The sequence below is a fragment of the Bradyrhizobium sp. TM239 genome, assembly GCF_036247985.1.
GTDB lineage: Bacteria > Pseudomonadota > Alphaproteobacteria > Rhizobiales > Xanthobacteraceae > Bradyrhizobium > Bradyrhizobium ottawaense.
In genome coordinates this window covers 169369-226797 of record NZ_BTIR01000017.1, presented here as the reverse complement: position 1 = coordinate 226797, position 57429 = coordinate 169369, and the positions used below count along the sequence as shown (strand labels likewise).

General features: G+C 64.5%; 50 protein-coding genes and 1 tRNA gene (2 of these 51 cut by a window edge). 30 read left to right on the top strand and 21 right to left on the bottom strand.

Going from position 1 to position 57429, the window contains the following annotated elements:
- Nucleotides 1–3129: the 3' portion of a VCBS domain-containing protein gene (locus tag AABA84_RS26580; RefSeq protein WP_338313652.1), read on the top strand. It extends 2133 nt beyond the left edge of the window; the window shows 3129 of its 5262 coding nt (coding positions 2134–5262); its start codon lies beyond the left edge, outside the window; it ends in the stop codon at nt 3127–3129.
- A 74-nt stretch (nt 3130–3203) separates the two neighbouring features.
- Entirely contained in the window at nt 3204–5435 is a 2232-nt protein-coding gene (locus AABA84_RS26575; protein WP_338305739.1) for a CHASE2 domain-containing protein, read from the top strand.
- 338 nt (nt 5436–5773) lie between these two features.
- Here AABA84_RS26575 and AABA84_RS26570 read toward each other — a convergent pair whose 3' ends face one another.
- Complete coding sequence (locus AABA84_RS26570; RefSeq protein WP_338313651.1) at nt 5774–7369, bottom strand: ABC transporter substrate-binding protein; 1596 nt, start codon at nt 7367–7369, stop codon at nt 5774–5776.
- A 199-nt stretch (nt 7370–7568) separates the two neighbouring features.
- Between AABA84_RS26570 and AABA84_RS26565 the strand changes: the two genes are divergently transcribed.
- From AABA84_RS26565 to AABA84_RS26505, 13 genes are all read left to right on the top strand, one after another.
- Nucleotides 7569–9224, top strand: coding sequence for an ABC transporter substrate-binding protein (locus AABA84_RS26565; protein ID WP_212245824.1), 1656 nt, complete (start codon nt 7569–7571; stop codon nt 9222–9224).
- A gap of 191 nt (nt 9225–9415) precedes the next feature.
- Nucleotides 9416–10369, top strand: coding sequence for an ABC transporter permease (locus tag AABA84_RS26560; protein WP_212245821.1), 954 nt, complete (start codon nt 9416–9418; stop codon nt 10367–10369).
- A gap of 162 nt (nt 10370–10531) precedes the next feature.
- Nucleotides 10532–11437, top strand: a complete 906-nt coding sequence (locus AABA84_RS26555) for an ABC transporter permease (RefSeq protein WP_095426896.1) — start codon at nt 10532–10534, stop codon at nt 11435–11437.
- A gap of 2 nt (nt 11438–11439) precedes the next feature.
- Nucleotides 11440–12501: an ABC transporter ATP-binding protein gene (locus AABA84_RS26550; RefSeq protein WP_338313650.1), complete on the top strand. Its 1062-nt coding sequence runs from the start codon at nt 11440–11442 to the stop codon at nt 12499–12501.
- A complete protein-coding gene (locus tag AABA84_RS26545) occupies nt 12498–12695 on the top strand; it encodes a hypothetical protein (protein WP_038948830.1) in 198 nt (65 codons plus the stop codon). The genes AABA84_RS26550 and AABA84_RS26545 overlap by 4 nt, the downstream gene beginning before the upstream one ends.
- Nucleotides 12692–14107, top strand: a complete 1416-nt coding sequence (locus AABA84_RS26540) for an amidase (protein ID WP_338305734.1) — start codon at nt 12692–12694, stop codon at nt 14105–14107. Before AABA84_RS26545 ends, AABA84_RS26540 begins: the two co-directional genes overlap by 4 nt.
- Nucleotides 14104–15081 carry an ABC transporter ATP-binding protein gene (locus AABA84_RS26535; RefSeq protein ID WP_338313649.1) on the top strand — a complete coding sequence of 326 codons (978 nt, stop codon included), beginning with the start codon at nt 14104–14106 and terminating at the stop codon, nt 15079–15081. Before AABA84_RS26540 ends, AABA84_RS26535 begins: the two co-directional genes overlap by 4 nt.
- 216 nt (nt 15082–15297) lie before the next feature.
- Nucleotides 15298–15567 (top strand): GlsB/YeaQ/YmgE family stress response membrane protein, encoded by a 270-nt coding sequence (locus AABA84_RS26530; protein ID WP_212245815.1) that lies wholly within the window; start codon nt 15298–15300, stop codon nt 15565–15567.
- 262 nt (nt 15568–15829) lie between these two features.
- Nucleotides 15830–17578: a type I secretion system permease/ATPase gene (locus tag AABA84_RS26525; protein WP_212245813.1), complete on the top strand. Its 1749-nt coding sequence runs from the start codon at nt 15830–15832 to the stop codon at nt 17576–17578.
- The gene (locus AABA84_RS26520; protein WP_338313648.1) at nt 17575–18909 is read left to right on the top strand and encodes an HlyD family type I secretion periplasmic adaptor subunit; all 1335 of its coding nucleotides are present in this window, start codon (nt 17575–17577) and stop codon (nt 18907–18909) included. The genes AABA84_RS26525 and AABA84_RS26520 overlap by 4 nt, the downstream gene beginning before the upstream one ends.
- A 170-nt stretch (nt 18910–19079) precedes the next feature.
- Complete coding sequence (locus AABA84_RS26515; RefSeq protein ID WP_338305731.1) at nt 19080–20549, top strand: AMP nucleosidase; 1470 nt, start codon at nt 19080–19082, stop codon at nt 20547–20549.
- 122 nt (nt 20550–20671) lie between these two features.
- A complete protein-coding gene (locus AABA84_RS26510) occupies nt 20672–21286 on the top strand; it encodes a tetratricopeptide repeat protein (RefSeq protein WP_338313647.1) in 615 nt (204 codons plus the stop codon).
- Between the two features lie 135 nt (nt 21287–21421).
- Nucleotides 21422–21697 carry a DUF1488 family protein gene (locus tag AABA84_RS26505; RefSeq protein ID WP_338313646.1) on the top strand — a complete coding sequence of 92 codons (276 nt, stop codon included), beginning with the start codon at nt 21422–21424 and terminating at the stop codon, nt 21695–21697.
- A 204-nt stretch (nt 21698–21901) separates the two neighbouring features.
- Here the strand turns inward: AABA84_RS26505 and AABA84_RS26500 are convergent, their stop codons facing one another.
- The gene (locus tag AABA84_RS26500) at nt 21902–22384 is read right to left on the bottom strand and encodes a CinA family protein (protein ID WP_338313645.1); all 483 of its coding nucleotides are present in this window, start codon (nt 22382–22384) and stop codon (nt 21902–21904) included.
- A gap of 144 nt (nt 22385–22528) precedes the next feature.
- Between AABA84_RS26500 and AABA84_RS26495 the strand changes: the two genes are divergently transcribed.
- Genes AABA84_RS26495 through AABA84_RS26485 form a run of 3 tightly spaced genes read left to right on the top strand, consistent with a single transcriptional unit; the run spans nt 22529 to nt 25135 of the window.
- Nucleotides 22529–23587 carry an amidohydrolase family protein gene (locus AABA84_RS26495; RefSeq protein WP_338313644.1) on the top strand — a complete coding sequence of 353 codons (1059 nt, stop codon included), beginning with the start codon at nt 22529–22531 and terminating at the stop codon, nt 23585–23587.
- Between the two features lie 25 nt (nt 23588–23612).
- On the top strand, nt 23613–24722 hold the full coding sequence (locus AABA84_RS26490) for an amidohydrolase family protein (RefSeq protein ID WP_212245797.1): 1110 nt from the start codon (nt 23613–23615) through the stop codon (nt 24720–24722).
- Nucleotides 24722–25135 carry a Rieske (2Fe-2S) protein gene (locus tag AABA84_RS26485; RefSeq protein WP_212245795.1) on the top strand — a complete coding sequence of 138 codons (414 nt, stop codon included), beginning with the start codon at nt 24722–24724 and terminating at the stop codon, nt 25133–25135. The genes AABA84_RS26490 and AABA84_RS26485 overlap by 1 nt, the downstream gene beginning before the upstream one ends.
- Nucleotides 25136–25196: 61 nt before the next feature.
- Here the strand turns inward: AABA84_RS26485 and AABA84_RS26480 are convergent, their stop codons facing one another.
- Together AABA84_RS26480 and AABA84_RS26475 are read right to left on the bottom strand one after the other, a co-directional pair.
- Complete coding sequence (locus AABA84_RS26480; RefSeq protein ID WP_338313643.1) at nt 25197–26522, bottom strand: MFS transporter; 1326 nt, start codon at nt 26520–26522, stop codon at nt 25197–25199.
- Nucleotides 26523–26664: 142 nt separating this feature from the next.
- Nucleotides 26665–27564, bottom strand: coding sequence for a transcriptional regulator GcvA (locus AABA84_RS26475; protein WP_338313642.1), 900 nt, complete (start codon nt 27562–27564; stop codon nt 26665–26667).
- A 110-nt stretch (nt 27565–27674) separates the two neighbouring features.
- On the opposite strand from AABA84_RS26475, the gene AABA84_RS26470 reads away from it, so the two are divergent.
- Both AABA84_RS26470 and AABA84_RS26465 read left to right on the top strand, forming a co-directional pair.
- Entirely contained in the window at nt 27675–27878 is a 204-nt protein-coding gene (locus AABA84_RS26470) for a DUF1127 domain-containing protein (protein ID WP_338313641.1), read from the top strand.
- 68 nt (nt 27879–27946) lie between these two features.
- Nucleotides 27947–28570: a GNAT family N-acetyltransferase gene (locus tag AABA84_RS26465; protein ID WP_338313640.1), complete on the top strand. Its 624-nt coding sequence runs from the start codon at nt 27947–27949 to the stop codon at nt 28568–28570.
- Between the two features lie 62 nt (nt 28571–28632).
- Here AABA84_RS26465 and AABA84_RS26460 read toward each other — a convergent pair whose 3' ends face one another.
- Nucleotides 28633–29463: an enoyl-CoA hydratase gene (locus AABA84_RS26460; RefSeq protein ID WP_338313639.1), complete on the bottom strand. Its 831-nt coding sequence runs from the start codon at nt 29461–29463 to the stop codon at nt 28633–28635.
- 155 nt (nt 29464–29618) lie between these two features.
- Entirely contained in the window at nt 29619–30320 is a 702-nt protein-coding gene (locus AABA84_RS26455; RefSeq protein ID WP_338305719.1) for an SDR family oxidoreductase, read from the bottom strand.
- A 35-nt stretch (nt 30321–30355) separates the two neighbouring features.
- Here AABA84_RS26455 and AABA84_RS26450 point away from each other — a divergent pair, with 35 nt between their 5' ends.
- Genes AABA84_RS26450 through AABA84_RS26440 form a run of 3 tightly spaced genes read left to right on the top strand, consistent with a single transcriptional unit; the run spans nt 30356 to nt 33470 of the window.
- Complete coding sequence (locus tag AABA84_RS26450) at nt 30356–30508, top strand: hypothetical protein (RefSeq protein ID WP_212245784.1); 153 nt, start codon at nt 30356–30358, stop codon at nt 30506–30508.
- Between the two features lie 43 nt (nt 30509–30551).
- A complete protein-coding gene (locus AABA84_RS26445) occupies nt 30552–32336 on the top strand; it encodes an acyl-CoA dehydrogenase family protein (protein ID WP_338313638.1) in 1785 nt (594 codons plus the stop codon).
- A gap of 45 nt (nt 32337–32381) precedes the next feature.
- The gene (locus AABA84_RS26440) at nt 32382–33470 is read left to right on the top strand and encodes a Zn-dependent alcohol dehydrogenase (RefSeq protein ID WP_338313637.1); all 1089 of its coding nucleotides are present in this window, start codon (nt 32382–32384) and stop codon (nt 33468–33470) included.
- Nucleotides 33471–33503: 33 nt separating this feature from the next.
- On the opposite strand, the gene AABA84_RS26435 is transcribed toward AABA84_RS26440, so the two are convergent.
- The 8 genes from AABA84_RS26435 to AABA84_RS26400 form a co-directional block, all read right to left on the bottom strand.
- Nucleotides 33504–34874: a hypothetical protein gene (locus tag AABA84_RS26435; protein WP_338313636.1), complete on the bottom strand. Its 1371-nt coding sequence runs from the start codon at nt 34872–34874 to the stop codon at nt 33504–33506.
- Nucleotides 34875–35163: 289 nt separating this feature from the next.
- The gene (locus AABA84_RS26430) at nt 35164–36636 is read right to left on the bottom strand and encodes an amidase (protein ID WP_338313635.1); all 1473 of its coding nucleotides are present in this window, start codon (nt 36634–36636) and stop codon (nt 35164–35166) included.
- A 241-nt stretch (nt 36637–36877) separates the two neighbouring features.
- Nucleotides 36878–37849: an iron exporter MbfA gene (gene mbfA, locus AABA84_RS26425; RefSeq protein ID WP_212245778.1), complete on the bottom strand. Its 972-nt coding sequence runs from the start codon at nt 37847–37849 to the stop codon at nt 36878–36880.
- Between the two features lie 65 nt (nt 37850–37914).
- Entirely contained in the window at nt 37915–39063 is a 1149-nt protein-coding gene (locus AABA84_RS26420; RefSeq protein WP_338313634.1) for an alpha/beta hydrolase, read from the bottom strand.
- Nucleotides 39064–39191: 128 nt separating this feature from the next.
- The gene (locus tag AABA84_RS26415; RefSeq protein WP_338313633.1) at nt 39192–40058 is read right to left on the bottom strand and encodes an MBL fold metallo-hydrolase; all 867 of its coding nucleotides are present in this window, start codon (nt 40056–40058) and stop codon (nt 39192–39194) included.
- A gap of 103 nt (nt 40059–40161) precedes the next feature.
- Complete coding sequence (locus AABA84_RS26410) at nt 40162–40773, bottom strand: glutathione S-transferase family protein (RefSeq protein ID WP_212245775.1); 612 nt, start codon at nt 40771–40773, stop codon at nt 40162–40164.
- 178 nt (nt 40774–40951) lie between these two features.
- Nucleotides 40952–41794 carry a fumarylacetoacetate hydrolase family protein gene (locus tag AABA84_RS26405; protein ID WP_338313632.1) on the bottom strand — a complete coding sequence of 281 codons (843 nt, stop codon included), beginning with the start codon at nt 41792–41794 and terminating at the stop codon, nt 40952–40954.
- 240 nt (nt 41795–42034) lie between these two features.
- Nucleotides 42035–42883: an MBL fold metallo-hydrolase gene (locus AABA84_RS26400; protein ID WP_338313631.1), complete on the bottom strand. Its 849-nt coding sequence runs from the start codon at nt 42881–42883 to the stop codon at nt 42035–42037.
- Nucleotides 42884–42997: 114 nt separating this feature from the next.
- Between AABA84_RS26400 and AABA84_RS26395 the strand changes: the two genes are divergently transcribed.
- Nucleotides 42998–43474, top strand: coding sequence for a DUF3775 domain-containing protein (locus tag AABA84_RS26395; protein ID WP_028140632.1), 477 nt, complete (start codon nt 42998–43000; stop codon nt 43472–43474).
- A 49-nt stretch (nt 43475–43523) separates the two neighbouring features.
- Here AABA84_RS26395 and AABA84_RS26390 read toward each other — a convergent pair whose 3' ends face one another.
- The 4 genes from AABA84_RS26390 to AABA84_RS26375 all read right to left on the bottom strand — a co-directional run bounded on the left by AABA84_RS26390 (nt 43524) and on the right by AABA84_RS26375 (nt 48355).
- On the bottom strand, nt 43524–44306 hold the full coding sequence (locus AABA84_RS26390) for an SDR family oxidoreductase (protein WP_212245763.1): 783 nt from the start codon (nt 44304–44306) through the stop codon (nt 43524–43526).
- A 128-nt stretch (nt 44307–44434) separates the two neighbouring features.
- Nucleotides 44435–44947 (bottom strand): CvpA family protein, encoded by a 513-nt coding sequence (locus AABA84_RS26385; RefSeq protein WP_212245761.1) that lies wholly within the window; start codon nt 44945–44947, stop codon nt 44435–44437.
- A 303-nt stretch (nt 44948–45250) separates the two neighbouring features.
- Nucleotides 45251–46849, bottom strand: coding sequence for a GMC family oxidoreductase (locus tag AABA84_RS26380; RefSeq protein WP_338313630.1), 1599 nt, complete (start codon nt 46847–46849; stop codon nt 45251–45253).
- Between the two features lie 129 nt (nt 46850–46978).
- On the bottom strand, nt 46979–48355 hold the full coding sequence (locus tag AABA84_RS26375) for a coniferyl aldehyde dehydrogenase (RefSeq protein ID WP_445083423.1): 1377 nt from the start codon (nt 48353–48355) through the stop codon (nt 46979–46981).
- A gap of 369 nt (nt 48356–48724) precedes the next feature.
- Between AABA84_RS26375 and AABA84_RS26370 the strand changes: the two genes are divergently transcribed.
- The 3 genes from AABA84_RS26370 (at nt 48725) to AABA84_RS26360 (ending at nt 50118) form a co-directional block, all read left to right on the top strand.
- Nucleotides 48725–48801, top strand: a tRNA-Met gene (locus AABA84_RS26370).
- 638 nt (nt 48802–49439) lie between these two features.
- Nucleotides 49440–49655 carry a hypothetical protein gene (locus AABA84_RS26365; protein ID WP_143278659.1) on the top strand — a complete coding sequence of 72 codons (216 nt, stop codon included), beginning with the start codon at nt 49440–49442 and terminating at the stop codon, nt 49653–49655.
- A gap of 136 nt (nt 49656–49791) precedes the next feature.
- Complete coding sequence (locus AABA84_RS26360) at nt 49792–50118, top strand: hypothetical protein (protein WP_338313628.1); 327 nt, start codon at nt 49792–49794, stop codon at nt 50116–50118.
- 182 nt (nt 50119–50300) lie between these two features.
- On the opposite strand, the gene AABA84_RS26355 is transcribed toward AABA84_RS26360, so the two are convergent.
- Nucleotides 50301–50792 carry a hypothetical protein gene (locus tag AABA84_RS26355; protein ID WP_338313627.1) on the bottom strand — a complete coding sequence of 164 codons (492 nt, stop codon included), beginning with the start codon at nt 50790–50792 and terminating at the stop codon, nt 50301–50303.
- 288 nt (nt 50793–51080) lie between these two features.
- Here AABA84_RS26355 and AABA84_RS26350 point away from each other — a divergent pair, with 288 nt between their 5' ends.
- The 3 genes from AABA84_RS26350 to AABA84_RS26340 all read left to right on the top strand — a co-directional run bounded on the left by AABA84_RS26350 (nt 51081) and on the right by AABA84_RS26340 (nt 56183).
- On the top strand, nt 51081–54134 hold the full coding sequence (locus AABA84_RS26350) for an ATP-binding protein (RefSeq protein ID WP_338313667.1): 3054 nt from the start codon (nt 51081–51083) through the stop codon (nt 54132–54134).
- Nucleotides 54135–54450: 316 nt separating this feature from the next.
- Nucleotides 54451–55665, top strand: a complete 1215-nt coding sequence (locus AABA84_RS26345) for an OpgC domain-containing protein (RefSeq protein ID WP_212245746.1) — start codon at nt 54451–54453, stop codon at nt 55663–55665.
- Between the two features lie 29 nt (nt 55666–55694).
- Nucleotides 55695–56183, top strand: a complete 489-nt coding sequence (locus tag AABA84_RS26340) for a DUF2059 domain-containing protein (RefSeq protein WP_338313626.1) — start codon at nt 55695–55697, stop codon at nt 56181–56183.
- Nucleotides 56184–56191: 8 nt separating this feature from the next.
- Here AABA84_RS26340 and AABA84_RS26335 read toward each other — a convergent pair whose 3' ends face one another.
- Nucleotides 56192–57304, bottom strand: a complete 1113-nt coding sequence (locus tag AABA84_RS26335) for an ABC transporter permease (protein ID WP_338313625.1) — start codon at nt 57302–57304, stop codon at nt 56192–56194.
- A 2-nt stretch (nt 57305–57306) separates the two neighbouring features.
- On the bottom strand, nt 57307–57429 hold the final stretch of the coding sequence (rbbA, locus tag AABA84_RS26330; protein ID WP_338313624.1) for a ribosome-associated ATPase/putative transporter RbbA. 2649 nt of this gene lie beyond the right edge of the window; the window shows 123 of its 2772 coding nt (coding positions 2650–2772); the start codon falls outside the window, past its right edge — the gene reads right to left on this strand; the stop codon is at nt 57307–57309.

Below are 57429 nucleotides of genomic sequence, written 5' to 3'. Positions count from 1 at the left end.
CTCACGGATACGCACAGCGCGAGTTTTTCGCTGAAGTCGACGAGTTCGAGCGCGCATCTGCCCGGCTTCAGCGACGGCACGTCGCATATCGGCACGTTCAGCCTCGGCTCAGTGAATGAAAGCCCGGGCGCCAGCTCCCGCGGGTCAGTGGGCTGGACCTTCACGCTCGACGACAACGACCCGGTGCTCCAGTCGCTGGCTGAAGGGCAGACCATCACGCAGGTCTATACTGTCAGGATCGACGACCATCACGGTGGGACGGTCACCCGGGACGTCACAGTCGTCATCACCGGCAAGAACGACGCGCCGACAGTCACCAGCGGTGCCGCGGCGGCGACAGGTCATGTCGTCGAGGACGCGGACCTGACGCTGTCGATCGGCGGTACGCTGGCTATCCAGGATCTCGACCTGATCGATACCCATGCGGCGCAGGCGGTGTTCAAGTCGTCGTCCATCAGCTCGGCTCTGCCGGGCTTCGATGCCGACAGCACGCACATCGGTACGTTCACGATCGATCAGTCGGTGCTCGAGTACAACTCCGACACGAGCAATGGCGCGACGCTGGGTTGGCACTTCAGCCTCGACAACGGCAATGCAATGCTGCAGTCGCTGGCGCAGGGCCAGACCATCACGCAGGTCTATACCGTTACGTTCGACGATCATCATGGCGGTACCGTCAGCGAGGACGTCACCGTCACGATCACCGGCGTCAATGATGCACCGACGATCACGAGCGATGCCGCCGCAGCGACGGGCGCGGTGACCGAGGATGAGAGCGCCTCGCTCACAGCCGACGGCACCCTGGCGATCCAGGATTTGGACCTGACCGACACCCACACGGCGGCGTGGTCGTTCAAATCTTCGTCGGTCAGCTCGAACCTGCCGGGCTTCGGGACCGGCTCGCATATCGGCACCTTCACGATCGATGCGGTGTCCGAATCCAGCACTGACGGTAACAACGGTGCGACGTTGGGCTGGCACTTCACGCTCGACAACAACGATCCCGTGCTGCAGTCGCTCGCGGAAGGGCAGACGATCACCCAGGTCTACACCGTGACGTTCGACGACCAGCATGGCGGCAAGATCAGCCAGGACGTCACCGTCACCATCACCGGCACCAACGATGCGCCGACCGTCTCCTACGCCACGTCGGACGACATGCGCTTCGACGGCCACACCATCGCGGTCGGCGCCGCGCCGACGGTCGCCACTGATGACGTGACGCTGGACGGCCGGGTGAACTGGAACGGCGGCGCCGAGGCTGGTCACGGCCAGATCCTGTTCTACAACGGCAACACCTCGACGACGGGCTTTGGCCTGCTCGGCACGGTCAATGCCAACGGCACGATGGAGCTGCAGATCCTCGCGGGCGGCGTCCAGATCGCCGATACCGGCGTGGCAATCGCCGCGTCACAGTGGCACAACATCGCGCTGACCCGCGAGAACGGCACCTTCTCGCTCTATCTCGACGGCCATCTCGAATATTCGCAGGCATGGTCGGTCAACCCGATCGACGGCAGCCCGTCCAATCCGTCGCACTCTTACATGATGATCGGCGGCGCGAGCGAGCCGGGTGCGGCGGGCTTTGGCTCGGAAGGCTTCTTCGGCTCGATCGCCGACGTCAGCGTCTGGACCGACGCGCTGACCCAGGTTCAGATCCAGTCGATCGATTTCACCGCGCTCAGCGGCCACGAGACGGATCTGGCCGCGTACTATCAGCTGGGCGGCGGCAGCGGCAACACGGTCGCCAATTCGGTCAACCCCGCCCAAAGCCTCGACATCGACCTTGCCGACCTCAAGGAAACCAATGAGGGGCTGGACACTCACGGCGTGCTGACGGTTTCCGACGTCGATGCGACCGATCACGTTACGGTGTCGGTCAGCCAGGTGCGGGCCTATCTCAACGGCGTGCTGCAAACGGACAGCGTCGGCGGGCTGTCGAATGCCGACCTTCTGGCGGATCTCACTGTCCCCTCGGGCGACATCCTCGACGGCACCGCGACTCATACGCAGTTCACCTGGAACTTCAATTCGCACGGGCAGGCGTTCGATTTCCTCGGCGCCGGCCAAACGCTGTCGCTGCAATACACGATCGTTCCGGCCGATGGTGTCGGCGCGGGCACCGGTGCAGTCGTCACCGTCAACATCGCCGGCAGCAACGACGCGCCGACGCTCGCAGATATCCACATCGGTCCGCTCTCGGACACGCCTGCTGCCGACACTTTCTGCGATCTGACCGGGACGTTGGCGGGCAGCGATGTCGACACCGGCGAGACGGCGACGCTGACCTATGCCGTCATCAATGCGGATCACCACGCGGCGACGACAGCTGGCGGACTCTACGGGACGCTGACGGTCAATCCCGATGGCAGCTACAGCTACGTTCCGAACGCCGCCGCGATCAACGCGCTGGCCGACGGCTCCTACGCGGATATCTTCACGGTCCAGACTACGGATGTGCACGGTGCAACCGGAACGGCCACGCTCACGGTCGAGGTGACGGGCGCGAACGAGGAGAACGTCGCTCCGGTGATCGACGTCGATCAGATCAGCGTTACGCAAGAAGGTGTCCAGGTCTTCGTTCACGGCATCACGGTCACTGACGCCGACGCTGCGACCGATGAGATCTTCACGCTCAGTGCGGTGGCGGATTCCGGCACTTATGTGGACCCTCTGCCGACGTCCGATACCTTGGCGAGCGTCAATTCGGCACTCCAGGGATTGGCCTACACCGAGCCGAGCCAGAGCGCGCCTGCGACGGACAAGGTCGTGATCACCGTGGCCGACAGCCATGGTGCGGCCGATACGGTGAACCTGATCTTCAACCTGACCGAACAGGGCCCGGTGACTCTCGCCAGCACGGAGGGCAAGGATGTGCTGTTCGGGACCGGCTATCAGGACCAGTTCGTGTTCACGGCCCATTCGAATCACGACATCATTCTGGATTTCACGCACAATCAGGACCACATCGACCTGTCGACCGTCGTGACAACCTCCAGCGTTTCCGACTGGATGGCTCAGCACGTGGCCGCGTCGGGGACGGACACGCTGATCACGCTCGATGCGGCGAATACCATCCTGGTGAAGGGCGCCAGCCTCCAGACGAGCGACTTCATCGTTCATTCCTGACGCTTGGGCGCGTCGATCGTCGGCATCTGCGATCGGCGCTGCCATTGATCGTCAATGCGTGATATTCCACCAGCATGAAACGTCTCAAGATCCTGCGGCGGTGGTTTGCACGGAAGCTGGGCTTTGCGCGGCTGATGTGCCTTGCGCTGCTGGTCATATTCGCCGGCGCGCGCCTGTGGGATCCGCTGCCGATCCAGGAATTGCGGCTGCGCACCTTCGACATGTTCCAGCTGATCGACCCGCGCCACAAGGCATCGCGGCCGGTCGTCATCGTCGACATCGACGACAAGAGCCTCGCCAGGCTCGGACAATGGCCGTGGCCGCGCACGCGCATCGCCGACCTGATCCAGAACCTCACCAATAGCGGCGCGGTGGCGATCGGCTTCGACGTGGTGTTCTCGGAGCCCGACCGGCTCAACCCGGATCTGGTCGCGAGCCAGATGCGTTATCTGGACGACGCCACCCGCGCCAAGCTGCGCGAGCTGCCGAGCAACGACCAGGTCCTCGCCGACGCGATCAAGCGCTCGCGCGTCGTGCTGGGCGAGACCGGGCTTCCGGAGGTCTTGTCCGAACTCGACAAATCACTTCCGTTCACGGGCGTGGCCACGCTCGGGGAGGAGGGCGCCGAGCGCTTCCTGTTCGAATTCCCCGGCCTGCTCCGCAACGTGCCGATCATCGAGAAGATCGCGGCCGGTCGCGGGCTGTTCTCGATCCGGACCGAGCGTGACGGATTGATCCGCCGCGTGCCGATGATCATGCGCGCCCAGGGCAACATCATGCCTTCGCTCAGCCTCGAGATCCTGCGCGTCGTCACGGGAACGCCGACCTTGCTGGTCCGCACGGACAAGGCTGGTATCAGGTCGATCCGCCTCAAGGGCGTGGAAGTTCCGACCGACAAGAACGGTCAGCTCTGGGTGCACTATGCCCGCCGCGATCCTTCGATCTACGTTTCCGCGGTCGACGTGCTCGACAACAGTCTGCCGCCCTCCAGGATCGCGGGCAAGCTGGTGCTGGTTGGCACCTCCGCGGGCGGATTGAACGACATCAAGACCACGCCGGTCTCGCGGGCCATGCCGGGGGTCGAGATCCACGCCCAGGTGCTGGAGAGCGTGCTGAGCGGCGCGGTGATTTCGCAGCCGAACTATGCGCTCGGCGTCGAGTTGCTGGCTGCGCTCGTCATCGGCCTGCTCGTGATCATCTTCACGCCGAACCTCGGGCCGGTGCGCCTGGTGCTCGCGGGTGCGACCTTCGCGGCCATCCTGGTCGGCGTGTCCTGGTTCTTCTACGCGCAGTACCGCTACCTGATCGATTTCACCTATCCGCTGCTCTCGACCACGGCGGTCTATCTGACGCTGATCTTCGCGAGCTTCGTGCGCGAGCAGCGCCAGCGCGTGCAGATCCGCGGGCAGTTCGCGCAATACATGTCGCCGGTTCTGGTCGAGCAGCTGGCGCAGTCGCCGGAAAAGCTGGTGCTCGGCGGCGAAGAGCGCGAGATGACGATCATGTTCTCGGACGTGCGCGGCTTCACCACGATCTCGGAGAGCTACAAGCACGACCCGCAAGGCCTGATTGCGTTGATGAACCGCTTCCTGACGCCGCTCACCGACGTGATCATCGAGCGGAAGGGCTACATCGACAAATACATGGGCGACGCCATCATGGCGTTCTGGAATGCGCCGCTCGACGATGCCGAGCACCAGCTCAACGCCTGCGAGGCCGCGATCCAGATGCTGGAGCAGATCGACGCGGTCAACAAGGAGCGCGAGCAGGAAGCCGCCGACGGCGGTCATGTCTACATTCCGCTCAATGTCGGCATCGGCCTCAACACCGGCATCGGCGTGGTCGGCAACATGGGCTCGGACCTGAAGAAGAATTATTCGGTGCTCGGCGACAGCGTGAATTTGGCTTCGCGCCTGGAAGGCCAGTCGAAGGAATACGGCTTCCCGATCATCGTGGGATCCAGGACCGCGCTTGCCGCCAAGGACAAGTTCGCGATCCTCGAGCTCGACTTCATCATGGTCAAGGGCAAGACCGAGCCGGAAGTGATCTACGCCATCGCCGGGCGCGAGGACGTGATGCAGTCGGGCGCTTTCCAGCGCCTGCGCAACATCACCATCGAGATGCTCGGCTGCTACCGCAGCCGCGACTGGCAGGGCGCACTCGATGCGATCGAACGCGGCCGCCGCAGCGAAGACGCCGACACGCTGGAAAAGCTGTTCAGGCTCTATGAGGCGAGGATCAGGGATTTCCAGCTCAACCCGCCGCCGGAGGGTTGGAGCGGGGCGTATGCGCTGCTGACGAAGTAGTGGGGAGGCGTTGTTTGCGTTGCCAGCGCCTCAAACTCGCTGTCGTCTCCGCGAATGCGGGGACCCATAACCCCAGGGAGTGGTTGCCGCGCGAGATTGGCAACCACGAGTCTTCGTCAAACGACTCCCTGTGGTTATGGATCCCGGGTCTGCGCTGGCGCTTGCCCGGGACGCCAGTGGTGGTTGATACGGCAGCTTGGCTCAAACGCCAGCGACGTCCATCAACTCTCGTAGGCTAGGCAAAGGCGCGTTAGCGCCGTGCCCACGATCTTACTCCGCAATGCCGAGGTGGTGGGCACGCTTCGCTTTGCCCACCCTACGACACCGCTGTCGCCGCCTCACTCCATCCCGATCGTCGTCAAATCCTGAAACCAGTGCTGCGCCTGCACGAACTGCTTGATCTTCGGCGACAGCGCGTGCGGGTTGGTGTCGTGGACGACCCAGACCAGCGTGGCATCGTCCACGATCAGCGCGTGTGCCTGTGCCAGCAGCTCGTCCTGTTTGGCGCTATCGAACGTCTGCTTGGCCTCGTCGATCAGCGCATCCACCTTCGGGTTCTTGTAGCCGCCCCAGTTGACGCCGACCGGCGCGATCTGGCCCGAATGAAAGAAGCGCACGATGGCGTAGAGCGGGTCCGAGGTGACATAGGCGATGTTGTTGGCGGTGATGCCGGCGTTGATCTCGTCGGCCGCGCCCTTGCGCCAATGCGTATACAATGTCTCGAGCTCGACCACCTTGAAGTCGATGTCGATGCCGATCTCTTTAAAGCTCTGCTGCAGGAATTCGTTCATCGGCAGCGACAGCATCTGGCCGGTGCCGCCCTGTGCGATGATGAAAGTGGCCTTCAACGGCTTCGCCTTGGAGTAGCCGGCCTCCTCCACCAGCTTCTTCGCTGCGGCCGGATCATATTTCAGCTCGAAGCCGGGCTTGCCGAACCACGGGCTGGACGGATCGACTTGGCCTTTGGCGGGTTTGGCCAGCCCGTTCATCAAGCCGACCACGGCGTCGCGATCAATCGCGAGGTTCAGCGCCTTGCGCAAGCGGACGTCGGTCCAGGGCGAGCCCGGCAGCACGCTCAGATGATAATTCCAGACATGCGGTGTGACGTTGTCGACGAGCTTCATGCCGGCGGCTTTCAGCTGCGGCACGGCATCCGGCGCCGGCGTCTCGATCAGGTCGACTTGCCCTGCCAGCAGCGCATTGGTGCGGGTCAGCGCTTCCGGCATCGGCACCAGCACGATCTTGTCGGCCTTCGGAATGCGCTTCTTGTTCCAGTAGTCCGGATTCTTGCTGAGTTCTGCAAGCTCGCGCGGCACCAACTTCGTCAGCTTGAACGGGCCGGTGCCGGAGGGCTGGCTCGCGAATTTGTCCCAATCCTTGCCGAGCTTCTCGTATTGCGTGGGGCTGGAGACCAGGAACCACAGCATCTGATAGGGAAAGAACGAGTCGACCGTCTTGGTGGTGATCTCCACGGTGAACTCGTCGATCTTGGCGTAGCTGGCGACCGAAGGCAGGCGGGTCTTCACCTGCGCGCTCTGCCGCTTGTCGAACTGCGGCGCCTTGTCGTTGAGCACCTTGTCGAGATTCCAGATCACCGCGTCGGCGTTGAACTCGCTGCCGTCGTGAAACTTCACCCCTTTACGAAGCGCGAAGCGCCATTTGGTCTTGTCGGCGTCATCCACCTTCCACTCGGTCGCGAGCCCCGGCACCAGCTTGCCGGGCCGGTCGGCGACGTCCATTTCCCAGGCCACCAGGGGATCGTAGATCGTGTAGGCCGTGAACTGATAGGCGCCGGCGCCGCGATCGGGCTGACCGGTGGTGAGCGGAATGTCCGCCATCGAGATGCCGTAGCGCACCACGGTTTCGGCGCGCGCCGGGATTGCGGACAACGCCAGTGCAAGCACGGCGAGACAAATCGATAGACGAAAACGCATGGCCCAGAGCTCCCAGGGGATTTCGAGACCGAACTTGCAATCTTGATGCCAGAATAGGCAGCGCGGCGCGTGGACCCGCCTGCGACCTACAAGGACTTGTCGTCGCAGGGCCAAATCGCAGAATAAGTTTCTCTTTGGCATAGCCATTGCATACGATTGCATCAAAAATAGTCATCGAAGCCGGAAAAGGATTGAGGCGATGCTTACTAAGAAGAACACGCGCGCGGCATTGATCGCAGTGCTCGCTCTAGCGACGGCGGCTGCATGGCCGCGTCAGGTCAGCGCCGACACCGTGCTGCGCATCGGCATGACCGCTGCCGATATTCCGCGCACATTGGGCCAGCCCGATCAGGGCTTTGAAGGCAACCGCTTCACCGGCCTCACCATGTATGACGCGCTCACCGGCTGGGACCTGTCCTCGGCCGAGAAGGCGAGCGTCGTCATTCCCGGCCTTGCCACCGAGTGGAAGGTCGACGATGCCGACAAGACCAAGTGGGTGTTCAAGCTGCGCCCCGGCGTCACCTTCCATGATGGCTCCCCGTTCAACGCGGATGCGGTGGTGTGGAACGTCGAGAAGGTGCTGAAGCAGGATGCGCCGCAGTTCGACGCCAGCCAGGTCGGCGTCACGGCCTCGCGCATGCCGACGCTGGCCTCCGCGAGGAAGATCGACGACATGACGGTCGAGCTCACGACCAAGGAGCCCGACAGCTTCCTGCCGATCAATCTCACTAACCTCTTCATGGCGAGCCCGGCGAAGTGGCAGCACTTCTACGACAAGGCGGAAGGCGCCGACGCCAAGGCCAAGTCGCAGGCCGCCTGGACTGCGTTCGCCAAGGATGCCGCGGGCACTGGCCCGTGGAAGATGGCGAGCTTCACGCCGCGCGAGCGGCTCGAGCTCGTCAAGAACGCGAGCTATTGGGACAAGGCGCGCGTGCCCAAGGTTGACAAGATGGTGCTGTTGCCGATGCCGGAAGCCAACGCGCGCACCGCGGCGCTGCTCTCCGGGCAGGTCGATTGGGTCGAGGCGCCGGCGCCGGACGCACTGCCCGAGCTGAAGCAGCGTGGCTTCAAGCTCTACGCCAACGAGCAGCCGCATGTCTGGCCCTGGCAGTTCTCGCGCGTCGAGGGTTCGCCCTGGAACGACATCCGCGTGCGCAAGGCCGCGAACCTCTGCGTCGATCGCGAGGGCCTCAAGGACGGCCTGCTCGCGGGCCTGATGGTGCCGGCGACCGGCACTTTCGAGCCCGGCCACCCCTGGCGCGGCAAGCCGAGCTTCGAGATCAAGTACGACAAGGCAGCTGCGCAAAAGCTGATGCAGGAAGCCGGCTTCGGTCCCAACAAGAAGCTGACGGTCAAGACCCAGACCTCCGCCTCGGGTTCGGGCCAGATGCAGCCCTTGCCGATGAACGAGTATCTCCAGCAGGCCCTTGCCGAATGCTATTTCGATGTGCAGCTCGACGTCATCGAATGGAATACGTTGTTCACCAACTGGCGCCGCGGCGCCAAGGATCCGTCGGCGAACGGTTCGCATGCGACCAACGTGACCTATGCGGCGATGGATCCGTTCTTCGCGCTGGTGCGCTTCCTGCAATCGGGCATGGCGCCGCCGGTCTCGAACAATTGGGGTTTCATCAACAATCCCAAGTTCGACGAGCTGGTGAAGAAAGCGCGCCAGACCTTCGATCCCGCCGCGCGTGACGCCGCACTCGCCGAGCTGCACGCGGCCTCGGTTGACGATGCCGCCTTCCTCTATGTCGCCCACGACGTCGGCCCCCGCGCGATGAGCCCGAAGGTGACCGGCGTGGTGCAGCCGAAGAGCTGGTTCATCGACTTCTCGCTGGTGTCGATGAAGTAGTGAGGAGAGCACGCTGGTAGGGCTCCCCTCCCCCTTGCGGGGAGGGGTTGGGGAAGGGGGTCCACACGGGCGGTCCCTGCGTGGCTACCCCTCTCCCTAACCCTCCCCCGCAAGGGGGGGAAACCCTCGCATCGTGCGTCCCTTACTGAAGCCCGCGCACCCAATCGTGCGCTCCCAAGTCAGGTAATTCAGTGCTCGCCTATATCGCCAGACGCATCGTCTACGTCGTCCCGATCGTCATCAGCGTCGCGCTGGTGTGTTTCCTGCTCGTGCACATCACGCCGGGCGATCCGCTGGTCGCGGTGCTGCCGGCCGACGCTTCGCAGGAGCTCGCCGCGCAGCTCCGTACCGCCTACGGTTTTGATCGCCCGCTACCGGTGCAGTTCGGCTTGTGGCTGATGCGCGCGTTGCACGGCGATCTCGGCAATTCCATCGCGACGGGGCGCCCCGTGCTCGCCGAGGTCATGCGCGCCGTCAGCAACACCGTCACGCTGGCGATCGCCGCCGCGATCATCGGCTTCACCATGGGCATCCTGCTCGGCCTGATCGCCGGCTATTTCCGCGAGACCTGGATCGACAAGCTCGCGACGTCCTTTGCCATCGCGGGCGTGTCGGTGCCGCATTACTGGCTCGGCATGGTGCTCGTCATCATCTTCTCGGTGCAGCTGAACTGGCTGCCCGCGGTCGGCGCCGGGCCCGGCGGCTCCGCCACCTGGGCCTGGGACTGGGCGCACCTGCAATACCTCGTGCTGCCCGCGATCACGACATCGGTGATTCCGATGGGCATCGTCACCCGCACGGTGCGTGCGCTGACCGGCGACATCCTCAGCCAGGATTTTGTCGAGGCATTGCGCGCAAAAGGCCTGCATGAGCGCGGCGTGTTCCGCCACGTCGTCAAGAACGCCGCGCCCACTGCGCTCGCGGTGATGGGGCTTCAACTCGGTTATATGCTCGGCGGCTCGATCCTGATCGAGACCGTATTCTCCTGGCCGGGCTCGGGCTTCCTGCTCAACTCGGCGATCTTCCAGCGCGACTTGCCGCTGCTGCAGGGCACGATCCTGATCCTGGCGCTGTTCTTCGTGTTCCTCAATCTCATGGTCGACATCGCGCAAGCCGCAATCGACCCGCGCATCAAGCGGGGCTAACGGGATGAGGTGCCACACACTCAGTGTCGTCCCGGCGAAGGCCGGGACCCATAACTCCGGTAAGCGGTTGTGGGACGAGACGGCCACTACGAGTCTTCGCCAAATTACATTTCGTGGCTATGGGTCCCGGCTTTCGCCGGGACGACGATGGAAACTGCGGCGATGAGCGAGCTTCCGTTGTCCGCCGCCACTGCCGATGCCGCGCTGCAGGCCGCACCCGCCACCAAGGCGCGCGGCTATTGGGCGACCGTCGGCCGCCGCATCCGGCGCGACAAGGTCAGCATGGCCTGCGCGCTGGTGCTGCTGCTGATCTTCCTGTCCGCGATCCTTGCGCCGTGGCTCGGCCTTGAGGATCCCTACAAGGGCTCCATGATCCGCCGCCTGCGCCACATCGGCACCGTTGGCTACCCGCTCGGCACCGACGAGCTCGGCCGCGACATGCTGGCGCGGCTGATCTATGGCGGGCGGCTGTCGCTGGTCATCGGCATTCTGCCCGTGATCCTCGCCTTCTGCATCGGGACTTCGCTTGGCCTCGTCGCCGGCTATGTCGGCGGCAAGCTCAACACCGCGATCATGCGCACGATCGACGTATTCTACGCCTTTCCCTCCGTGCTGCTGGCGATCGCGATCTCCGGCGCGCTGGGCGCCGGCATCCTCAACTCCATCGTGTCGTTGACGGTCGTGTTCGTGCCGCAGATCACCCGCGTCGCCGAAAGCGTCACCACCGGCGTGCGCAACATGGACTTCGTTGAGGCCGCGCGCGCCTCCGGCGCGGGGCCCTTCACCATCATGCGCGTGCACATCCTCGGCAATGTACTCGGCGCGATCTTCGTCTATGCGACGAGCCTGATTTCGGTCTCGATGATCCTGGCTGCCGGTCTCTCCTTCCTCGGCCTCGGCACCAAGCCGCCGGAGCCGGAATGGGGGCTGATGCTCAACACCTTGCGCACCGCGATCTACGTCAATCCCTGGGTCGCCGCGTTGCCGGGCGCGATGATCTTCGCGGTCTCGATCTGCTTCAACCTGCTTTCGGACGGCCTGCGCAGCGCCATGGACATCAGGAACTAGCCATGAGCGAGAGCAACACATCCGTCGAAATGCTCGAGCCGGTCGAGGACGTCGGCGGCGTCGAGCAGCCGTTGCTTCAGGTCAACGGCCTCACCAAACATTTCCCTGTTCGCGGCGGGCTGTTTGCCGCGAAGCGCACCGTGCGCGCCGTCGACAACGTCTCCTTCGCCGTCGCCAAGGGCGAGACCGTCGGCATCGTCGGCGAGTCCGGCTGCGGCAAGTCCACCACCGCGCGCCTGCTGATGCACCTGATGCCGCGCGATACCGGCGACATCATCTATGACGGCATGACGGTCGGCCAGGCGCTGTCGCTGCGCGAGCTACGCCGCGGCATGCAGATGGTGTTCCAGGACTCCTATGCCTCGCTCAATCCGCGCCTGACGATCGAGGAATCGATCGCCTTCGGCCCGAAGGTGCACGGCATGGCCGATGGCGCGGCGCGCACCCTGGCGCGCGAGCTGCTCGGCAAGGTCGGCTTACGCCCCGAAAACTTCGCCAACCGCTATCCGCACGAGATCTCGGGCGGCCAGCGCCAGCGCGTCAACATCGCGCGCGCGCTGGCTCTGTCTCCGCGGCTGGTGATTTTGGATGAAGCCGTCTCCGCGCTCGACAAATCCGTCGAGGCGCAGGTGCTCAACCTGCTCGCCGACCTCAAGCGCGAGTTCGGGCTGACCTATCTCTTCATCAGCCATGACCTCAACGTCGTCCGTTACATCTCGGACCGCGTGCTGGTGATGTATCTCGGCGAGGTCGTCGAGCTCGGCCCGGTCGACCAGGTCTGGGATAACCCTGCGCATCCCTATACGCGCGCACTCCTGGCGGCGATGCCGTCGTCCGACCCCGACAGGCGTACCGAGCAGCCGCCGATCACAGGCGATCCGCCCAATCCGATCGATCCGCCCCCGGGCTGCCGCTTCCACACCCGTTGCCCGTTTGCGGAGCCGCTCTGCGCAAATGCGACACCAAAGCTCACTGCGCTGGATAATATGGGCCACGAGGCCGCGTGCTACATGGCGATACCGGGTTCAGGCCACAGCCGCGCGCCCAGGGAGAAGACCGCATGACGAGACCGACACCGAAAGAGATCAAGCCGATCGCGCTAGTTGCCGGCGTCCCCGTCGATGACGAGATCGCGACGCGCATCTCCAATTCCATCGGACCTGCCTTCGAAGGCTTCGCGGCCATCGCCGGCACGCTGCCGTTCGACCTCGAGCCCGCGCTCTATCCGACCGTGCAGACGCAGAAGGTGTCGAAATGAGCACTGAGCCTGCCTTGATGACGCTCACCGAGATCGCGCGCGCGATCGCGATGAAGCAGGTGTCCTCGCATGAGGTGACGCGCGCGCTGCTGCACCGCATCGCGCAGTGGCAGCCGCATCTCAACGCCTTCATGTCGGTCGAGGCGGAGGCTGCACTGAAGGCGGCCGAGGTCGCTGATGCCGAGCTGGCCAAGGGCAATGTCCGTGGTCCGCTGCACGGCGTGCCGCTCGCGCACAAGGACATGTATTACGACGCAGGCCACGTCGCGACCTGCGGTTCGCTGATCCGTCGCGATTTCGTGCCGACCGTGACCTCCACGGCGTTGCAGCGGCTCAAGGACGCCGGCCAGATCAGGCTCGGCACGCTGCATCTGGCCGAATTCGCCTATGGCCCGACCGGGCACAACGCCCATTACGGCCCGGTGCGCAATCCCTGGAACATCGCCCACATCACCGGCGGCTCCTCGTCGGGCTCCGGCTCGGCGGTCGCGGCGCGGCTGACCTATGGGGCGCTGGGCTCGGACACCGGCGGCTCCATCCGGATGCCCGCGCATTTCTGCGGCGTCACGGGCCTCAAGACCACCTGGAGCCGGGTCAGCCGCGCCGGTGCAATGCCGCTGTCGCAGTCGCTCGACACCGTCGGCCCGCTTGCCCGCACTGCCGAAGATTGCGCGCTGCTGCTGGCGCTGATGGCTGGGGCGGACCCTGCGGATTCGACCTGCAGCCACGAGCCGCTGTCGGACTATGTCGGCGCCACCAAGGGCTCGCTGAAGGGCCTGAAGATCGGCGTGCCCGCATCTTTCTACGTTGACGATCTCGACAGCGAGGTCGCGCGCGTGCTGGACGAGACCATCGCCGTGCTCAAGCGCGAGGGCGCCGACATCGTCACGGTCGAGCTGCCGGACCAGCGGCAATTGTCCTCGGCGAGCCAGCTCGTGCTCGCCGCCGAAGCTGCCGCCTTCCACAAGCGCTGGATGATCGAGCGTCCGCAGGACTATGGCCCGCAGGTCTTGATGCGGCTGCAGAACGGTCTCGCCGTTCCCGCCATCACCTATCTCGAGGCGATGCGCTGGCGCGGCCCGGCGCTAGCCGCGCACAACGCGGCGACATCGGGCGTCGATGCCGTGATCGCGCCGGCCTCGCCGGTGCCGGCGCCGACGATCGAGGAGAGCGATGTCGGCGGCGGGCCGAACGCGCCGGCCATGGTGCAGCGGCTGACGCTGTTCACCCGCCCGGTGAACTTCCTCGGCCTGCCGTCGCTCACCGTGCCCTCGGGCTTCACGAAAAGCGGCCTGCCGGTCGGCATGCAGCTGATCGGCCGCTCCTTCGACGAGGCAACCCTGCTCACCATCGGCGCCGCGTTCCAGCGCGTCACCGATTATCACGATCGACTGCCGAAACTGCCGTCATGACAAAGCTCGTCGAGATTTCAGGCCTCAACATCCGCTTCACTGGGGAGCGCACGGTCTATGCCGTGAACGATCTCAGTCTTTCGCTGGGCAACAGTGAGGTGCTGGGCCTGCTCGGCGAGTCCGGTTCGGGCAAGAGCGTGACCCTGCGCGCGCTGATGCGGCTGCTGCCGAAGAAGCGCACGCAGATTTCGGGCACCGTCAACGTCATGGGCCGCGACGTGCTCGCCATGAACGACGAGGAGCTGTCGTCCTTCCGCGGCCAGACCGTGTCGATGATCTTCCAGGAGCCGGCATTGGCGCTGGATCCGGTCTATAGCATCGGCGCGCAGATCGCCGAGAGCGTCGTGCGGCATGAAGGCAAGAGCTACGCAGAGGGCAGGGCACGCGCACTCGAAATGCTCGAGGTCGTGCGCATTCCCTCCGCAAAACGCCGGCTCGACGCCTATCCGCACGAGATGTCCGGCGGCATGCGCCAGCGCGCCATGATCGCGCTGGCGCTGGCCTGCCGGCCAAAAATCCTGCTGGCGGACGAGCCGACCACCGCGCTCGATGCCACCGTGCAGATCCAGATCCTGCTGCTGCTGCGCGAGCTGCAGCGCGAGTTCGGCATGTCCGTCATCTTCGTCACCCATGACATCGGCGTCGCCATCGAGATCTGCGACCGTGTCGCGGTGATGTATGCCGGCCAGATCGTGGAGCAGGGCACGCTTCGCGACATCGTCCGCAGCCCGGTGCATCCCTACGCCAAGGGCCTGCTCGCCTCGACTATTCACGGCGCCAAGCGTGGCGCCCGCCTCGAAACCATCCCCGGCACACCGCCCTCGCTGGCCGAAAGACCCCACAATTGCTCCTTCGCCCCGCGCTGCGCCGTGGCGCAGCTGCGTTGCCTGGAGCAATTGCCTGCCAATGTGACGGTCGGGCCGGGCCGGGCGGCGCGATGTGTGCTGGCGGAGCAGACCGCGGCGCTGTCATAATATTCGAACGGCGCTGCCGCTCGCTCCTTCCTTTGAAATTCCTCCACGGCAACACCGAGTTGTCACAGTTCACCGGGGACTGCAGGCCAAAGCCGTTCTACTTTGCATGGGGTTGTTTTCGACTTTTTGTCGGAGCCGGCTGAAGCGACTAGCATTCAGACCCCATTCATCCCGGTTCCCGTTCCATGCGGCCGTTCATGGAGAGGGACCAGACTTATGCACATTTCCAACGAAGGCCTGCTCGTCATCCTGTTCGTCGGCCTGGTGGCCGGCTGGCTCGCCGGCAAGGTGGTGCGCGGAACGGGGTTCGGGATCATCGGCGACATCGTGGTCGGCATCGCCGGCGCGCTGGTGGCGAGCTTCCTGTTTCCGAAGCTCGGCATTCGCATCGGCACCGGGCTGGTGTCCGAGATCGTCTATTCCGCCATCGGCGCGGTCATCCTGCTGCTGGTGGTGCGGCTGGTGCGGGGTGGCGGCCGGTTCTAGCAGCCGCCCGGTTCGATCGACCGGAACTAGCCGCCTCTCCAGGACCGGGGAGGGGCGGCGGGCCACTGCACCAAAAAGCCGCAAAGACTGTGAAATACCGGACTTGCGTGCGGGGCCATCAGGGGTAGATGTGACCCATCAGGGTTTTGGATGAGCCCGGCTGCGTTGGACGCAGGGCGAACATGATGTTAATCCGGGGCGAGTACCCTGAATTGCCCGTGAAATCAGGGGCCTTGGCCCCCACCTGAAAGAGATCAGACTGATGGCAGCCGGTCCTGGCGTCCGCCGTTCAGAGCTCGGTGACGCCTTGCGCGCTTGTCGCACGGCGTTCGTCGGCGTCGGCTTCATGAGCTGCATGATCAACCTGCTCTATCTGACCGGGTCGATCTTCATGCTGGAGGTCTACGACCGGGTGCTGCCGAGCCGCAGCGTCCCGACCCTGGTCGGCCTGATCATCCTTGCCAGCTTCCTCTACATGGCGCAGGGCGTGCTCGACATGATCCGCAACCGGATCCTGGGGCGGATCGGCACCGCGCTCGATGAAGCCCTCAACAAGCGCGTGTTCGACACCATCGTGCGCCTGCCGCTCCTGGTCGGCAGCCGCAACGAAGGCCTCCAGCCGCTGCGTGATCTCGACAACGTCCGCTCCTTCCTCGGCGGCATGGGCCCGAGCGCGTTCTTCGACCTGCCCTGGCTGCCGCTCTATCTCGCCATCTGTTTCGCCTTCCACGTCATGATCGGCGTCACCGCGCTGGTCGGTGCCATCATCCTGGTCGGGCTGACGCTGGTCACCGAGTTCATGTCCCGCCAGCCGGCGCGCGAGGCGATGGGACTTGCCGCCCAGCGCAACGATCTCGCCCAGGCCAGCCGCCGCAACGCCGAAGTCATGGTGGCGATGGGCATGGCCGGCCGGATGAACCAGCGCTGGAGCGAGACCAACGAAAAATATCTTGTCGGCAATCAGCGTGCGAGCGACGTCGCCGGCGGCCTCGGTGCGATCGCAAAGGTGCTGCGCATGATGCTGCAATCGGCCGTGCTCGCGGTCGGCGCCTATCTCGTCATCCACCAGGAGGCGACCGCCGGCATCATCATCGCCGGCTCGATCCTCTCTGCCCGCGCGCTCGCGCCGGTCGATCTCGCCATTGCGCACTGGAAATCCTTCGTCGCGGCACGCCAGAGCTGGCACCGCCTCACGCGCCTCCTGGAGCAGATGCCCGCGCAGGCGATGCCGACCCAGTTGCAGGCGCCCACGAGCCGGCTCTCGGTCGAAGGCGTCGCCATGGTGCCCCCGGGCGACCAGCGCCTCATCGTGCAGGACATCACCTTCGCGCTCGCCGCGGGCAACGGCCTCGGCGTGATCGGCCCGAGCGGTTCCGGCAAGTCGTCGCTGATCCGCGCGCTGGTCGGGGTCTGGCAGCCGGTGCGCGGCAAGGTGCGTCTCGACGGCGCGGCGCTCGACCAATGGTCGTCCGACATGCTTGGCCGGCACATCGGCTATCTGCCGCAGGACGTCGAATTGTTCGGCGGCACCATTGCCCAGAACATCAGCCGGTTCGATCCCGAGGCGACCTCCGAAGGCATCATCGCGGCTGCGAAAGAAGCCGGCGTGCACGAGATGATCATCAAGATGCGCGAGGGCTACAACACCCAGGTCGGCGAGCAGGGCACAGCGCTTTCCGCAGGCCAGGCGCAGCGTGTGGCGCTGGCGCGCGCACTCTATGGCAACCCCTTCCTGATCGTGCTCGACGAACCAAATTCCAATCTCGACACCGAAGGCGACGAGGCGCTGACCCGCGCCATCCGCTCCGCCCGCGAGCGCGGCGCGATCGTCGTCGTGGTGGCGCACCGCCCGATCGGCGTCGAGGCGGTCGACCAGGTCCTGGTGCTGCGCGACGGCCGCATGCAGGCGTTCGGCCCCAAGGAGCAGGTGCTCGCCCAGGTTCTGCAGCCGCGCGTGACGCCGCCGGCCCCGATCAAGATCGTCAGCGAAGGCGGAGTGGCCAAGCCATGAGCACGATGGCCATTGGCGGGGCGAAGCCTGCCGCGAAGAAGACCGTGCGCGAATCCATCAAGTTCCACCTGATCCTCGGCCTCGTGATCGTGCTGGTCCTGGTCGTCGGTCTCGGCGGCTGGGCCTCGACCGTGCTGATCTCGGGCGCGCTGATCGCGCCGGGCCAGATCGTGGTCGAATCCAACGTCAAGAAGGTGCAGCATCCGACCGGCGGCGTGGTCGGCGAGGTGCGCGCCCGCGACGGCGACCTGGTCAAGGCCGGCGACATCGTGGTGCGGCTCGACGACACCGTCACCAAGGCCAACCTCGCCATCGTGACAAAGAATCTCGACGCCGCGCAGGCGCGTGCGGCGCGCTTGCAGGCCGAGCAGCGCGGGGTCGACAGGCTCGAATTTCCGCAAGCCCTGCTCGAGCGCGCCAGCGATCCCGACGTCAAGCTGCTGCTCTCCGCCGAAACCAAGCTGTTCGACGTCCGCGTCAACGGCCGGACCGGACAGAAGGCCCAGCTTCGCGAGCGCATCACGCAGCTCAACGAGGAGATCTCGGGCCTCAGCGCTCAGGAGAAGGCCAAGGATCAGGAGATCGCGCTGGTGCAGAACGAGCTCACCGGCGTGCGCGAGCTCTACGACAAGCGTCTGGTGCAGATCTCGCGGCTGACCCAGCTCGAACGCGACTCGGCCCGTCTCAACGGCGAACGCGCGCAATACATCGCTTCGCGCGCCCAGGCCAAGGGCAAGATCACCGAGACCGAGCTCCAGATCATCCAGGTCGACAAGGACGTGGTGAGCGAGGTCTCCAAGGATCTGCGCGAGACCAACGACAAGATCGGCGAGCTGATCGAGCGCAAGGTCGCCGCCGAAGACCAGCTTCGCCGCATCGACATCCGCGCGCCGCAGGACGGCATGGTGCTGCAATCCACGGTGCACACGGTCGGCGGCGTCATCACCGCCGGCGACGCGCTCATGCTGATCGTGCCACAGGCCGACGATCTCCAGGTCGAGGCCAAGGTCAATCCGGTCGACATCGACAAGCTGCAGATCGGCCAGAAGACGCTGCTGCGCCTCTCCGCCTTCAATCAGCGCACCACGCCGGAGCTCAACGGCCTCGTCAGCCGCGTCTCGCCCGACGTCACCACCGACCAGCGCACCGGCCAGAGCTACTACACCATCCGCGTCTCGATGCCGGCCGCAGAGATCGCCCGTCTCGGCGACGTCAAGATGATCCCCGGCATGCCCGTGGAAGCCTTCGTCCAGACCGGCGACCGCACCATGCTGTCCTATCTGATGAAGCCGCTGCACGACCAGCTGATGCGGGCGTTCCGGGAGAAGTGACGGCGAAAGCGTCGGTCCGGATCTCGTAGGGTGGGCAAAGGCGCGACGCGCCGTGCCCACCATCTTTCACACGACGAGCATATTGGTGGGCACGCTCCGCTTTGCCCACCCTACGGCACTGGCTTCTTTGCTATAGTTCGACTCAAGCCCATCAACCCGGCGGTCGAACCATGCAATCCCCACCCTCCATCGCCACCGAATCCTTCTCCGACGCCTCCCTCGCCGTTGCCCGCCTCGAAGAGATCTACGAGCGCAACACCAAGTTCCTTCGCGACCGGTTCGAGGCCTATGTCGGCGGCGAAGCGATCACGACGCGGGTGCGGGCCTATTATCCCTTCGTCCGCGTCACCACCGCGACGCATGCGCGGCTGGATTCGCGTCTCGCCTACGGCTTTGTCGCCGGGCCGGGCGTGCATGAGACCAGCGTGACGCGTCCGGATCTGTTCCGGAGCTACCTTATCGAGCAGATCGGCCTCTTGATCCAGAATCACGGCGTGCCCGTCGAGATCGGCGAGTCCGCCGAGCCGATCCCGATCCACTTCGCCTATCGCCGCGACATCAACATCGAAGCTGCGATCACGACCAGCGAGAACTCCTCTGTCGCGCGATCGCTGCGCGACGCGTTCGACGTGCCCGATCTCGCCACCATGGACGATTCGATTGCCGACGGCACCTTCGAGCTTCAGCCGGGCGCGCCCGAGCCGCTGTCGCTGTTCCGCGCCGCCCGCGTCGATTACTCGCTGCGCCGGCTCTATCACTACACCGGCACCGACCCCGAGCATTTCCAGAATTTTGTCATTTTCACCAACTACCAGTTCTATGTCGACGCCTTCGCGCAGCTCTGTCAGCAGCGGCTCCAGTCGAGTGAGGCTGGCCTTGAAGCCTTCGTCGCGCCGGGCAACGTCATCACGCGCAGCGGCGGCGCGATCAGCGGCGTTGCGCCGGCGCGCATGCCGCAGATGCCGGCCTTCCACCTGGTCGCATCAGGCTATCGCGGCATCACGCTGATCAACATCGGTACCGGTCCCTCCAACGCACGCAACGTCACCGACCATGTCGCGGTGCTGCGCCCGCATGCCTGGCTGATGCTCGGCCATTGCGCGGGCCTGCGCAACACGCAGCGTCTCGGCGATTACGTGCTCGCGCACGGCTATGTGCGCGAAGACCACGTACTCGACCGCGAGCTGCCGCTATGGGTGCCGATCCCAGCGCTGGCGGAGATGCAGGTCGCGCTCGAGGAGGCGGTCGAGGACGTCACGGGGCTCGAAGGTTTCGAGCTCAAGCGCCTGATGCGCACCGGAACCGTCGCGAGCGTCGACAACCGCAATTGGGAGATCTCCGGGCCTGAGGTGATCCGGCGTATGTCGCAGTCGCGCGCAGTCGCGCTCGACATGGAATCGGCCGCGATCGCCGCCAACGGCTATCGCTTCCGCGTGCCCTACGGCACGCTGCTGTGCGTCTCCGACAAGCCGCTGCACGGCGAGATCAAGCTCGCAGGCATGGCCAGCGAATTCTACCGCCGCCGCGTCGGCCAGCATCTCGAGATCGGCCTGAAAGCGCTGGAACGGCTCAAGCAGCAGGAATCGGAGCGCCTTCATTCGCGAAAGCTCCGCAGCTTTGCCGAGGTGGCCTTCCAGTAAAGGACACCGGAACTGCCGTACGAACGCTGACGTCTCCGTAAAGTGCAGTGCCCCGGAATATCGTTGCCAAGGCAGGGTTAACAATTGGTCCGGGGCCGCTTGAAACAGTACAGGAGACAGACATGATCACGACGATGATCAAGCTCGTCACGTTGGGTACATTCGCGGCAGCCCTGTCGAGCTCGCCGGCATTTGCCGCGGGCGGAGGCGGGGGTGGAGGAGGCGGGGGCGGCGCCAGCTCCACGGATCCGTACGCCGGCGCCTATTCGGATCAGAAGCCGCAGCCGACCTATCCGAAACGCCCCGGAACCAAGGCAACCCAGAAGGGCAAGAAGCCGAACAATCAGTCCAGCATCGGCGATCCCGCATTCGCGGCCGGCTACCGCGTGGCCTATGACACGATCTACGAGCGCAACGACTATGCGGCCGCGATCGCGCAATTGAAGTCGCTCGGCCATGACGATCATCCGAACGTCGCCAACCTCATCGGCTACTCCTATCGCAAGCTCGGCGACTACGAGCAATCGCAGGTCTGGTATGAGCGCGCCTTGAAGGTAGATCCGAACCACGTGCTGACGTGGCAGTATTACGGGCTGTGGCAGCTCGAGCGGGGCAATCGCGAGCAGGCGCTCTATCATTTGAGCCGGATTGCCTCCATCTGCGGGACCAGCTGTGAGGAGTATCGGTCGCTGGCCGCGGCGCTCGACAGACCGACCGGCATGGCGCTCGTCTACTGAAGCTGGAGAGCAGCCGGTTCGTCGAGCCGCGCGACTGATGGGCGTCGGATGACTGCCACGTCCTGCGGCGCGGATAGTGACAAGCCGTCAGATTTTCAGCATTGTCCCGTTCGGGGGCGCGAACGGGACAATTGGATGCCGCTGACGCGCGACAGGATCATTGGCCATGATCTCCAACGGCTGGCCTTTCGCTTCACCATGCTGAGTGGCGACGAGGTCGTGCAGTGCCAGATCAGCGACGCCGCGATGGATGAGCTCGCGGGCATGCAGGGCACCGAAAGCATCGCGCGGCAGGCGCAGTTCCTGTCGTTGCGTGAGACCATCGAGCGGATCGCGTCGGACGTTTACGACGAGGCGCCGCGCGTGCAGGGCTATGTGGTGCGGATCTTCATGCGGCATCTGGGGCGGTGACGTTGAACGGCGCGGCGAGTACAAATCTCTCACCGTCATCCTGAGGTGCTCCCCTTGCGAAGCAAGGGGAGCCTCGAAGGGCGACGGCCCGGCTGCATCTCGGCCGTTCATCCTTCGAGACTCGTCACGTGGCGCGTTGCGCCGCGTGTCTCGCACCTCAGGATGACGGTATCGAAAGCGGGACCGCTGCCACCGTCAGAACTCTCACCCCTCCAGCTTCCTCAACAACAGCTTCAGCGCCGTCGCAGCAAACATTTGCATGTTGCCGAACCGGTCGTTGCTGCCGGTCTCCAGCGTCATCACCTCTGACACAGGCCCCGCAACCGCCATGCAGCTATGGCCGGCGGCGTCGCCGTAGCGGTTGCCGGTTGGGCCGGCTGCTCCGGTCTCGGACAGGCCCCAGTCGCTGTTGAAGCGCGTTCGCATCTGCTCGGCCAGCAGTTGCGCGTAGGGCTGCGACGATGAGCGAAAGCCCTTCATTCCTTCGTCCGAAATATCCATCAGCACGCGCCTGGCATCGCGGGTGTAGACCACCGCGCCGCCAAGGAAATAGGCGGACGCGCCGGGCACCGCGAGCAGGCTGGCCGAGACCAGGCCGCCGGTTGAGGATTCTGCCACGGCGATGGTCTGTTTGCGCGCGATCAGCTTCGCTGCGACCTGTTCCGCAATGCCGACGAGCTCTTTCATCCCTAACCCCTTGTCCCTTCGCAACCGAGCTGAGCCTTCCTAGCATATGACAGGACGCTTGGCTGAGTTGCGGGCGACGGGCAGTCCTGCTTGAATGGCAGGTATAAGAAGAGACTTACGAGGAAACGTGAGAAGGGAGACGTCATGGCGTCCCTGATCGCCGGCGGGGTGGATTGCGATGTGCATCCGGCCGTGCCGCATCTGACCAGCCTGCTGCCGTACCTGAACGACTATTGGCGCGATCAGGTGACGACGCGCGGCATGGTCGACCTCGTCTCGCAATCCTATCCGCAGAATTCGCCGATCACGGCGCGCCCCGACTGGCGCCCCGAGAGCGGCAAACCCGGCGAAAGCCTGGAGGACATGCAGCGCCATGTGCTCGATGCTTTCCAGCTCGATCATGCCATCTGCAATCCGCTCTACGGCGTGCAGATGGTGTTTTCGGAAGATTTGCAGGCCGCATTCTGCCGCGCGCTGAACGACTGGCTGGTGAAGGAGTGGCTCGATCGCGACAAGCGGCTGCGCGGCTCGATCGTGATCCCGACGCAAAGCGTCGAGAAGGCCGTGGCCGAAATCGAGCGCTGCGCGCAGGACAAGCGTTTCGTCCAGGTGCTGATGCTGGTGATGGGCGACACGCCGCTCGGCAAGCGCGCGCTGTGGCCGATCTATGAAGTCGCGGAACGGCTGGAACTACCCGTCGGCATCCACGCGGGTTCCGCCTATCACAATCCGCCGACCGCCGTGGGATGGGGTTCCTACCACATCGAGGATTATGTCGGGCAGGCTCAGGCGTTCCAGACCCAGCTCACGAGCCTGATCGTCGAGGGCGTGTTCGCCAAATATCCGCGCCTGAAAATGGTAATGCTGGAATCCGGCGTCTCCTGGATTTCCCCCTTTCTCTGGCGCCTGCACAAGTTCTGGCGCGGAGTGCGGATGGAGACGCCTTGGGTCGACCGCGCGCCGCTGGATATTGTGCGCAGCAACATCCGCTTCTCCTTACAGCCATTTGATGCGCCGCCGGATGAGGCGACATTAATTCGCCTGTTTGATCATATGCAGTCCGACGAATTGGTCCTATTCTCCACGGACTATCCGCACTGGCAGTTCGAGGGCCAGGACGCGCTGCCCGAAGGTCTCACCCCCGATCTCGTGCGCAAGATCATGATCGAAAATCCACATGCGACCTATCCCCGCCTGAAATGAGCCCGCTGCCAAAGGAGGCAAGGCGATGAATATCCAATTCCGCGAGAGCCAAGAAGCCGCTTCCCCACTGACCGTCAAAACCGCGATCGCGGACTGCGACATCCATCCGGCACGCGCCACCCGCACCGAGCTTTATCCCTATCTCGCCAAACGCTGGCAGCATCATCTCGAAGTCTACGGCGTCCATGCCTATCAGGGCATGATGGAAGGCCCGCCCTATCCGAAGGCCCAGCCCAATGCTTCGCGCCGCGATGCCTATCCGCCCGAGGGCGGCCCGCAGGGCTCCTCGCTGTCCTTCATGCAGAAGCAATTGCTCGATCCCAACAACGTGCAGCTCGGCGTGCTCAATCCGCTGGGCACTGGGCAGGGCATCCGCAATCACGAGCTCTCGGCCGCCTTGTGTTCGGCGATCAACGACTGGCAGATCGACAAATGGACCAGCAAGGACAAGCGGCTGAAGGCGTCCATCGTCGTCGGCAATGAGGACGGGCTGTCGGCCGCCGCTGAAATCCGCGAGCGCGCCGGCGACAAGAATTTCGTGCAGGTGCTGCTGCTCAGCCGCAATGTCGAGCCGCTCGGCCAGCGCCGTTACTGGCCGATCTACCAGGCCGCGGAGGAAGCCGGCCTTCCCGTCGGCGTCCACGCCTTCGGCTTCGGCGGCAATCCGATCACGCCGTCGGGCTGGCCGTCCTATTACATCGAGGAGATGGTCGGTCACTCGCAATGCCAGCAATCGGCGCTGGCGAGCCTGGTTTTGGAAGGCGTGTTCGAGCGCTTCCCGAAGCTGAAGATGGTGATGATCGAGGCCGGCTTCGGCTGGGCGCCGTCGCTGGCGTGGCGGCTCGACAAGGTTTGGCAGCGACTCCGGAGCGAAGTGCCGCATGTGAAGCGGCCGCCGTCGGAATATATCCGCGAGCAGGTGTGGTGGACCACGCAGCCGATGGAGGACCCTGAAAGCCGCGAGGATCTGTTCGACGTCATCAACTGGATCGGCTGGGACCGCTTGCTGTTCGCGACCGACTATCCGCATTGGGATTACGACGAGCCGTCGCGCGTGCTGCCGGCGGGTGTCAGCGAGGCCAATCGCGAGGCGTTCTATCTCGGCAATGCGCGCACCCTGTACGGGATTGGTTGATGGCGCGGCACGTGATCGCGCCGGTCGATGAACTGCCGCCGGGGACGCGAAAATTTCTGGAGATCGACGGGCGGCCGATCGCGGTCTTCAACATCAAGGGCGAATATTTCGGCCTGATGAACCGTTGCCCGCATCAGGGCGCGGCGCTGTGCGAGGGCCCGCTGATCGGTCTTGCGCAGTCAAAGGAGCCCGGCGAGATCGAATACACCAGGCTCGGGGAGATCATCCGCTGCCCCTGGCACGGCTGGGAGTTCGACATCCGCACCGGCCAGTCCTATTGCGATCCCCGCCGCTTCCGCGTGAAGGCCTATCCCGCCCATGTCGAGCCGGGTGCGAGCGTCGTGAAGGGCCCGTATGTCGCCGAGACGATTCCGGTGAGCGTCGAGAGCGATTACGTGGTGGTGGAGCTGTAAGTCCCGCTCTTACCCTCCCCTGGAGGGGGAGGGTAAGAGACGGCGACGATTGAAGCGGCCGTCAATGCCCCGCAACCGGCTCCGGCACCGCATCATAAGTCGGCACGGCCTTGCCGCCGCCGCGATACACCGTCGAGGCCGCGATGATTCCGAGCAGCGCAGCGAGCATCAGCCAGAAGCCGGGCGAGGCCTTGTCGCCGGTATGCTCGATCAGCAAGGTCGAGGCGAACGGCGTGAAGGTGCCGAACAGGGCGGCCGCGAGCGCGAAGGCGAGCGAGAAGCAGGTGGTGCGCACATGCGCCGGCACGATCTCGACCAGCGCGCCGAGCATGGTGCCGCTGTAGACGCCGAAATAGAACGAGAACATCATCTCGACCGCGAGCAGCTTGCCGAAGCTCGGCGCCGCCACCAGCCAGTGCAGCGCAGGGTAGGCCGTGACGAGCGACAGGCCGGCGATGATGAGCAGCACAGGCTTGCGGCCGATGCGGTCGGACAATGCGCCGCCGACCGGGTTCCAGAAGAAGTTGGTCACGGCGACGAGCAGCGTCACCAGCAGCGCTTCCTGCGTCGACAGCTTCAGCACGGTCTTGCCGAAGGTCGGCGTGTAGACGGTGACGAAGTAGAACGTGGTCGTGGTCAGGATCGCGATCATCATGCCGAGGATGACGATGCGCCAGTTGGCGAGGGCGGAGGCGAACACCTCGCTGGCCGTCGGATGCTTCTTCATGGCGAGGAAGGCCGGCGTCTCCTCCAGCGTCCGCCGCAGGAAGAAGATCAGGGGAATGATCAGGCAGCCGACGAAGAAGGGAATGCGCCAGCCCCAGGCGGCGACGGTGTCGGCCGGCATCACCTCCGAGAGGATGTAGCCGAGGATCGAGGCCACGAAGATCGCGACCTGCTGGCTCGATGACTGGAACGAGGTGTAGAAGCCGCGATTGCCCGGCGTGGAGATCTCCGAGAGATAGACCGACACGCCGCCGAGCTCGACGCCGGCGGAGAAGCCCTGCAGCAAACGTCCGATCAGCACGATGATGGGCGCGGCGATGCCGATGGTCGCGTAGCTCGGGCAGAACGCGATGACGACGGTGCCGAAGGCCATGATGGCGAGCGTGACGATCAGGCCCTGGCGGCGGCCGATGCGGTCGATGTAGGCGCCGAGCACGATCGCGCCGACCGGCCGCATCAAGGCGCCGAGCCAGAACACGCCGAAGGTGTTGAGCAGCGACGCGGTCTCGTTGGAGGAAGGGAAGAACGCCTTGCCGATCGCGGCCGCATAGAAGCCGAACAGGAAGAAGTCGAACTGTTCGAGAAAGTTGCCTGACGTGGCGCGCAGGATGGCGCCGATGCGCGATTTGAGTTCAGGCGGATTGGTTGCTGGTCCAACCATGGCGTTGCTCCCCTTCGAGACGTGGCCGGACCGGGAATCATTCACGGCAAGGCGACAGATTGATGCTGTGACAATCTGTCTCATCCCTTCCCGCGCAGGGCGCTGCGAGTCAATCGATTTTGCCGCGGAAGCTGATGATTTTTCAGGCTTTATTTTGCGTCGCAGCGAGCATCCATTGGCGGAATGCGGTCAGCTTCGGCGCTTCGCGGCGGCCCGCGGGGGCGACCAGGTAGAAGCCGGCGTCGGCCGGCAGCGCGATCTTGAAGGGGACCACGAGGCGGCCCTTGGCGATGTCGTCCTGGACGTAGGAGGTCCGTCCCATCGCGACGCCGATGCCGTCGATCGCGGCCTGGATGGTCATGAAGATCATGTCGAAGGTGATGCCGGGGTGCCTTGCGATGTCGGCCGGCAGGCCCGCCGCGGTCAGCCATAGCCGCCAGTCGTCGCTGTTGGCGTTCGAGGTGTGCAGCAGCGGATGGTTTCCCAGATCTTCGGGCCGGCGCAGCGGCTTGTCGCCGCGCAGCAGCGACGGACTGCACACCGGAAACAACTCATCCGCCATCAGCCAGTCGGCGCGCAGGCCCGGCCATTGGCCGCGGCCATAGCGGATCGCGGCATCGACATTGTCGCGCTGGAAGTCGACCAGGCTGGTCGAGGTGGTGATGCGGACATCGATGCCGGGATGCTGCTCCTGGAAATCCGTCAACCGCGGCAGCAGCCATTTTGCCGCGAGCGAGGCCAGCGTCGAGACCGTCAGCACCTTGTCGTCGTCCTTGCGCAGCAGCCGGTCGGTCGCAAGCCGGAGGTCGTTGAAGGCGGCGCGGACGCCGGGCAGGTAGTCGCGCGCTTCCGGCGTCAGCGCCAGCGCGCGGTTCTGCCGGATGAACAGGCGGATGCCGAGCTCCTCCTCGAGCCTGCGGATCTGATGGCTGATCGCGGTCTGCGTCACGTTCAGCTCGGACGCTGCCAGCGTGAAGCTGAGATGGCGCGCGGCGGCTTCGAACGCCCGCAATCCGTTCAGGGACGGCAATCTGGCAGTCATTTGGCAGCAGGATACATGACGTTATTTCATGCGAAAAGGTACAAATTGTCGTTTGTCGCAGTGCACCAGGAAGCCGATATTAGCGGTCAGGTTAGCTCCAGGAGCTTAAAATGTCTACCTTGACCCACAATTCGATGATAAATCATCATGCGCCCGGCTTGATCCAGCAGATCGGCGAGACCCTTCACGTCTGGCACGAGCGCTATCGCAACAGGCGCGAGCTCACCCAATGGACCGCGCGTGATCTTCAGGACGTCGGACTGTCCTGGACCGACATTGCCTACGAGGCTGACAAACCCTTCTGGCGGGCCTGATTGGCCGCCAGGCCGGCGCCGCCTGACTGTGGGGGCGCCGGCGGTCCCTTTTGTGAAGGGCTCGTATCATGAGCGCTCTCCGCCTCGAAGACCTCAAGCAATATTCGGACACGCTGCGCACCCGCGATGGCACGGCGCTCAACGTCCGTTTCGTCGAGCCGCGCGACACCGACGAGCTGCAGCACTATTTCCGCTCGCTCTCGACCCGCTCCCGCTACAACCGTTTCTTCGGCGCTGTCAGCGAGTTGCCGAACGGACTGTTGCACGACTTCCTTCAGGTCGGCGAGCGCGAACGTTTCACCGTGGTCGCGACCATGATGATCGACGGCTTCGAGACCATCGTCGCCGAAGCGCGCTATGCGCTGCACGCCGAAACCGCGACGCTCGAATTCGGCCTGTCGGTCCATGATCGCTGGCAGGGCCACGGCATCGCCACCGCGTTGATGAAGAATCTCGAATGCCGCGCGGCTGCGCTCGGCGCCGAGCACATGTTCGGCGACACGCTGCGCCCCAACGAGACCATGGTCTCGCTCGCGCGCAAATCCGGTTTCGCCTTCGTCAATCATCCCGATGACTGGAAGCTGGTGCGCTTCGACAAGGAGATCGCGGTCGCGCCGAAAGACATTCCCTGCGCAAGCTGGCGCCTCGCCGCGCTTTCCCGTCAGGCCGAAAGCCCCTCAGCCTCGGTTTGACACCACTGCAAGCCCGGCTCTGGGTGAACCAGGGCCGGGCGCTTTTTTTTGTGCTCCGTAGCCTACTTCCCCGTGAATCCCGCTTTCCGCTTCTCGATGAACGCCTGCACCGCTTCCTTGTGATCGGCGGTCGTGGTGAGGCGCACCAGCCGTTCGGCCTCGTGGTCGCGCGCGGTTTCGAAGTCGAACAGCACGGCCTCGTCGAGATTGTCCTTCATGTAGCGCAGTGCCAGCCTCGGGCCTTCGGCGAGCGATTTGGCCAGCGCGAAGGCTTCGGCTTGCAGCTTGTCATCGGGCACGACGCGGTTGACGAGGCCGATCGCTTCGGCCCGCACGGCGTCGACCCGGTCGCCGGTGAACATCAGCTCGCGCGCCCGCGCGGTGCCGACGAGACGGGTGAGCAGCCAGGCGATGCCGTAATCACCGCTCAGCGCGATGCGGGCATAGCCGGTGGCGACGAAGGCCGATTGCGCGGCGATGCGGATGTCGCAGGCCATGGCGATGGCGAGTCCGGCGCCGACCGCGGGGCCGGGGAGCGCAGCGATGGTCGGCTTGCGCACCGACACCAGCGCGCCGGTGAGCAGCCGTTGCCGCTCCTGCAGATCGGCGATGCGATCTTCTAGCGGCATCTCGAGCTTTGCCTTGTCGCGATGCGTGCCCATGCCCTTGACGTTGCTGCCGGCGCAGAACGCTTCGCCCGCGCCGGTGATCAGCAGCGCGCCGACGCCGGGGTTCTCGCCGCAGTTGCGGATCATCGTGCGTAGCGCCGGGGTCAGCGCGTCCGACAGCGAATTGCGCGCGTCCGGTCGGTTCAGCGTGATGACAGCGACACGGTCGCGGATGACGCAGAGGAGTTCGTCGGTGCCGGTGTCGATGGTGGTTTCCGTGGTCATTGATCCTCCCTGTTCTTGTTTAGCTCTCGTAGGTGGGTTAGCTGAGCGGACTGCGCCTAGCGCAGACCGCTCAGCGTAACCCACCTCTTTTCAGACACGCGGTGAATAAAGAGGTGGGTTACGCCTTCGGCTGACCCACCCTACGGCACCTCGCCCTAGAACTTCTCGACCCAGGGCCGCAGCTCGAGCTCCCAGCTCCAGGCGCTGCGCGGCTGTTGCAACACGTTCCAATAGCTCTGGGCGATCGCGTCGGGATCGAGCATCGAATCCGGCTTGTCTTCGGCTTCCGTCCGCGCCGCGCTGCGGATGCCGCCGTCGATCACGAAATGCGCGACATGGATGCCTTGCGGCGACAATTCGCGCGCCAGGCTCTGCGCGAGGCCGCGCAGCGCGAACTTGCCCATCGCGAAGGAAGCCGACTGCGCGTAGCCCTTGACGCTGGCGGAGGCGCCGGTGAACAGGATCGCGCCGTGCTTGTTCGGCAGCATGCGCTTGGCCGCCTGCTGCGCCACCAGGAAGCCGCCATAGGCGCTGACCGCGATGGCTTGCGCGACGTCGGCCGGGACGAGGTCGACGAACGGGCCGCGGGTGCGGCCGCTGGCGTTGTAGACGACGAGGTCGGGCGTGCCGATCTCGCGCTCGACCAGGCCAAACAACCGCTCGACCTCGTCGGGTTCGGTCGCGTTGCAGGCATAGGCCTTGGCGCCGGTCTCGCTACAGAGCGCGCCCAGCTTCTCGATCTTGCGCGCGGCGAGCGCGACGCGAATGCCTTGCGCAGCGAACAAGCGCGCCAGCGAAGCGCTCAGGCCTTCGCCGGCGCCGACGATAAGGGCGATCTTGTATTTCGGATGTTCCATGGTGTGGTCTCTCGGAAGCAGGGAGCCCCTGATCTATGCATGGGCTGCGTGAACAACCAGCCGGCGCGATCACAATTCCGCAGAGCGAATTGCTCCTTCACGGCGATCATGCCGCCCTGACGATTTGCGGCTTTATCGCACTCCGCGACTGGAGCATGATCGACATCATCCCAAGCGGCAAGCGCTAAAGTGGCGCGGAATGTCCGCAAGGCGGAAACGAAGAGGACGATCATGCATAAGCCGGCCCCAGCGCAGCCAAGGAATGTCGCGGCCGAGCAGTCCGGCCTGCTGGCGCCTGACACCACAGGCATGAATTTCTACCGCGCCGATCCCGCTCTGACCGACCTGCTGCGTATCCATCTGCCGGAAAATCTGTTTCGTCACATCGAGCCGCATCTCGATCGCCTCGGCGAACTCGCCGGAGGCCGCCTCGACGACTGCGCGCGGCTCGCCGACCGTCATACGCCGGTGCTGCACCAGCGCGACAAGTTCGGCCGCGACGCGCAGTCGATCGAATATCACCCGGCCTATCGCGAACTGGAGAACGCAGCGTTCGGCGAGTTCGGCATCCATGCGCTCTCGATCCGCAAGGGCATCATGGGCTGGCCGGACAAATATCCTGTCGTCGCCAAGCACGCCTTCACGTTCCTTTTCAACCAGACCGAATTCGGCATGGGCTGCCCGATCAACGTCACCGACGGCTGCGCAAAATTGCTGGCGAATTTCGGCAGCGAGGCGCTGAAGGCGAAATATCTCGACGGCCTGACCCAGACCGACATGAGCAAGCTGACGCAAGGCGGCCAGTTCATGACCGAGAAGGAGGGCGGCTCCGACGTCGGCACGCTGACCACGCGCGCGGTGCAGGAGGGCGACCATTGGCGCCTCACCGGCGAAAAATGGTTCTGCTCGAATGCCGACGCTGAGGTCGTGATGCTGCTGGCGCGTCCCGAAGGCGCCGGCCCCGGCACGCGCGGCGTCGGCCTGTTCCTGATGCCGCGATTCCTCGACGACGGCGCGCAGAACCATTACCGGATCGTGCGTCTCAAGGACAAGCTCGGCACGCGCTCGATGGCCTCGGGCGAGATCAAGCTCGAAGGCGCGATCGCCTATGCGGTCGGCAAGCTCGACCGCGGCTTCGTGCAGATGGCCGAGATGGTGAATTCGTCGCGGCTCTCCAACGGCGTCAAATCCACCGCGCTGATGCGCCGCGCCTATCATGATGCGATGACGGTCGCGACAAACCGCGTCGTGTTCGGCCAGCGCATCATCGACCTGCCGCTCGGCCGGCGCCAGATGCTGAAGATCATGCTGCCGGTCGAGCAGGCGCTGTCGATGAGCTTCCTGACTGCGGACGCGCTCGACCGCGCCGAGGCCGGCAGCCAGGATGCGGCGGCATTGTTGCGGATCCTGACGCCGACCCTGAAATTCCGCGCCACCCGCGATGCGCGAAAAGTCTGCGGCGATGCGCTCGAGATGCGCGGCGGCATCGGCTACATCGAGGAATTCGCGACGCCGCGCCTGCTGCGCGATGCGCATCTCGGTTCGGTCTGGGAAGGCACCGGCAATATCGTCGCGATCGATGCGCTCAGGCGCGCAGTCGGCCGCCATGGCGCGGAATCCGCGCTCGCGGCCGATCTGCATGCGCGGCTCGACGACAGCGCTTCCGTGCCGCAGGCCTGGCGCGACAATCTGCGCGGCTTCGTCGATCGTGCCGTGGGTTTTGCGCGCGAGGTTGCGGCGAAATCCGAGAACGAGGCCGATGCACGCCGCGCCACCAGCCTGCTCTATCATGTCGCCAGCGCGGTCGCGCTCGCCTGGGAGGCGCACCGCATCCACGAGATGCGCGGCGATGCGCGCCGGCTGTTGTTGTCGCGGCTGGTGATCGACCATCGGGTGTCACCGAGCGATCCGTTCCGGCTCACGGAAAATGCCACGCAGGCCAGGATCGCCGCGCTGCTGCTCGGCGACAGCTCAGCCGGCATGAGCGTGGTTGGCGAACTGGTTCTGGCAGCGTAGGCTGCACGCCACGATCAAACCAAGAAACGCGACAGGGAGTGCTCGATGAAGGCCGCCGTCCTCTATGAAGTCAACCAGCCGCTCGTCATCGAGGACGTCAGCCTGCCGAAGCCGGGCCCGCGCGAAGTCCTGATCCGCACCACGGTCGCCGGGCTCTGTCACTCCGACCTGCATTTCATGGAAGGGCTCTACCCGCATCCGCTGCCCGCGGTGCTCGGGCACGAGTCAGCCGGCGTGGTCGAACAGGTCGGCTCCGATGTCACTTACGTCAAGCCGGGTGACCACGTCGTCACGTGCCTGTCGGTGTTCTGCGGCACCTGCGACAACTGCACCACGGGCCGCACGGTGCTCTGCACCGACACTACCGTGAAGCTGCTGCCGGGCGCCTCGAACCGGATGCGGTGGTCGAAGCCTGAGAAGCTGCACCAGTTCCTCAATCTGTCGTCCTTTGCAGAACAGATGCTGGTGCACGAGAACGCCATCGTCAAAATTAGAAAGGAAATGCCGCTCGATCTCGCCGCGCTGATCGGCTGCGGCGTCATCACCGGCTATGGTGCGGTGGTGAATACGGCGAAGGTGACGGCCGGCGAGACCGTGGCGGTGATCGGCTGCGGCGGCGTCGGCATGGCCGCCATCAACGGCGCGCAGATCGCAGGCGCCGGCCGCATCATCGCGATCGACACCAATCCGGCAAAACTCCAGCTCGCCACCAAGCTGGGTGCGACCGACATCATCAACCCCGCCGACGGCGACGTCGTGAAGCAGGTGCGCGATCTCACCAATGGCGGCGTGCATCATTCCTTCGAGGTGCTGGGCCGCAAGGAGACCGCCGAGCAGGCCTTCGGCATGCTCGCCTCCGGCGGCACCGCCACCATCGTCGGCATGATTCCGTTCGGCCAGAAGATCGAGCTGCACGGTTTTGATTTCCTGCGCGAGCGCCGGATCCAGGGCTCGTCGATGGGCTCGAATCATTTTCGCGTGGACATGCCGCGCCTGGTCGACTTCTACCTGCGGGGACGACTGCATCTGGAGGACTGGATCTCGGCGAAACTGAAGCTGTCCGAGATCAACGAGGGTTTTGCCAACATGAAAGCCGGCAAGACGCTGCGCAGCGTGATCGTATTCGACAGCTAGCACGACGGACGCCGGCGCCGCCCGAAATTGAAGTCAATGCGACGCGTCCGGACCATCGGCCGAGACGCCACGCTGCTCCTTCACGAGCAGCAGCGTCATGGCCGTGGCAAGACCCGCGACGAGCATATAGGCGGGAGATACGTTCAAGCCGGCACCCGCGAACAGCAAATAGGAGAACAGTCCCGCCGTCGACGCGGAGAAGCCAAGCCAGGCAAACCTCGAAAAGCGAAATCCACGTTCGCCGTGGCGGAGATCGAGCACGAGGTAGAACACGAGCAGGGTGTTGCAGAGCGCCGCCGGCAGCAGACCCATGACGATCCCGCTCTCGAATGCGAGGTAGGATAACACGCCGTTGACCTGGGCAATCACCGCGAACGGCAGATAGCGCAGATTGAGGCAGGCCAGGGCGATGGACGCAAGTTCGAACGCATAGAAATAGCGCTCGTGCATCTTCGGGAGCAAGTACGGCATGAGAATGAGCGATACGCACGCAACGAGCAGAATGAACTCCGGCCCCGTCCGCCTGGATTGTGCGACGAAGATCGATAGCGCAAGCCCGCTCGCCGCCGCGAGCACGAGGCCGGCGGCGACCCCGATCGCGTATGGCGTTCCGCCGGCGAACACCCAGAGGTTCGCTGCATTCATCGTGAGGTGATGAAAGGTGTGAGCCTGGTCGAGATAGACCCCGAGCACGGAGACCAGGGATCTGCCGGCGATGAGGACCGGAATGGCGAGGACCGCATAGGCTCCCGGAATAGCGGCAAGCCATGCCAAGTGGATCTTGCGGCGCAGGATCATGCCCAGCACGAACGGCCCCAGGAAGACGCCCTGGGCCTTCACCGAGCAGGCCACTGCGAATGGCAAGACGCCGTTTCGGTCCCGCATGAACATCGCCACGGAGATTAGCGCGAAGAAGGTCCAGATCGAATCGGCCTGTCCCCACATTGCGCCGTTGAAGAGCACCGTCGGCGCAAGCCACACCGCGCAGAAGGCCAGGGACGCGCGCAACGGAACGCCTGTAACTTGCCAGACCATCCGGGCCACAACGATCGCGCAGCCGAGCTCGAATATTACCGAGATCGTCTTCACGAGGGAGAGCGGCTGGCCCAGCCAATCAAATCGGGCGGCGGTCAGCAGGAGGTAGCTGTAGAACGGCGTGTAGTTGGTGAAAGCCTTGGCCAGCCCGGCAATGCCGTGATCTCGCGCGAAGGTATACCAGGTGATGTACTCTGCGGCGTCGGCGGTCGCGTGTTCCCGCGCGAGGTAACGGAGCACAAGGCCAATGAGCCCGCACCCCACCGCTACGGCAATCGGAGTGCGCCATCTCTCGGGCAGCGTCTCGTCTCGATTGACGCGATGATAGGGGTCGTGGAGCACGCCTATCTCGATTGTGTCTTTTATCACGCCATCACTCTTGCTGGATTTGAGCGGTAGCCTTCGCCAGGCTCAAAAGTACTCCGGGCTTCGCAACGCGTCTTCGCGACATCCTCTCTGAGGGGGCTCCCGCGACTTGCAATGTCTACGGGCGAACGATTGCCAGCTGGATAAATGTCAGATCAGCGGTTTGCCCATTGCTCGGGAAAAGATTGTTTGGTTAGCGATTGATTTATAGGCAGTAAGCAATCCAGGAATGTCTCCTCGGTGGCAGTCTGGATTGCTTCGTCGCAAGGGCTCCTCGCAATGACGGTGAACACTAATCGTCGAACATTTTCGGCGGTGTGAACCCGCCGAACTCACGCTCGATCAGCTCGGCGAGCCTGAGCGGCGTGCGGTCTTCGAGGAAAGGGCCGATGATCTGGACGCCGACCGGCAGGCCATCCTTCGACAGACCGAGCGGAACGGCGGTGGCCGGCAAGCCCGTCAGCGTGGCGATGCCGGGCCAGGCAAGCTGGTCCGGATAGACATGGTCCTTGCCGTCGATATTGATCCGGCGCTTCTCCTGCTCTGGCGAATGATCATGCGGATAGGCGGGGGTCGGCATGATCGGGCAGATCACCGCATCGAATGTCCTGAACAAGTGCCGCCACTGCGCGCGCAGCCCGGCGCGCGCGCCTTCGTCGAACACCCAGGCCTGATGGCTGGAGGTCATGCCGCGCAGCCGCTCGGCCGCGAGGCTCTTGTCGTCGGGTGAGAGCTGCGCCTCGCCGGCACGTGCGCCGGCGAGAATATCCGGCGGAAAGAACGCGCCGAGAAAGCCCATCAACATGCGCATGTAGAGGCGCGAGGCTTCCTTGAAGTCCGGAAACAGCGGGCTTTCGCGCGCGACGCTCGCGCCGGCGCTCGTCAATCGCCCGGCCAGCGTCTCGATCGCGCCGCGAATGTCGGAATTCGCAGGCAGCAACGGATGGCTGTCGATCACGAGCAGGCGGAAATCCTTCAGCCTGTCGTGGCGTGCGTCCGGCAGCGCCAGCTTGTATCCGATGCCGAGGTCGAGTGGATCGGGACCGGCCATCACGTCCAGCAGCAGCGTCAGATCGGCTGCACTCCGGGCCATCGGGCCGATCACCGCCATATCGCGTTCCATCGGAATCGCCGGAAACGGCGGCGGCGTATGGCCGCGCGTCGGACAGAGATTGTAGGTCGGCTTGTGCGCATAGACGCCGCAATGGAATGCCGGCACGCGCAGCGAGCCGCCGATGTCGGATCCGAGCGAGAGCGGTCCGTAGCCGGCCGCAAGCGCTGCCGACGAGCCGCCCGATGAGCCGCCGGGCGTGCGGCCGAGATCGTATGGATTGTTCGTCGTGCCGTAGATGTCGTTGTAGCTCTGCCAGTCCCCCAGGCCGACGGGAACGTTGGTCTTGCCGAGAATGACGCCGCCGGCGTTCTTCACCCGGGAGATCGACAGCGCGTCCTCCGTCGGCTTGAAATCCTTCTGCGGCGTCCAGCCCCAGGTTGTGGGCAGGCCCGCGATGTTGAAGGATTCTTTCACCGTCACCGGAATTCCGAGCAGCGGTTTTCTTTCGCCGCGCGCCAGTGCCACATCCGCCTCGCGTGCCGCACTGCGGGCGCGGTCAAAATCCCGCACGCAGATCGCGTTGATCTTGCCGTCGTGACGCTCGACGCGGTCGATGGCATCCTGTGTAAGCTCGACCGCGGAGACCTTCTTGGCGGTCAGTGCGGCCGACAGTTCGACCGCGCTCTTGAAACTCCATTCCGATCTGGCCACGGCGCTTCTCCTGCTCTTGTTGTCGGAGGATGATGCGCAGTTTGCCCGAAGGCTGCAACGGCTGTTTGATCGCGATTGATGCGCCGGCGGCACAGAATGGACGAAATCAGGAATTCGCCGTCATCGCCCGGCTTGACCGGGCGATCCAGTATTCCAGAGAAAGTTGTGATTGAGCCGATGGGCCGCGGCGTACTGGATGCCCCGGTCAAGCCGGGGCATGACAGCGAGGGTGAGGCTTAATTTACGCCGCCCCGATCAATATCCCTACCGCGAGCACGATCGCGCCGCCGAGCACGATCTGGAACACCGCCTGGAGGAACGGCGTGTCCATATAGCGCGCGCGAATGAAGGCGATCGCCCACAACTCGAAGAACACGACGACGCCGGCGATCGCGGTCGCGATCCAGAATGCATTGGTCCAGCCGTCGGGCACGAGATAGGGCAAGGTGTGGCCGAGGCCGCCGAGCGTCGTCATCGCCCCGCAGGTGAGACCGCGCAGCCATGGCGAGCCGCGCCCGGTCAGCGAACCGTCGTCGGACAGCGCTTCCGCAAAGCCCATGCTGATGCCTGCGCCGATCGAGGCGGCAAGACCGACGAGGAACGTCTGCCAGTTCTGGTGGGTGGCGAAGGCCGCGGCAAACAGCGGCGCCAGCGTCGAGACCGAGCCGTCCATCAGGCCGGCAAGGCCCGGCTGCACATATTGCAGCACGAACATGCGGCGGTTGGTGCGGTCCTCCTCGGCGCGGACATCGGAATTCAGGATCTCGCCCGTCAGCTTTGCGGCGGTCTCCTCGTGACCTTTCTCGGCTTCGGCGAGATCGCCGAGCAGCCGGCGCACGCCGACGTCCTGGGCCTGTTCGGCGGCCTTCACGTAGAAGCGCTCCGCCTGCATCTCCATGGTCTCGACTTCCCTGCGGATGGCGTCGAGCGACAGGTTCTTGGTCAGCCAGACCGGGCGGCGGCGCAGGAATCCCTTGACGTCCTCGCGCCGGATCGGCGGCAGATGCTTGCCGAAGCGCTGCTCGTATAATTCCAGCAACATGTGCCGGTGGCCGCGTTCCTCCTCGGCCATCTCCTCGAAGATCTTCGCCGTGTCCGGGTAACGCTCGCGGAGGTCCTCAGCGAAGGTCATGTAGATGCGGCTGTCCTCCTCCTCGGAGGAGATCGCGACCGCAAGCACCTCGCGCTCGGTTAGATCGGCAAAATTCTTCACGACGGCCCTGAATCGAGTTTAGAACTATTCTAAATTATATAGGACGCCGTGGTTCCCGGGTCAAATCAGGCCGCGTGGACCGTGGCCAGGAAGTCCAACACCAATCGGCTGACCTCGGCCGGCTGCTCCTGCTGCACCCAATGGCCGGCGCCATCGACCAGATGGCAGCCGAGCATCTTCGTGCAGCCGCGTCCCTGCATCGCTTCGAACACGCCGGGGCGCTGATAGGTGCCCCAATCCTGCTTGCCCGAGATGAAGCAGGAGGGCACGTCGATGCTGCGTCCCGCAAACAGCTGCATCTCGCTGTTGAGGGCGCCGGTCGTGCCGTAGCGGTACCATTGCAGCCCGCCCTGGAATCCGGTGCGGCCATATTCGGCGGCGTAATAGGCAAGCTCGGGATCCGGCAGCCATTGATTGGCGGCAATCGCGGCGCGCGAAGGCATCTCCTTGGCGACGGTCTCCGCCATGGTCTCGTTCAGATCCATCACGTAATAGGTTGGCAGCTTTGCGAGCTCGTCCGCCGACCACGACGCCAGCGGATAAGGCTTGTTGTCGGTCCAGTCCGCGCTCTTGTGGTGATAATAGGCGCGCAGGAAATCATGCACGCCCTGCGGCGCGTGCTGCATGTCGGCATTGGCCGGGCGTGTCGCATAGTACCATTGATAATGTTTGCGCGGCCGCGGCAGCGCGGCGAGCTCGCGATGCACGGGGTCCTCCACCTCAGGCTTTGCCGGAGCATCGACCGTGCCAAACGGCAGCGCCGGCGGTCCGCCGAACGGCGCGCTCATCATCGTCACCGAACGAAACACGTCGGGCCGGATCAGCGCGCACCAGGCCGCGACCGGGCTGCCGAAATCATGCCCGGCCAGATCGACTTGCCTGTAGCCGAACGCCGACACCAGGGCGAGCGCGTCGCGCACGAGATTGGGGAGCGAGAACGGCGCAAGGTCGCCGTCGTAATCCGCAGTCCATCCCGTCGTGCGGCCATAGCCACGCTGGTCCGGCGCGATCACGTGATAGCCGGCCGCGGCCAGCGTCGGCATGATTTTGCGCCAGGAGAAGGCGAGCTCGGGAAAGCCGTGCAGCAAGAGGAGGCATGGCCGCCCCGTGGTCTCGAAGCCAGCCTCCAGCACATGCATACGCAAGCCGTTGATGCCGTCGACATAACGCGAGCGGATTCCGGCGGGCAGGGGGATGTCAGGGAGTGCGGTCATCGTGTCTCTCCACTCGGGTGGAATCGTAGGGCGGGCAAAGGCGCGCATCGCGCGCCGTGCCCACCATCTTTCTGCGACGCGTCTGGCATCGTGGGCACGCTTCGCTTTGCCCACCCTACGGCATCTCGCTAAACCGCCGCGCAGACGAATCCGCTGCCCTTGCGCCGGATCTTCCCCACCGAGGGCGACGGGAAATGCGCGGTGCAGCACAGCGTGTCGGTGTCGCAATAGCGCTCCAGGAAGCTGCGCCGCGTTTTCGCTGCCGCGGCTGGATCGACGTCGAACTTGATCGACAGCTCCGGATAGAGCGTCTGCAGCGGCGAGTGCATGAGATCGCCGGAGAACACGGCATCGTCCTTGCCGCGGCCCATCGTGACGGCGATATGCCCCGGCGTATGGCCCGGCGTCGGCAGGATGCGGACGTGATCGCCGATCTCATGATCGTTGCCGACGAGCTCGTGGCGTCCGGCCTCAACCACCGGCAGCACGCTGTCGGCGAAGGGGGCGACCTGCGCCTTCGCGTTCTGCTCGGTCCAGTGGTCGAATTCCTGCCTCGCGAAGACGTAGCGCGCCTTGGGGAAGGTCGGCACCCAGCGGCCGTTCTCCAGCCGCGTGTTCCAGCCGACGTGATCGACATGCAGATGCGTGCACATCACGAAGTCGATGTCCTCGACCGCAAATCCGGCGGCGTTGAGCGCGCGCAGATAAGTATCGTCGGTCTTCATGTTCCATTTCGGTCGCGGCCGCGGCTTGTCGTTGCCGATGCAGCTGTCGACCAGGATGGTGTGATGCGGCGTCTTCACCACATAGGACTGGAAGCACAGGAGCAACACATCCTGCTCGTCCAGCGCCTTGGCTTGCCGCATCCATGCCCGGTTCTCGGCCAGCACGTCCGGCGTCAGTCCCGGCAGCATCTCCAGCGCCGGGATGAACGAGGTCTCCTGCTCGATGATTCGATGGATGGTGAGATCGCCGACCGAGAACTTCAGGCTCATGAGAACTCCGGTTGTACAGCATGATCCGGAAAAGTGTGCAGCGGTTTTCCGACAGGATCATGCTCCGACAATCAAGCTAAAGCGCGATGACGATCATCCCGCTTTAGCTGGCCGGCGGCACCGAGATCTTCACGGAGGGGCGCTCCAGCATCTTCTGATGGAAGGCGTCCAGCTTCGGATAGGCCTTGCGCCAGCCGCAATCGGCGAAGCGGAAGTCGGCATAGCCGAGCACGCAGACGAGGCCGATCTGCGAGATGTCAAACGGGCCGTTCAGCACCTCAGGCATGTTCTCGAACCGCGCCATGCCGGTCCAGGCCCGGTTCCAATGGTCGTCCGACCAGGCCTGCCATTGCAGGCCCTGCGGCCGCACCATCTTCTCGTAGCGGCACAGCAGCATGGAATCGAGCATGCCGTTGATCAGGGAATGGTTGGTCTTGGCCTTCCAGCGCGGCGGGCCGTAATCGGGGATCAGGCTGCCGCCGGCGATCTCGTTGAGATATTCGACGATGACGTAGGAATCCAAAATGACGTCGCCGTCATTGGTGATCAGCACCGGCAGCTTCTTCAGCGGCGTGATCTTCGAATAGTCCTCGTTGGCCGTGCCCGGCGCGACGCTTGCGGGCACGAGCTCGATCTTGTCGATCAGCCCGAGCTCGATCGCGGCGATGCGCACCTTGCGGGCGAAGGGCGAGGCGGGGGAGAAGGTGAGTTTCATGGGGACCATCCCTGCAATCGATCTTGTGCGAACGGTGTCTCCTGAGTCATGGCCGGGCTTGAACCGGCTATCCACGCGTTTCCACGCGGTCAGACTGTGAGACGTGGATGCCCGGGACATCTTGCGCGAAGACGCGCTTCTGCCCGGGCACGACGATGGAGCGTGATGCGCCTGCGGCTTACGCCGCCACGATCTCCTGGCGCTGCTCGCCGAGGCCCTCGATGCCGAGGCTGACGACGTCGCCGACATTGAGGAAGGTCGGCGGCTTCATGCCGAGGCCGACGCCGGGCGGGGTGCCTGTCGTGATGACGTCGCCGGGCAGCAGCGTCATGAACTGCGAGACATAGGAGATGCACTTGGCCATCGAGAAGATCATGGTCTTGGTCGAGCCGGTCTGGCGGCGCTGGCCGTTGACGTCCAGCCACATCGACAGGTTCTGCACGTCCTTGATCTCGTCCTTGGTTGCAAGCCACGGTCCGAGCGGGCCGAACGTGTCGTGCGACTTGCCCTTGGTCCACTGTCCCAGGCGCTCGATCTGGAAGGCGCGCTCGGAGACGTCGTTGCAGACGCAATAGCCGGCGACGTAGTTCAGCGCCTCGGCTTCCGAGACATATTTCGCACGGGTGCCGATGATCGCGGCGATCTCGACCTCCCAGTCGAGCTTGGTCGAGCCGCGCGGCTTTTCGACCGCATCGTTCGGGCCGGACAGCGACGTGTTGGCCTTCATGAAGATGATCGGCTCGCTCGGGATATCGGCGCCGGTCTCCTTGGCATGGTCGGAGTAGTTGAGGCCGATCGCGACGAATTTCGAGATGCCGGTGACGGGCGCGCCGAACCGCGGCTTGCCGGAGACCGCGGGGAGCGAGGCGGGGTCGAGGCCTGCCAGCTTCTTCAGGCTCTCGGGCGAATAGGCTTCGCCGGTGAGGTCCTTCAGATGCGCCGACAGGTCGCGCAACTGGCCGGATTTGTCGATCAGGCCGGGCTTTTCCGCACCCTTCTCGCCATAACGAACAAGCTTCATTCTCGTTTCTCCCTGGGAATGGACCGATCGGTTAAACAGCTTCATGGAACAGGGCGAGGGGAAATTCAACCGCCGAAAAGCAGTGCATTGCAGCCCTCTGGATTCGATGGGCGGACGGCGCTCTCGTGTCCCGGACGCGGCGCGGCATGAAATGACGCGACGCAGAGCCGGGACCCAGATACATGGGCCCCGGCTTAGCAGCGCATCACTTCGTGCTGCGCAGCATCCGGGGCACGAGACCTAGGCCAGCGCCACAAACCTGAACGCCTCTCCATCCCGCCTGATATGCCCGGCCGAGAAGTGACCGCCGATCACCAGCGTCGGCGTGTCGGCAAAGCGGCCGAACAATTCGCGCCGTGTCTTTGCGGATTGGCTCTGGTCGGAATCCGCGGTCGAGGACCAGTCGAGATGTGCCATCTGGCAGGGGTGATGGGCGACGTCACCCGTGAGCAGGCCCTGTTCGCCGTCCGATCGGATGAGAATGCTCATATGGCCGGGACTGTGGCCGGGGGTCGGGATCATGCTGATCTCCTCGCACAGCTGGTGATCGCTCGGGATCAGATCGGCCCGGCCGGCGTCGACGATCGGCTGCACGGAATCCTCGAACACGGCCCGCTTGTCCGGCTCGGTCGAATGTTCCCGCCAATGCTCGTATTCGGCCTTGCCGAAGACATAGCGTGCCTTGGCAAAGGTCGGCACCCATTGGCCGTCGACCAGCTTCGTGTTCCAGCCGACATGATCGACATGAAGATGCGTGCACAGCACCGTGTCGATGCTGTCGGGCGCAAAGCCCGCTGCCATCATCGTCGCCAGGAACGGCGTGGTGCGGTTGTTCCAGGTCGGAACATTGCGGCCCTGCTTGTCGTTGCCGAGGCCGGTGTCGACAACGATGCGGCGCGACGGCGTCTCCACCACCAGCGAATGGATCGACATTTTCAGCCGGCCCTCTTCGGTGGCGAAATGCGGGATCAGCCAGGGCAGCTTCTGGATCTCTGCGTTGCTCGCAAGCGGCAGGATGAAGCGGGTCGAGCCGACCGTCTCCAGCTCCACAATCTTGGTGATTTTGACCTGGCCGACCTTCCACTGCATCCGCGGCCTTCCCATGTTTTTGCCTTGATGTCGAAAGATGCGCCGTTTCCGTCATCGAGCGCAATGGATCATCTGACGCTGTGCGGCGTTATCGCGGGAACCGGAGGAGGAGCTATGCCAGAGCTTGCAATATCCGCGGAGAAGGTCGCCTTCATCATCGAGAAGGCGCGTGAATTCGACGTCAAGGAGGGGGATTCCGATCCGGATTCCGGCTCGAACCCGACCGATGACGACGCGGTCGACGTCCTCGAGGATGACGGCTCCGATCCTGTCGTCCAAGAGCTCGGCAGCTTCATGATCGCCCTGAACGAGGACGAGCAGCTTGATCTCGTCGCACTGACCTGGCTCGGTCGCGGCGACGGCACCATCGATGACTGGGACGATTTGCGCGCCCGCGCGGTGGAGGCGCGGACAGAATATCGCAGCCCGCGCCGCGAAACCGTGCATTACCTGCTCGGCGAGCCGATGCTGGGCGATCTGCTCGCAGGCGGGCTCGACGAATTCGGCATCGACTGGACCGACGAGCGCACGACGGCCGATTCGTCCGCTCCGAGTCAGCAGGACGAAGACGAGCCGACGAAGCAGCGGTGATCCTGCAAAGCGCTCTCTCCCCGCAGGACGGGGAGAGAGCGAAGGGACGTCAGAGCGTCCCCGGGAATGCGCCACCATCGAGCAGGATGTTCTGCCCGGTGATGAAGCCGGCCTTGGCGCCGCACAGGAAGGCGCAGGCATAGCCGAACTCGTCGGGCTGGCCGAAGCGGCCGGCGGGATTGAGCTTGGCGCGCTCGGTCAGGATCTGCTCGGCCGAGACGCCGCGCTTGTCGGCCTCGGCCTTTGCGGTGCCGGTCAGCCGGTCGGTCTCGAACGGACCCGGCAACAGGCCGTTGATGGTGACGTTGTTGATCACCGTCTTGCGCGACAGGCCGGCGATGAAGCCGGTGAGACCGGCGCGCGCGCCGTTGGAGAGGCCGAGGATGTCGATCGGCGCCTTCACCGCGGCCGAGGTGATGTTGACGATGCGGCCGAACTTGCGCGCCATCATGCCGTCCACGGTCGCCTTGATCAGCTCGATCGGTGTCAGCATGTTGGCGTCGATCGCCTTGATCCAGTCGTCACGGGTCCAGTTGCGGAAATCGCCGGGCGGCGGGCCGCCGGCGTTGTTGATCAGGATGTCGGGCTCGGGGCAGGCCTTCAGTACGGCTTCGCGGCCGGCCGGTGTCGTGATGTCGCCAACGATCTCGGTGACCTTCACGCTCGGATAGGCCTTCCGGATCTCGTCCGCCGTCTTCTTCAGAGCTTCCGCGCCGCGCGCGGTCAGCGTGACGTCAACGCCGGCGTCAGCCAGCGAGATGGCGCAGGCGCGGCCGAGGCCCTTGCTGGATGCGCAGACGATGGCGCGGCGACCTTTGATCCCAAGATCCACTGTTTCACTCCCGTAATGTCAGGCAGGTTTGGATGGCGGTCACCTTAGCCAACATCGGTGCTGCTGGTAAGGCATGGGCTCGCATCAAAATGCATGCGCCTCGCTGCTAGCGATGCAAATGCGCCAGATCAGATGCGCCGCTCCTGCTTGAGGCGGTCGATCGCGGAGGCTGCTTCAGGCGGCAGCGACTTGAAGCCCATCTGGCCCGCCGTCGAGAACAGCGGCCGCAGATGCGAGCCGGCGAGAAACGGCGGCTGCTTGTTGGCCGGCACGATCTGGTCGAACACCAGGACCAGCGTGGTGGCGACGAGACCGACCCTGACGGCGCCGAGCGCGGCGCCGCCGAGCCGGTCGCCGATGCCGGCGTTGCGGATCGTGTCGTTCAGCGCCAGGCGGCCGATATAGCCGAACAGCATTCCGACCACCACGAAGATGCCGAACAGCCAGATCCAGTTCTGCAGCAATGGCGCATTCGGGTTGCCGGCGATTTGCGGCGCGATCAGTGGCATCAGCGCAACCGCGATCGGCGCAGCGAGGAGATAGGCGAGGATGGTCATGGCGCTGCGGAGCAGGCCGGTCCTGAAGCCGAAGCCGATCGCGATGGCGAGCGCGGCATAGACGGCGAGATCGAAATTGTTCATGAGCAAAACCCAGCCTCGATGGAACGAATGAACGCCGGACCGATCATTCCGGTTTCAGATCGCTAAAATCGTCTGTATTTTTCTTGGCTCCAGGGGCTGGGGGTTGTGTCCATATTCATGCTTATTCGAGGTCGGTAAAGAAAATATCTGAGGCGTCGTCCCGGCGAACGCCGGGACCCATACCGCGTGATCTATCGATGAGCGCAGGAGACAATACCGCGCAACGACCAATCTTCGCCAAACTATTCCCTGTGGCTATGGGTCCCGGCGTTCGCCGGGACGACGACGTGGAGATAGCGTCGCCTAACTCGCCCGCATCTCCGCCCTGATCATATCCGCCGCCTTCTCCCCGATCATGATGGTCGGCGCGTTGGTGTTGCCGCCGATCAGCGTCGGCATGATCGAGGCGTCGACGACGCGCAAGGCCTCGACGCCGCGCACCTTCAGTGCCGGATCGACCACGGCAAGCGCATCCGTCCCCATCTTGCAGGTGCCGACGGGGTGATAGACCGTGTCGACGCGACTACGCAGAATGTTGCGGATGTCGTCGTCGGTTCGCACGTCGGACGTGAACATGTCCTTCTTCTGCAGCGCGCGCATCGCGGGCGTCTCCATCAGCCGCCGCGTGGTCTTGAAGCCCGCGACCATCGTCTCGAGATCCTCTTCCTCGCCGAGAAAGTTCGGATCGATCATGGGTGCCGCAAGCGGATCGGCGCTCTTCAGCCAGACGCTGCCGCGGCTCTTCGGCCGCAGCAGGCAGACGTGACATGAGAAGCCTGCCTCCTTGTGCTTCTTGCGGCCGTGGTCGTCGAGCATCGCGATGATGAAGTGAAGCTGAATGTCGGGCACGTCGAGATGTGCCTGCGTTTTCAGGAAGCCGCCGCATTCGGCGAAATTGGTCGTCATCAGGCCGCGTCGTTCGCGGCGATAGCGTTGGATGGCGCGGAGCAGGGACGGCAGCCGGCCGAGCGAGGCGTGAACGAAGTGCGGATAGTCGGAGGCGTAGACGAACACGAAATCCGGGTGGTCCTGCAGATTGCGCCCGACGCCGGGCAGATGATGCACGACGCCAATGCCGTGCTTGCCGAGCGCATCTGCATCGCCGATGCCCGACAACATCAGCAATTGCGGTGACTGGAAGGCGCCGCCGGCAAGGATCACCTCGCGGCGCGCGCGCAGCTGCTTCGTCTGCTTGCCCTGGACATATTCGATGCCGACTGCGCGGCCTCCTTCGAACAGGATTTTCGTGGCGTGTGCCCCCGTCTCGACGCGCAGATTGGCGCGCTTGTCGATGTGGGGATGCAGATAGGCGCGCGCCGCGCTCCAGCGTTCGCCATTGTGCTGCGTCACCTGATAGCTGCCGAGCCCTTCGTGATCCTCGCCATTGAAGTCCTCGCGAATGCGGAACTGCGCCTCGCGTGCGGCCTGATGGAAGACATCATGGATCGGATTGTCCGAGCGCAGCCGGTTGACATGCAGCGGGCCGCCCTTGCCGTGATACTCGCCGTCGAAATCGGAATTGTTCTCGGAAGCCTTGAAATAAGGCAGCACGTCCGCAAACGACCAGCCGGCATTGCCGAGCGAAGCCCAGTGGTCGTAATCCCATTTGTGGCCGCGGATGTAGACCATGGCGTTGATCGCCGAGGAGCCGCCAAGACCCTTGCCGCGCGGCTGATAGCCGATGCGGCCGTTCAATCCCTTCTGCGGCACGGTATCGAAGCCCCAGTTGGCGGTTTGGTAGGGCAGAGCAAGCCCGAACGGCGTGGTGATGCGCCAACTGTCGTTCGGCCCGCCCGCATCGAGCAGCGCCACGGACGTCGCCGCATCCTCCGACAGCCTTCCTGCAACCGCGCAGCCGCCGGAGCCCGCGCCCACGACGACGAAATCGAACGTGTCAGTCACTGATGTTTCCCCCATTTCCTTCGTCATTCCGGGGCGCGCCCCTTTGGCGCGAGCCCGGAATCCATAACCCCGACTGGTGGATATGGATTCCGGGCTCGACGCTTCGCGTCGCCCCGGAATGACGAGCAACTACGACATGAACCGCATCAACTTCTCCAGCCGCGCGATCTTGCCGCCATAGGGCGGATAGAGGTCGGCGAGGCGGTTGAACTTGGAGCGATAGAACACCGGCTTCAGCTTGCTGAACGTGCGAAAGCCCCATTCGCCGTGATAGGCGCCGGTGCCGGATGCGCCGACGCCGCCCATCGGCTGGTTGATTTGCGTGAAGTGAAACAGGCAGTCGTTGATCGTGACGCCGCCGGAGACGGTGCGCGCCAGCACCTCGTCGCGCGCGGCACCGTCCTTGCCGAACCAGTACAGCGCAAGCGGCCGGTCGCGATGGTTGATGAAGGCGATGGCCTCGGCCGGATCGCGGTAGCCGAGAACGGGGAGCACGGGGCCAAAAATCTCCTCCTGCATCGCCGCCATCGCTTCGGTCGCCCCGACGATCAGCGTCGGCGGGAATTTCCGGTGCGCCTTCCAGTTCGGATCGTCCGCCTTCGCCGGCTGCAGGATCTTTGCGCCGCGCTGCGCCGCATCCGCGACGAGGCTTTCGAGCCGGGCGTAATGCCGGTCCGAGATGATCGACGTGTAGTCCTTGTTTGAAGGATCGGTGCCGAACATCCGCCGCATCTGGGCGCGGACCTTCTCGGCGAAGGCCTGCAACGAGCGCTCCGGCACCAGCACATAGTCCGGTGCGATGCAGGTCTGCCCGGCATTGAGCAGCTTGCCGTAGGCGATGCGCTCGGCCGCTTCATCGAGGTCGGCCGAGGCGTCGATGATCGCAGGCGACTTGCCGCCGAGCTCGAGGGTAACCGGCGTCAGGTTACGCCCCGCGGCCTCCGCGACCAGCCGCCCGACCCGGGTCGAGCCGGTGAACACGAGGTGATCGAACGGCAGGCGCGCAAAGCCTTGCGCGATCTCGCCCTCGATACCGGTGACGTGCAACTCGGTCGCATCGAATCGTGCGGCGACGGTCTCCCTCAGCAGGCCTGCGAAGTGCGGCGTGAGCTCGCTCGGTTTGATCAGGACACGGTTGCCGGCGGCGAGCGCGCCGATCGCGGGCGCGAGCGTGAGCTGGAGCGGATAATTCCAGGGCGCGATGATGCCGACCACGCCGAGCGGCTGCGGCAGCAGCCGGTTGCGCGCGGGCAGGAATTGCAGCGCGGTGGCGACGCGCTGCGGCGCCATCCAGCTCTTGAGATGTTTTGTGGCATGCCGGATCTCGGAGAACAGCAGCATGGTCTCGGCGATGGTGGTCTCGACCGCGGAGCGGTGGCCGAAATCGGCCGAGATCGCCTGCCGGAAGCGCTCCTCGTTGTCGGCGACCACCGCGCGCAGCCGCGCCAGCCGGTCGAGCCGCTCGGCAAGGCCGGCCGGCGGCTCGTCCCGCGACCGCGCGACCATGGCGTGGAAGGCCTCCTCCAGCGCTCCGACCGGGGCGCTCGTCAGGGATTTGTCCACGGGCGTTCCTCCCTCAAGGGCGCGTGTCAGCCTTAATCTTGTTGCCGCAAGCTGGCCCTTTGTGGAACTTCTGGCAAGAGCGCGCGGAACGCAGCCGAAATCGGTCGCTTCCGCTGTCATAAAGTCGAAAAAAACGTTCCCGCGGCCCTTTCCAAAGGCAGCTCGGGTTGGTACATACGCCCCGCACCCGAGGGCTTTGCCCGGGGTTGCCTTCCAAGGAAGCCTTTGGGACGGACGAGAAAAGCCACGCGAACAGCGCCGGCCTCAACCGACCGTCCCCGGGATCCAACTGAAGGCAAAGCAAGTGTTTAACGCGGGGTGGAGCAGCCCGGTAGCTCGTCAGGCTCATAACCTGAAGGTCATAGGTTCAAATCCTATCCCCGCAACCAAATTCGGATTTTACCGGATCCGATACGAAAATGGCCCGCTTAATGCGGGCCATTTTTGTTTTGGGGCTGGTCGCTGACGGGCCTCACGCCGTGGCGGGAAGACGCGCAGCTGCAGGCGCGTTCTGTGCCTTTCCGAGGGGACCGACAAAGCCGGCGAAGGCTGGCTCCGCACCTGCCGTTTCAATTGATGGCCGCCGCCACGGCGAGGACGGCCGTGTTGTTTTGCCAAGCCGTTCGCGGAAATCTGCGCATCAGGGACGTGCGTATACCGAGCTCTCGCACAACGGCACTCGGGGAAATTCTCACGCTGTGCAGCATTGGCTGTCGTCGCAGGCATCGATGGCGGCGGGTTGCAATTGTGGAACCTCGACGCTAAACCTGTAATTGCGACGGGCTGCTGGGGTTACGTGCCCTCGCCCTGACGACAGCCCTGAAGGGGACGGGGGACAATACTCTCATTTGCTTTGGCCGCGCTGCCCGCGCTTCGGCGCCGCACAAGTCCTTGTGTGAAGACGCTGGGCACTGCTGCCTCCAATGATTTCTCGAAGTCCAATCCCTCGAAGGGCCATCCGTCCGCAGTCAGGGAGAGCGCAGCTCGACGTACCCGAATGTCATAACTGCAAAAAGGACCAATCATTGTGAAGTCTCTCGCCATATCGGTTCTCGCGCTTACTGCCATTTTCACCGTTTCAGCTTCGGCCAAGGACGCCCTTCAAGCCACGCGTGACTGCATGGTCGCGCACGGTGCCGTTCGCAATCCGGACGGCTCGGTCCGCCTCAACATTCCCCGCAAGGAGGCTTTGGCCGTCCGCGACAAGTGCCGGAAGCAATCAGGCTACAAGGGCACCGACTAATCAACGCGAGCGACGCGCGTCTGTCTCGGGCAGGCACGCATCCGCATGAGCTCCGCGTTTTTTATTCCAATATTCTGCAAGACGGATCGCTGGAGTCGCCGCAGACCCACGCAATCCCTGTCCTCGGAGAAGCTACGTGAAGAAGACGGTACTGACTGCTTTGACTCTGGCGATGCTCGCCTCGAGTCCGGCTCTGCCCGAACCCTCGAACAGCACGCCGCACGCGCTGGCATGCATGAAGAAATACGGCTTCACCTACGCCCAATGGCGCGCCTATGCCGTCCCGGCCGAGAAGGCGAATCCCTATAGGGCCTGTCGGGACGCGGCTCCGGCGGGAGAAAATTCCGGAATGGGCAAGAGCGGCGCCTGTCAGCGGAAGGCGGGCTTTACCCAGGCGCAGAACGACGCTGGGCAGGTCACGCCCGACCAACGGCAGAAGTGGGAACGTTGCATGGGGATGTGACCCGTTACTGGTCCCGGCCTTTCCAAGGAAAGCCCTGATCTCGTCATCGCGCATCGGTGATGAGAAGGTCGGACAGGCAAGGAGCTGTTCAACCGGCCAGCGGTCAACGCTAACCGAAAACGCCCGCGCGTCTTCAGCGCGCGGGCGACGACGATGTTCTCAACAGCGCAGAACGTTTCCAATCAGTCCCTATGCGGACAGACCATCGTCAGATGGAGCAGCGTCGGCCTGTCCGAGCCCTTCTTGTATTCCCACTCCAACCGGATCTCGTGCCGGTGGGCGAAGGCATCGCTCGGCGCATGAACGATGATATTGGTCTTCATCGGGATCGGCGGCTCGGAGTTGAAGCACTTCCGGACGCTGGCATCGAGCAGGTCGCATCGCGTCAGCGGGATGACGCCGGGCTCGTCCCTGGAGAGCGGGACCGTGTTCGGCTGGGTGCTGAGGTCGAGACGAGCCCGGCCCTTCTCCTTGTGCCAGTATTGGGCGCTTCCCTGCGGCCACTTCGAGGCCGGCGTCAGAATCAGGTGGTACTGGCCGTATTCCAGGGTCGGCAGATCGATGTCGTCCGACGCTTTGAGCTTTTCCACGCTCCTCTTCATGTTCGCCAGAGGGTAGTAATTGCTGTTCATCAAGTCTTTGAACGGCTTGCCGTTGTATGTTTTTCCACCCATCGCCTTGTCCTTCGATATGATCCAACCAATCAGGGTGACGTGCAGCCCAGCAAAGCTCGTTGGCCAGAACGAAGCCCTCGGCGCCCCCAGAACGCGCGGCCCCATGTTCGCGCGCGCAAACGCTATCATTCGAAAATGTGCTTCGTCCAGAGAGCTACTGGTTGGTGATGCAGCCATGCTTCTTTGCAAGTTCGATTGCCATGATTCCTCCGATAGGTAATCTTGCGTCAGGCTCTTCGCGAGCGCCGGTCTGTGAAAAACGGCGCTGCGACTTTTGAAGGCACGGAAATGCATTGTGCCGCGTGTCAGTCGGCGATCGACCCAGGCGACAGTTGGTGCTCCAAGTGCGGGGTGGCCGTGCGGCGCTCCGAGCCGGACAGCGAACGCCGGTTCGTGACTATACTCCGCGCCGACGTCGTCGACTCGACCGGGCTCGTTGCCGATCTCGATCCCGAGGAGGCGGTCTCGCGCCTGGAGCCGGCCCTGGTCGCCATGCGAGGCGCGGTGCGTCAATTCGGGGGCATCGTCAGCAAGGAATTGGGCGACGGGCTTTCGGCGGTGTTCGGCGCACCGATCGCAGACGACAATCACGCACCGCTGGCCTGCCATGCCGCGATCGAGCTGGTCCGGCGCGTCGCCGGCCTGGGCGATCCTGGGCTTCAGGTTCGGGTCGGTCTCCACTCCGGCCATGTCGTCGCCTACATGATCGCCAGCGAATTTTCCAAGGTCTACGAGATCGGTGGTGCCGCCCAGCATCTGGCTGCCCGGCTGGAGTCGGCGGCCGAGGCGAACCAGATCTACGTGTCGGAAGCCTGCCAACAGCTTGCCGAAGGGCATGTCCGATTCGAGTTTCTGGGCGGCAGGCCGCTGCGAGGCTTCAACCAATCAGTGCCGGTCTACCGGATCGTGGGTGCGAGCGACCTGTCGAGCTGGCGGGTGCGGCGGGCGCGCAGCGTCTCCCGGTTTGTCGACCGCACGACCGAGCGGGCGTTGCTGGCCCGCGCCGTCGAGGGCGCCAGAACCAGCCGGCAGACGGTTCTGCTGCTCGGCGATGCTGGAATCGGCAAATCGCGGCTCGCGCACGAGTTTGTCCAGGAGCTCAGGTCCCATGGCTGGCGCCTGATCGACGCCGAGTGCAGCCCGAACCTCCAGGGAGCTCCGTTCAGCACGCTCAAGCGTCTTTTGCTCTCGGCTCTGGAGGTGGCCGCAAAGGACCCTGTCAGTCCGTCAGATCCCCGGGAGGAGCTGGCGGAGATTCAGCAGTGCGCACTCGACGCGGTGCTCGATCTGCCGATCTCGAATCCGCAGTGGAATCAGCTGGAGCCGCACGCCCGGGGGCGTGCCATCTCCGATGCAAGCTGCGCCATTGTCGGGGGCATCGCCGGCCGTCAGCGCACGATCCTCCTGCTCGAAGATCTGCACTGGATCGACCGCGCCAGCGATTCGGTCATGGCTACGATCGCTTCGCTTCAGGCGCCCGGTCTTCTCGTGCTCCTCACGTCGAGGCCCAACGGCATGCCGGTATGGATCGCGCGCTGCCACGCCGAGGTGGTTGCGATGCGGCCGCTCGACGATGATTCGGGGTTGGCCATGCTGGCCGACATGCTCGGTCCCTCCGCGGCAAACGACGACCTGAAGAACCGGATCATCTCGCACACGGCCAATGTTCCTCTCTTCATCGAGGAGGTCTGCCGCGGGCTGCGGGACAGCGGCACGCTTCACGGCCAGTGGGGTGATCTCGCGCTGATGCGTCCGATCGAAGAGCTCGGCATTCCCTCGAGCATCCAGGGCGTGATTGCAGCGCGCCTCGATCGCGTGTCGCGGCAGGAGCGGTCCGTTCTGCAGATCGCGGCTGCGCTTGGGCCCCGATCGAGCGTCGCCATGCTGCGCAAGCTCGTCGAGCTGTCCGAGAATGCCCTTCAGGATTGTCTTGCGGCGCTCGATCGCGCCGAGCTGCTGGCGAGGATCGACAGGGAACTGGACGATGCGCTCGAGTTTCGGCACGAGATGGTTCGGCAGGTGACCTACGACTCGATGGTCGACAAGGTGCGCGAAGACATCCATGCGCGCATTCTTGTGACGCTCGAAAGCAACGCATCGTCCACGGATGCGCCTGATGCGCTGTGCTATCACGCCGTGCGCGCCAAGGATTGGTACAAGGCATTCGTTCACGGCAAGAGCGCAGGACGAAAATGCCTGAGCCGATCGGCCTTTTCGGACGCGGCCAGCTATTTCGAAGTCGCGATGGGCTCCCTCGACAAGACCCCGATAACGCCTTTGCGGGAGGCCGATGCGATCGACCTGCGGATGGAAGCACGCGCGGCCTTCATCGCGTCCGGTCAGGTCGCCGAGTGGCTCGACCTCGGAAAAGAGGCCGAGCGGCGGGCCGGCGCGATCGATGACATCGGGCGCAGGGTCGCCGCCATGACGGTCAGAGCCGGCGCGCAGAACTTCTATGGAGCGCCGGTCGAAGCGGTCGTGGTTTCCGAAGAGGTGGCCCGCCTTGCGGAGGAGTGGGGCAATCAGGGATGGCTCAATCTCGCAAGATACGGTCTCGGACAGGCCTATTTCCTCGCCGGCCGCTACCGCGAAGCCGAACGGACGTTGGCGCTGGCCCACGCTCAGCTGACCGGTCCGGATGCCAGCGCCCCGATCGGGACGACGCCAAGAAATCTGCTGCTGCTCTGCTGCATGATGAAGAGCTTTACTCACACGGTCATCGGCGAGCTGGATATCGCGGACCGGCTTCAGCGTGAGGCGGCGGCGATCGCGGCGGAGACCAATCGCCCCTATGATCTTTCAGCTGCCGCCTATAGCGGCGGCTGGCTGATGCTCGGCCGGGGCGACCCGGCGGCGGCCGCCGCCATTCTCGAAGAGGGCTTCGTCCTGGCGCAGAAGCACGGTATCCGGCTGTTCGTGCCGGTGCTCGCCTGCCACCTCGGCACGGCCTATCTGGAGCAGGGTCTGTTCGACCGGGCGCGCGGCATGCTGACCGAGGCGCGCGAGGAGGCCAAGGCGGTCGGCTATACCTCGGCGGTGCTGCGCAGCTCGATCTATCTTGCGCTCGCGACCTGGCGTCTCGGCGATGTCAGGGCTGCGCAGAACATGCTGCGCGAGGCGCGCAACACCGCCCGCCAGCAGGGGTTTTCGGGCCTCGAGGCCGAGGCCCTGTTTGGCGAGGCCGTCGTGACGCCGGCCTCCAGTGCGGAGAGCAGGGCGGCTATCCTCGCGTCCTTGCGCGCGGCCATCGCGATCGCCTCCGAAAGCGGGGCGCTGCCGCTCCAGCGCAAGGCCGAGGCGATGCTGACCGAGGTGCTGGCCCAGGGCAGTGAGCTCATCTGACGCCGCGTCTGGTCAGGTCTGCACCTTGTCGCCGCGGGATCGAACCGTCGGCCCAAAATGCCGAATAAATCTCGTAGGCAGCACAAAGGGTTAGCTACTGTGCATGGGGTTGTTTTCGAGATTTTTGATCGTGCCCGTCGCCAGGCGGCTGCGAGAGGCACCTCGCAAACCGCGGCGACGAAGCCCTTGCGCCGACGCCAAGGTCGGCTACCGTCGGCTCCTAGCCGCAGGGCCAGGTGACTTTTGATCTTTATTTTTTAGCATCGCATTCTGCCGGCGCCGCTATGGCGCGACGCCCATCGGACGAGGCGGGGCCATGATCACACGGGACCAGTCAGCTTTGTTGGCGCCGGTCGAGCGCGACCTCAGGCTCGATCTCTTCCGCGGTATCGGCCTGTGGATGATCTTCCTCGACCACATCCCGCACGACGTCGTGGCCTGGCTGACGCTGCGTAATTACGGCTTCAGCGACGCCGCCGAGTTCTTCGTCTTCATCTCCGGCTATCTGGTCGGCTGGATCTACGGCCCGATCGTCGCCGGCGGCTGGTTTCTCGCCGCGATGAAGCGGCTGTGGCGGCGTGCGGCTGAGTTGTATGTCGCGCACATCATGTTGTTTCTGCTGTTCACGGCGCAGATCGCCCGCACCGCGCGCCGCTTCGACAATCCGATGTACCAGCACGAGTTCAACGTGTTCAACTTCCTGTCGCATCCGGACGAGCTGATCGGGCAGGCGATCCTGCTGAAATACAAGCCGGTCAATCTCGACGTGCTGCCGCTCTACATCACGCTGGTGCTCGCATCGCCCTTCATCGTCTGGTGCCTGGTGCGCCGGCCGAACCTGACGCTCGCGGCCTCCGTCGTGCTCTACGTGCTGTCGCGCTGGTTCAACTGGAACATCGCTTCCTATCCGCCCGGCACGACCTGGTACTTCAACCCGTTCTGCTGGCAGCTGATGTTCGTGTTCGCGGCCTGGTGCGGCGTCGGGCAGATCGACAAGATCGCCGGATGGGTGTGGTCGAAAGCGGCGATGGGTCTGGCCGCGGCCTGGCTGGTGTTCGCGCTGCTGATCGTGATGACCTGGCACGTCCCCGCGCTCGAGGCGCTGATCCCGAAATGGATGATCAAGGCGATCTATCCGATCGACAAGACCGACCTCGACATGCTGCGCTTCACGCATTTCCTGGCGCTGGCGATCTGGGTGACTCACTTCATCTCGCGCAAATGGCGGGTGCTGCATGGGGCCTGGCTGCGGCCCGTGATCCTCTGCGGCCAGCATTCGCTGCCGATCTTCTGCCTCGGCGTGTTCCTGTCGTTCTCGGCGCACTGGATCCTGACGCAATACACCAAGGGCGTCTGGGAGCAGCTCGCCGTCTCCATCGTCGGCATCGTCATCATGGTCGGCGCGGCCTGGCTGCTCGACCGCGCCGAGCGCGTGCCGAGCCTGTTCGTGAAGGTGACCGAGGTCGAGGAGCCGGAGATCGTCGAGAGCGCGCAGGCCGCGACCGCCGGCGCGGCCCCCGCGAGCCGCTGAAGCATCGTCCGCATGTCCTGGAGAGCCCAATGTCCAAACGTTTGCTGACGATCGCCGGCGCTCTCCTGTTTCTCGTCTGCGGTGCGTCGGCACAGGCGCCGTCGCCGGAGGCGATGAGCGCGGCGCGCAAGCTCGTCGTGACCTTGAAGGTCGCCGATCAGTACCGCGCATTGCTGCCCCAGCTCCTGCTCAAGCTCCGGCCGGTGGTCGCGCAGGACAGGCCGGAGATCGAGCGCGACTACGATGCGGTGACGGCACCCGGCTCCGAGATCTATGCTCCGTTCGTCGCGTCCATGGTCGAGCAGATCGCGGCGTTCTATGCCCAAAGCTTCACGGTGGACGAGCTGCGCCAGATCGACGCCTTCTACGCCCAGCCCGCAGGCCGAAAGTTCCTGGAGAAGTCGGACGCGCTGGCGCAGGCGAGCGCGCAGATCGGCCAGGACGTCAGCCAGAAGGCCGCCGACGAATTGAAGCAGCGCCTGATCGAGGCGCTGCGCCAGAAAGGCCACAAGCTCTGAGCCGCGGGCTAAGCCAGGAACGCGCGGAAGCGCCGCAGTGCGATCACGAAGAAGACGCCGCCGATCACGGCGAGCGCGACCAGCTGCGGCCACACGGCCTCCAGGCCCGCGCCGCGGAACAGGATCGCCTGCGCGAGCATCACGAAATGCGTGTTGGGCGCCGCCAGCATGATGTCCTGGACGAATTGCGGCATGCTCTCCCGCGGCGTCATGCTGCCCGACAGGGTCTGCAGCGGCAGCAGGATCATGATCAGCAGCAGCCCGAACTGCGGCATCGATCCGGCGACGGTGGCGAGAAAGATGCCCATGCTGGTGGTAGCAAACAGCTGCAGCGCGGCGCCGACGAGGAACAGCGCCAGCGAGCCGTCGATCGTCACCTCCAGCCAGCCCTTGACGACGAAGGAGATCGACAGCGCGGAGGCGACCAGCACCACGGCTCCCATCGACCAGACCTTGCTCACCATGATCTCCAATGGCGTGACCGGCATCACCAGCAGATGCTCGATGGTGCCGTGCTCGCGCTCGCGGATCAGCGCCGCGCCGGTCAGGATGATCGAGAGCATCGTGATCGAGGTGATCACGTGGTCGATGGCGCCGAACCAGGATTTCTTCAGCTCCGGATTGAATCGCGCCCCCAGCGCCAGCTCGATCGGCGCGGTCTGGGCATTGCGCGTGTGCGCCAGGAATTCCGCGACTTCCGCGCTGACGATCTGCTCGATATAGCCACCGCCGTTGAACGCCTGCGAGATGCGGGTCGCATCGACGTTGAGCTGGATCGTGGGCGATTTGCGCGCCAGCAGGTCGCGCTGGAAGTCAGGCGGGATGTCGAGCGCGAAGGTATCGAGGCCGGCGTCCATCCGCCGGTCCATGTCGTATTGCGAGATCAGGCGCGGCTCGGAGAAATAGGGCGCCGTGAATGCCATCTCGATGCGGGTCGAGATCGGCGAATGGTCCTCGTCGACGACCGCGATCGCGGCGCGGTTCAGCGTTTTCGGCAGAGCCTTTGCGCCGGCATAGACCGCCAGCGTGAAGGAATAGACGATGAGCACGAGCAGCATGGGGTCGCGCACCAGGCCGCGCAATTCCTTGATGCCGAGCTGAAACAAATTGTCGAAGCGCATGGTCAGCGGGCCTGTTTCTTCAGCAGCATCGCGCCGGCAATCACCAGGACGGGGACCATGATCGCGAGCGCCAGCAGATCGTTGTGGAGGGTGTCGAACGCCAGGCCCTTGGAGAAGGTGCCGCG

What these genes read in the sequence shown, in the direction of transcription:
- AABA84_RS26575 (WP_338305739.1), top strand. Translation starts at nt 3,204, where the DNA reads ATGAAACGTCTCAAGATCCTGCGGCGGTGGTTTGCACGGAAGCTGGGC.
- AABA84_RS26570 (WP_338313651.1), bottom strand. Translation starts at nt 7,369, where the DNA reads ATGCGTTTTCGTCTATCGATTTGTCTCGCCGTGCTTGCACTGGCGTTG.
- AABA84_RS26565 (WP_212245824.1), top strand. Translation starts at nt 7,569, where the DNA reads ATGCTTACTAAGAAGAACACGCGCGCGGCATTGATCGCAGTGCTCGCT.
- AABA84_RS26555 (WP_095426896.1), top strand. Translation starts at nt 10,532, where the DNA reads ATGAGCGAGCTTCCGTTGTCCGCCGCCACTGCCGATGCCGCGCTGCAG.
- AABA84_RS26550 (WP_338313650.1), top strand. Translation starts at nt 11,440, where the DNA reads ATGAGCGAGAGCAACACATCCGTCGAAATGCTCGAGCCGGTCGAGGAC.
- AABA84_RS26545 (WP_038948830.1), top strand. Translation starts at nt 12,498, where the DNA reads ATGACGAGACCGACACCGAAAGAGATCAAGCCGATCGCGCTAGTTGCC.
- AABA84_RS26540 (WP_338305734.1), top strand. Translation starts at nt 12,692, where the DNA reads ATGAGCACTGAGCCTGCCTTGATGACGCTCACCGAGATCGCGCGCGCG.
- AABA84_RS26535 (WP_338313649.1), top strand. Translation starts at nt 14,104, where the DNA reads ATGACAAAGCTCGTCGAGATTTCAGGCCTCAACATCCGCTTCACTGGG.
- AABA84_RS26530 (WP_212245815.1), top strand. Translation starts at nt 15,298, where the DNA reads ATGCACATTTCCAACGAAGGCCTGCTCGTCATCCTGTTCGTCGGCCTG.
- AABA84_RS26525 (WP_212245813.1), top strand. Translation starts at nt 15,830, where the DNA reads ATGGCAGCCGGTCCTGGCGTCCGCCGTTCAGAGCTCGGTGACGCCTTG.
- AABA84_RS26520 (WP_338313648.1), top strand. Translation starts at nt 17,575, where the DNA reads ATGAGCACGATGGCCATTGGCGGGGCGAAGCCTGCCGCGAAGAAGACC.
- AABA84_RS26515 (WP_338305731.1), top strand. Translation starts at nt 19,080, where the DNA reads ATGCAATCCCCACCCTCCATCGCCACCGAATCCTTCTCCGACGCCTCC.
- AABA84_RS26510 (WP_338313647.1), top strand. Translation starts at nt 20,672, where the DNA reads ATGATCACGACGATGATCAAGCTCGTCACGTTGGGTACATTCGCGGCA.
- AABA84_RS26505 (WP_338313646.1), top strand. Translation starts at nt 21,422, where the DNA reads ATGCCGCTGACGCGCGACAGGATCATTGGCCATGATCTCCAACGGCTG.
- AABA84_RS26500 (WP_338313645.1), bottom strand. Translation starts at nt 22,384, where the DNA reads ATGAAAGAGCTCGTCGGCATTGCGGAACAGGTCGCAGCGAAGCTGATC.
- AABA84_RS26495 (WP_338313644.1), top strand. Translation starts at nt 22,529, where the DNA reads ATGGCGTCCCTGATCGCCGGCGGGGTGGATTGCGATGTGCATCCGGCC.
- AABA84_RS26490 (WP_212245797.1), top strand. Translation starts at nt 23,613, where the DNA reads ATGAATATCCAATTCCGCGAGAGCCAAGAAGCCGCTTCCCCACTGACC.
- AABA84_RS26485 (WP_212245795.1), top strand. Translation starts at nt 24,722, where the DNA reads ATGGCGCGGCACGTGATCGCGCCGGTCGATGAACTGCCGCCGGGGACG.
- AABA84_RS26480 (WP_338313643.1), bottom strand. Translation starts at nt 26,522, where the DNA reads ATGGTTGGACCAGCAACCAATCCGCCTGAACTCAAATCGCGCATCGGC.
- AABA84_RS26475 (WP_338313642.1), bottom strand. Translation starts at nt 27,564, where the DNA reads ATGACTGCCAGATTGCCGTCCCTGAACGGATTGCGGGCGTTCGAAGCC.
- AABA84_RS26470 (WP_338313641.1), top strand. Translation starts at nt 27,675, where the DNA reads ATGTCTACCTTGACCCACAATTCGATGATAAATCATCATGCGCCCGGC.
- AABA84_RS26465 (WP_338313640.1), top strand. Translation starts at nt 27,947, where the DNA reads ATGAGCGCTCTCCGCCTCGAAGACCTCAAGCAATATTCGGACACGCTG.
- AABA84_RS26460 (WP_338313639.1), bottom strand. Translation starts at nt 29,463, where the DNA reads ATGACCACGGAAACCACCATCGACACCGGCACCGACGAACTCCTCTGC.
- AABA84_RS26455 (WP_338305719.1), bottom strand. Translation starts at nt 30,320, where the DNA reads ATGGAACATCCGAAATACAAGATCGCCCTTATCGTCGGCGCCGGCGAA.
- AABA84_RS26450 (WP_212245784.1), top strand. Translation starts at nt 30,356, where the DNA reads ATGCATGGGCTGCGTGAACAACCAGCCGGCGCGATCACAATTCCGCAG.
- AABA84_RS26445 (WP_338313638.1), top strand. Translation starts at nt 30,552, where the DNA reads ATGCATAAGCCGGCCCCAGCGCAGCCAAGGAATGTCGCGGCCGAGCAG.
- AABA84_RS26440 (WP_338313637.1), top strand. Translation starts at nt 32,382, where the DNA reads ATGAAGGCCGCCGTCCTCTATGAAGTCAACCAGCCGCTCGTCATCGAG.
- AABA84_RS26420 (WP_338313634.1), bottom strand. Translation starts at nt 39,063, where the DNA reads ATGACCGCACTCCCTGACATCCCCCTGCCCGCCGGAATCCGCTCGCGT.
- AABA84_RS26415 (WP_338313633.1), bottom strand. Translation starts at nt 40,058, where the DNA reads ATGAGCCTGAAGTTCTCGGTCGGCGATCTCACCATCCATCGAATCATC.
- AABA84_RS26410 (WP_212245775.1), bottom strand. Translation starts at nt 40,773, where the DNA reads ATGAAACTCACCTTCTCCCCCGCCTCGCCCTTCGCCCGCAAGGTGCGC.
- AABA84_RS26405 (WP_338313632.1), bottom strand. Translation starts at nt 41,794, where the DNA reads ATGAAGCTTGTTCGTTATGGCGAGAAGGGTGCGGAAAAGCCCGGCCTG.
- AABA84_RS26400 (WP_338313631.1), bottom strand. Translation starts at nt 42,883, where the DNA reads ATGCAGTGGAAGGTCGGCCAGGTCAAAATCACCAAGATTGTGGAGCTG.
- AABA84_RS26395 (WP_028140632.1), top strand. Translation starts at nt 42,998, where the DNA reads ATGCCAGAGCTTGCAATATCCGCGGAGAAGGTCGCCTTCATCATCGAG.
- AABA84_RS26385 (WP_212245761.1), bottom strand. Translation starts at nt 44,947, where the DNA reads ATGAACAATTTCGATCTCGCCGTCTATGCCGCGCTCGCCATCGCGATC.
- AABA84_RS26375 (WP_445083423.1), bottom strand. Translation starts at nt 48,355, where the DNA reads ATGGTCGCGCGGTCGCGGGACGAGCCGCCGGCCGGCCTTGCCGAGCGG.
- AABA84_RS26355 (WP_338313627.1), bottom strand. Translation starts at nt 50,792, where the DNA reads ATGGGTGGAAAAACATACAACGGCAAGCCGTTCAAAGACTTGATGAAC.
- AABA84_RS26350 (WP_338313667.1), top strand. Translation starts at nt 51,081, where the DNA reads ATGCATTGTGCCGCGTGTCAGTCGGCGATCGACCCAGGCGACAGTTGG.
- AABA84_RS26345 (WP_212245746.1), top strand. Translation starts at nt 54,451, where the DNA reads ATGATCACACGGGACCAGTCAGCTTTGTTGGCGCCGGTCGAGCGCGAC.
- AABA84_RS26340 (WP_338313626.1), top strand. Translation starts at nt 55,695, where the DNA reads ATGTCCAAACGTTTGCTGACGATCGCCGGCGCTCTCCTGTTTCTCGTC.
- AABA84_RS26335 (WP_338313625.1), bottom strand. Translation starts at nt 57,304, where the DNA reads ATGCGCTTCGACAATTTGTTTCAGCTCGGCATCAAGGAATTGCGCGGC.